The 57,671-nt window shown below is 61.8% G+C and carries 61 protein-coding genes and 1 riboswitch (1 of these 62 running past the window's edge); of the genes, 57 read left to right on the forward strand and 4 right to left on the reverse strand.

The features are described from left to right. Positions 1-217, reverse strand: a 217-nt coding sequence (locus KGZ40_06245; GenBank protein MBS3957109.1) for a hypothetical protein, incomplete at its 3' end; no start/stop codon positions are given. Between the two features lie 28 nt (positions 218-245). Next, a riboswitch (SAM riboswitch) is annotated at positions 246-378 on the forward strand. Positions 379-489: 111 nt separating this feature from the next. On the opposite strand from KGZ40_06245, the gene metK reads away from it, so the two are divergent. From metK to glpX, 6 genes are all read left to right on the forward strand, one after another. Then, positions 490-1,749: a methionine adenosyltransferase gene (metK, locus tag KGZ40_06250; protein MBS3957110.1), complete on the forward strand. Its 1,260-nt coding sequence runs from the start codon at positions 490-492 to the stop codon at positions 1,747-1,749. Positions 1,750-1,784: 35 nt separating this feature from the next. Further along, positions 1,785-4,004, forward strand: coding sequence for a primosomal protein N' (priA, locus tag KGZ40_06255; protein ID MBS3957111.1), 2,220 nt, complete (start codon positions 1,785-1,787; stop codon positions 4,002-4,004). A 115-nt stretch (positions 4,005-4,119) separates the two neighbouring features. After that, positions 4,120-4,614 (forward strand): peptide deformylase, encoded by a 495-nt coding sequence (def, locus tag KGZ40_06260; GenBank protein ID MBS3957112.1) that lies wholly within the window; start codon positions 4,120-4,122, stop codon positions 4,612-4,614. A gap of 31 nt (positions 4,615-4,645) precedes the next feature. Then, positions 4,646-5,569 (forward strand): methionyl-tRNA formyltransferase, encoded by a 924-nt coding sequence (gene fmt / locus KGZ40_06265; GenBank protein ID MBS3957113.1) that lies wholly within the window; start codon positions 4,646-4,648, stop codon positions 5,567-5,569. 32 nt (positions 5,570-5,601) lie between these two features. Further along, the gene (locus KGZ40_06270) at positions 5,602-6,930 is read left to right on the forward strand and encodes a methyltransferase domain-containing protein (GenBank protein MBS3957114.1); all 1,329 of its coding nucleotides are present in this window, start codon (positions 5,602-5,604) and stop codon (positions 6,928-6,930) included. A 46-nt stretch (positions 6,931-6,976) separates the two neighbouring features. Next, on the forward strand, positions 6,977-7,942 hold the full coding sequence (gene glpX / locus KGZ40_06275; protein MBS3957115.1) for a class II fructose-bisphosphatase: 966 nt from the start codon (positions 6,977-6,979) through the stop codon (positions 7,940-7,942). 31 nt (positions 7,943-7,973) lie between these two features. On the opposite strand, the gene KGZ40_06280 is transcribed toward glpX, so the two are convergent. Continuing rightward, positions 7,974-8,273 carry a hypothetical protein gene (locus KGZ40_06280; protein ID MBS3957116.1) on the reverse strand — a complete coding sequence of 100 codons (300 nt, stop codon included), beginning with the start codon at positions 8,271-8,273 and terminating at the stop codon, positions 7,974-7,976. Between the two features lie 105 nt (positions 8,274-8,378). Between KGZ40_06280 and KGZ40_06285 the strand changes: the two genes are divergently transcribed. From KGZ40_06285 to KGZ40_06300, 4 genes are all read left to right on the forward strand, one after another. After that, entirely contained in the window at positions 8,379-9,521 is a 1,143-nt protein-coding gene (locus tag KGZ40_06285) for a PASTA domain-containing protein (protein ID MBS3957117.1), read from the forward strand. Positions 9,522-9,786: 265 nt separating this feature from the next. Beyond that, on the forward strand, positions 9,787-10,365 hold the full coding sequence (gene thiT, locus KGZ40_06290) for an energy-coupled thiamine transporter ThiT (GenBank protein MBS3957118.1): 579 nt from the start codon (positions 9,787-9,789) through the stop codon (positions 10,363-10,365). Next, on the forward strand, positions 10,362-11,045 hold the full coding sequence (locus KGZ40_06295; protein ID MBS3957119.1) for a thiamine diphosphokinase: 684 nt from the start codon (positions 10,362-10,364) through the stop codon (positions 11,043-11,045). Before thiT ends, KGZ40_06295 begins: the two co-directional genes overlap by 4 nt. 355 nt (positions 11,046-11,400) lie before the next feature. Beyond that, the gene (locus tag KGZ40_06300) at positions 11,401-12,915 is read left to right on the forward strand and encodes a GAF domain-containing protein (GenBank protein ID MBS3957120.1); all 1,515 of its coding nucleotides are present in this window, start codon (positions 11,401-11,403) and stop codon (positions 12,913-12,915) included. A 28-nt stretch (positions 12,916-12,943) separates the two neighbouring features. Here the strand turns inward: KGZ40_06300 and rpmB are convergent, their stop codons facing one another. Continuing rightward, positions 12,944-13,132 carry a 50S ribosomal protein L28 gene (gene rpmB, locus KGZ40_06305; GenBank protein ID MBS3957121.1) on the reverse strand — a complete coding sequence of 63 codons (189 nt, stop codon included), beginning with the start codon at positions 13,130-13,132 and terminating at the stop codon, positions 12,944-12,946. A gap of 268 nt (positions 13,133-13,400) precedes the next feature. Here rpmB and KGZ40_06310 point away from each other — a divergent pair, with 268 nt between their 5' ends. The 46 genes from KGZ40_06310 to KGZ40_06535 all read left to right on the forward strand — a co-directional run bounded on the left by KGZ40_06310 (position 13,401) and on the right by KGZ40_06535 (position 56,711). Next, the gene (locus KGZ40_06310; protein ID MBS3957122.1) at positions 13,401-13,748 is read left to right on the forward strand and encodes an Asp23/Gls24 family envelope stress response protein; all 348 of its coding nucleotides are present in this window, start codon (positions 13,401-13,403) and stop codon (positions 13,746-13,748) included. Between the two features lie 20 nt (positions 13,749-13,768). Next, the gene (locus KGZ40_06315; protein MBS3957123.1) at positions 13,769-15,379 is read left to right on the forward strand and encodes a DAK2 domain-containing protein; all 1,611 of its coding nucleotides are present in this window, start codon (positions 13,769-13,771) and stop codon (positions 15,377-15,379) included. A 38-nt stretch (positions 15,380-15,417) separates the two neighbouring features. After that, positions 15,418-16,269 (forward strand): DegV family protein, encoded by an 852-nt coding sequence (locus KGZ40_06320; protein ID MBS3957124.1) that lies wholly within the window; start codon positions 15,418-15,420, stop codon positions 16,267-16,269. A 10-nt stretch (positions 16,270-16,279) separates the two neighbouring features. Then, the gene (recG, locus tag KGZ40_06325; GenBank protein MBS3957125.1) at positions 16,280-18,388 is read left to right on the forward strand and encodes an ATP-dependent DNA helicase RecG; all 2,109 of its coding nucleotides are present in this window, start codon (positions 16,280-16,282) and stop codon (positions 18,386-18,388) included. 10 nt (positions 18,389-18,398) lie between these two features. After that, positions 18,399-18,983: a 16S rRNA (guanine(966)-N(2))-methyltransferase RsmD gene (gene rsmD, locus KGZ40_06330; GenBank protein ID MBS3957126.1), complete on the forward strand. Its 585-nt coding sequence runs from the start codon at positions 18,399-18,401 to the stop codon at positions 18,981-18,983. Next, positions 18,980-19,471 carry a pantetheine-phosphate adenylyltransferase gene (gene coaD, locus KGZ40_06335; protein MBS3957127.1) on the forward strand — a complete coding sequence of 164 codons (492 nt, stop codon included), beginning with the start codon at positions 18,980-18,982 and terminating at the stop codon, positions 19,469-19,471. Before rsmD ends, coaD begins: the two co-directional genes overlap by 4 nt. A gap of 12 nt (positions 19,472-19,483) precedes the next feature. Continuing rightward, complete coding sequence (locus KGZ40_06340) at positions 19,484-19,951, forward strand: ATPase (GenBank protein MBS3957128.1); 468 nt, start codon at positions 19,484-19,486, stop codon at positions 19,949-19,951. Positions 19,952-19,972: 21 nt separating this feature from the next. After that, positions 19,973-20,515, forward strand: coding sequence for a DUF177 domain-containing protein (locus KGZ40_06345; GenBank protein ID MBS3957129.1), 543 nt, complete (start codon positions 19,973-19,975; stop codon positions 20,513-20,515). A gap of 110 nt (positions 20,516-20,625) precedes the next feature. Continuing rightward, complete coding sequence (gene rpmF / locus KGZ40_06350; GenBank protein MBS3957130.1) at positions 20,626-20,802, forward strand: 50S ribosomal protein L32; 177 nt, start codon at positions 20,626-20,628, stop codon at positions 20,800-20,802. 43 nt (positions 20,803-20,845) lie between these two features. Continuing rightward, entirely contained in the window at positions 20,846-21,850 is a 1,005-nt protein-coding gene (gene plsX, locus KGZ40_06355) for a phosphate acyltransferase PlsX (GenBank protein ID MBS3957131.1), read from the forward strand. A gap of 121 nt (positions 21,851-21,971) precedes the next feature. Next, positions 21,972-22,979, forward strand: coding sequence for a ketoacyl-ACP synthase III (locus KGZ40_06360; GenBank protein MBS3957132.1), 1,008 nt, complete (start codon positions 21,972-21,974; stop codon positions 22,977-22,979). Between the two features lies 1 nt (position 22,980). Next, positions 22,981-23,937 (forward strand): enoyl-[acyl-carrier-protein] reductase FabK, encoded by a 957-nt coding sequence (fabK, locus tag KGZ40_06365; GenBank protein MBS3957133.1) that lies wholly within the window; start codon positions 22,981-22,983, stop codon positions 23,935-23,937. 4 nt (positions 23,938-23,941) lie between these two features. After that, on the forward strand, positions 23,942-24,856 hold the full coding sequence (locus KGZ40_06370; GenBank protein MBS3957134.1) for an ACP S-malonyltransferase: 915 nt from the start codon (positions 23,942-23,944) through the stop codon (positions 24,854-24,856). Next, positions 24,853-25,602: a 3-oxoacyl-[acyl-carrier-protein] reductase gene (fabG, locus tag KGZ40_06375; protein MBS3957135.1), complete on the forward strand. Its 750-nt coding sequence runs from the start codon at positions 24,853-24,855 to the stop codon at positions 25,600-25,602. The genes KGZ40_06370 and fabG overlap by 4 nt, the downstream gene beginning before the upstream one ends. Before the next feature lie 56 nt (positions 25,603-25,658). Beyond that, complete coding sequence (locus tag KGZ40_06380) at positions 25,659-25,898, forward strand: acyl carrier protein (GenBank protein MBS3957136.1); 240 nt, start codon at positions 25,659-25,661, stop codon at positions 25,896-25,898. A 139-nt stretch (positions 25,899-26,037) separates the two neighbouring features. Then, a complete protein-coding gene (locus tag KGZ40_06385; protein ID MBS3957137.1) occupies positions 26,038-26,994 on the forward strand; it encodes a nitronate monooxygenase in 957 nt (318 codons plus the stop codon). Further along, positions 26,991-28,220: a beta-ketoacyl-ACP synthase II gene (gene fabF, locus KGZ40_06390; protein MBS3957138.1), complete on the forward strand. Its 1,230-nt coding sequence runs from the start codon at positions 26,991-26,993 to the stop codon at positions 28,218-28,220. The genes KGZ40_06385 and fabF overlap by 4 nt, the downstream gene beginning before the upstream one ends. 7 nt (positions 28,221-28,227) lie before the next feature. After that, positions 28,228-28,956, forward strand: a complete 729-nt coding sequence (gene rnc / locus KGZ40_06395) for a ribonuclease III (protein ID MBS3957139.1) — start codon at positions 28,228-28,230, stop codon at positions 28,954-28,956. 115 nt (positions 28,957-29,071) lie between these two features. Beyond that, positions 29,072-32,638 (forward strand): chromosome segregation protein SMC, encoded by a 3,567-nt coding sequence (gene smc / locus KGZ40_06400; GenBank protein MBS3957140.1) that lies wholly within the window; start codon positions 29,072-29,074, stop codon positions 32,636-32,638. Beyond that, positions 32,619-33,536 carry a signal recognition particle-docking protein FtsY gene (ftsY, locus tag KGZ40_06405; GenBank protein ID MBS3957141.1) on the forward strand — a complete coding sequence of 306 codons (918 nt, stop codon included), beginning with the start codon at positions 32,619-32,621 and terminating at the stop codon, positions 33,534-33,536. The genes smc and ftsY overlap by 20 nt, the downstream gene beginning before the upstream one ends. 2 nt (positions 33,537-33,538) lie before the next feature. Continuing rightward, the gene (gene lepB / locus KGZ40_06410) at positions 33,539-34,072 is read left to right on the forward strand and encodes a signal peptidase I (GenBank protein MBS3957142.1); all 534 of its coding nucleotides are present in this window, start codon (positions 33,539-33,541) and stop codon (positions 34,070-34,072) included. 90 nt (positions 34,073-34,162) lie between these two features. Beyond that, entirely contained in the window at positions 34,163-35,518 is a 1,356-nt protein-coding gene (gene ffh, locus KGZ40_06415) for a signal recognition particle protein (GenBank protein ID MBS3957143.1), read from the forward strand. Positions 35,519-35,642: 124 nt separating this feature from the next. Further along, a complete protein-coding gene (gene rpsP / locus KGZ40_06420; protein MBS3957144.1) occupies positions 35,643-36,059 on the forward strand; it encodes a 30S ribosomal protein S16 in 417 nt (138 codons plus the stop codon). Positions 36,060-36,073: 14 nt separating this feature from the next. After that, entirely contained in the window at positions 36,074-36,322 is a 249-nt protein-coding gene (locus KGZ40_06425; protein MBS3957145.1) for a KH domain-containing protein, read from the forward strand. A 5-nt stretch (positions 36,323-36,327) separates the two neighbouring features. Then, a complete protein-coding gene (gene rimM / locus KGZ40_06430; GenBank protein MBS3957146.1) occupies positions 36,328-36,846 on the forward strand; it encodes a 16S rRNA processing protein RimM in 519 nt (172 codons plus the stop codon). A 3-nt stretch (positions 36,847-36,849) separates the two neighbouring features. Beyond that, positions 36,850-37,590, forward strand: a complete 741-nt coding sequence (trmD, locus tag KGZ40_06435; protein ID MBS3957147.1) for a tRNA (guanosine(37)-N1)-methyltransferase TrmD — start codon at positions 36,850-36,852, stop codon at positions 37,588-37,590. Beyond that, positions 37,583-38,224, forward strand: coding sequence for a signal peptidase I (gene lepB / locus KGZ40_06440; protein MBS3957148.1), 642 nt, complete (start codon positions 37,583-37,585; stop codon positions 38,222-38,224). The genes trmD and lepB (KGZ40_06440) overlap by 8 nt, the downstream gene beginning before the upstream one ends. Positions 38,225-38,360: 136 nt before the next feature. Then, the gene (gene rplS, locus KGZ40_06445) at positions 38,361-38,705 is read left to right on the forward strand and encodes a 50S ribosomal protein L19 (GenBank protein MBS3957149.1); all 345 of its coding nucleotides are present in this window, start codon (positions 38,361-38,363) and stop codon (positions 38,703-38,705) included. 81 nt (positions 38,706-38,786) lie between these two features. Next, the gene (locus KGZ40_06450; GenBank protein MBS3957150.1) at positions 38,787-39,563 is read left to right on the forward strand and encodes a ribonuclease HII; all 777 of its coding nucleotides are present in this window, start codon (positions 38,787-38,789) and stop codon (positions 39,561-39,563) included. A gap of 151 nt (positions 39,564-39,714) precedes the next feature. Further along, positions 39,715-40,074 carry a YraN family protein gene (locus tag KGZ40_06455; protein ID MBS3957151.1) on the forward strand — a complete coding sequence of 120 codons (360 nt, stop codon included), beginning with the start codon at positions 39,715-39,717 and terminating at the stop codon, positions 40,072-40,074. Further along, a complete protein-coding gene (locus tag KGZ40_06460; protein MBS3957152.1) occupies positions 39,984-41,564 on the forward strand; it encodes a YifB family Mg chelatase-like AAA ATPase in 1,581 nt (526 codons plus the stop codon). The genes KGZ40_06455 and KGZ40_06460 overlap by 91 nt, the downstream gene beginning before the upstream one ends. Further along, positions 41,561-42,424 carry a DNA-processing protein DprA gene (gene dprA / locus KGZ40_06465; protein MBS3957153.1) on the forward strand — a complete coding sequence of 288 codons (864 nt, stop codon included), beginning with the start codon at positions 41,561-41,563 and terminating at the stop codon, positions 42,422-42,424. The genes KGZ40_06460 and dprA overlap by 4 nt, the downstream gene beginning before the upstream one ends. Before the next feature lie 77 nt (positions 42,425-42,501). After that, positions 42,502-43,863, forward strand: a complete 1,362-nt coding sequence (trmFO, locus tag KGZ40_06470; protein MBS3957154.1) for a methylenetetrahydrofolate--tRNA-(uracil(54)-C(5))-methyltransferase (FADH(2)-oxidizing) TrmFO — start codon at positions 42,502-42,504, stop codon at positions 43,861-43,863. A gap of 58 nt (positions 43,864-43,921) precedes the next feature. Next, positions 43,922-44,776, forward strand: coding sequence for a tyrosine recombinase (locus tag KGZ40_06475; GenBank protein ID MBS3957155.1), 855 nt, complete (start codon positions 43,922-43,924; stop codon positions 44,774-44,776). Positions 44,777-44,816: 40 nt separating this feature from the next. Continuing rightward, positions 44,817-45,602, forward strand: coding sequence for an RNA polymerase sigma factor WhiG (gene whiG / locus KGZ40_06480; GenBank protein ID MBS3957156.1), 786 nt, complete (start codon positions 44,817-44,819; stop codon positions 45,600-45,602). 28 nt (positions 45,603-45,630) lie between these two features. After that, positions 45,631-46,221: a response regulator gene (locus KGZ40_06485; GenBank protein ID MBS3957157.1), complete on the forward strand. Its 591-nt coding sequence runs from the start codon at positions 45,631-45,633 to the stop codon at positions 46,219-46,221. A gap of 162 nt (positions 46,222-46,383) precedes the next feature. Beyond that, positions 46,384-47,208 (forward strand): 30S ribosomal protein S2, encoded by an 825-nt coding sequence (rpsB, locus tag KGZ40_06490; GenBank protein MBS3957158.1) that lies wholly within the window; start codon positions 46,384-46,386, stop codon positions 47,206-47,208. Between the two features lie 52 nt (positions 47,209-47,260). Then, the gene (locus KGZ40_06495; GenBank protein ID MBS3957159.1) at positions 47,261-48,160 is read left to right on the forward strand and encodes an elongation factor Ts; all 900 of its coding nucleotides are present in this window, start codon (positions 47,261-47,263) and stop codon (positions 48,158-48,160) included. Between the two features lie 129 nt (positions 48,161-48,289). Then, entirely contained in the window at positions 48,290-49,012 is a 723-nt protein-coding gene (locus KGZ40_06500; protein ID MBS3957160.1) for a UMP kinase, read from the forward strand. After that, positions 49,012-49,569, forward strand: a complete 558-nt coding sequence (gene frr / locus KGZ40_06505) for a ribosome recycling factor (protein ID MBS3957161.1) — start codon at positions 49,012-49,014, stop codon at positions 49,567-49,569. The genes KGZ40_06500 and frr overlap by 1 nt, the downstream gene beginning before the upstream one ends. A gap of 112 nt (positions 49,570-49,681) precedes the next feature. Beyond that, a complete protein-coding gene (gene uppS, locus KGZ40_06510) occupies positions 49,682-50,350 on the forward strand; it encodes a di-trans,poly-cis-decaprenylcistransferase (GenBank protein ID MBS3957162.1) in 669 nt (222 codons plus the stop codon). A 1-nt stretch (position 50,351) separates the two neighbouring features. Continuing rightward, on the forward strand, positions 50,352-51,185 hold the full coding sequence (locus KGZ40_06515) for a phosphatidate cytidylyltransferase (GenBank protein MBS3957163.1): 834 nt from the start codon (positions 50,352-50,354) through the stop codon (positions 51,183-51,185). After that, entirely contained in the window at positions 51,185-52,336 is a 1,152-nt protein-coding gene (dxr, locus tag KGZ40_06520) for a 1-deoxy-D-xylulose-5-phosphate reductoisomerase (protein ID MBS3957164.1), read from the forward strand. Before KGZ40_06515 ends, dxr begins: the two co-directional genes overlap by 1 nt. A 176-nt stretch (positions 52,337-52,512) precedes the next feature. After that, complete coding sequence (locus KGZ40_06525) at positions 52,513-53,775, forward strand: site-2 protease family protein (GenBank protein ID MBS3957165.1); 1,263 nt, start codon at positions 52,513-52,515, stop codon at positions 53,773-53,775. Between the two features lie 12 nt (positions 53,776-53,787). Beyond that, the gene (gene ispG, locus KGZ40_06530) at positions 53,788-54,852 is read left to right on the forward strand and encodes a flavodoxin-dependent (E)-4-hydroxy-3-methylbut-2-enyl-diphosphate synthase (GenBank protein ID MBS3957166.1); all 1,065 of its coding nucleotides are present in this window, start codon (positions 53,788-53,790) and stop codon (positions 54,850-54,852) included. A 116-nt stretch (positions 54,853-54,968) separates the two neighbouring features. Continuing rightward, positions 54,969-56,711 carry a proline--tRNA ligase gene (locus KGZ40_06535; protein ID MBS3957167.1) on the forward strand — a complete coding sequence of 581 codons (1,743 nt, stop codon included), beginning with the start codon at positions 54,969-54,971 and terminating at the stop codon, positions 56,709-56,711. 24 nt (positions 56,712-56,735) lie between these two features. On the opposite strand, the gene KGZ40_06540 is transcribed toward KGZ40_06535, so the two are convergent. Then, complete coding sequence (locus KGZ40_06540; GenBank protein MBS3957168.1) at positions 56,736-57,077, reverse strand: hypothetical protein; 342 nt, start codon at positions 57,075-57,077, stop codon at positions 56,736-56,738. Between the two features lie 88 nt (positions 57,078-57,165). Here KGZ40_06540 and dusB point away from each other — a divergent pair, with 88 nt between their 5' ends. Further along, positions 57,166-57,671, forward strand: partial view of a tRNA dihydrouridine synthase DusB gene (gene dusB / locus KGZ40_06545; GenBank protein MBS3957169.1) — the 5' portion only. Its footprint extends 505 nt past the window's final position; only the first 506 of its 1,011 coding nucleotides appear in the window; its start codon is at positions 57,166-57,168; its stop codon lies off the right edge, out of view.

Genomic DNA, 57,671 nt, shown 5'->3' on the forward strand with positions numbered 1-57,671 from the left:
GGGCGTACGCCCAATTGTAGATAGCGGTGCGGGCCCCGCCGATGTGCAGACGGCCGGTGGGACTCGGGGCGAATCGGACACGTGGGGGTGCGGACACCTGGATACCTTTCGTTCGGTGAAACGATACTGGTCGGTCCCATGGTACCCGAGAACTTAGGGACGCATGTATCGACACTGGACGCCGCTTGACGCCGCTCGCCGGGAGTCCACTAGGCATTTCACACAGCCTCATGTTATCGTGACGATGCTCATCTAGAGGCGGTCGCACGACCGCAGCGGGTGGAGGGACCGAGCCCAACGAAGCCCCGGCAACCGGTGTCGAAAGTGACGCACGGTGCCACTTCTCGGCAGGCGCTGCATACGCCTGAAAGATGAGGGAAGATCGCGGTACCACCCAGAGTGCGTACCAGATTGACCCTCGACAAGGCTGGCGAGGGTTTTTTCGTGCGTCATTGGATTGTGGTGACGCGGACACACAAAGGAGGACGAATGCCCGCACGCGAGTACCTGTTCACCTCAGAGTCGGTAACCGAGGGCCACCCTGACAAGATGTGCGACCAGATATCGGACGCGATCCTTGACGCGATCTTGGCCCGTGAGACCGAGCTTGCCGAGTCGGGCTTCGTTTCCCCTGCAGGTACCGCTGCCGATCCGGCATATGTTCGTGTCGCGTGCGAGACTCTCGTCACGACGGGACTGGTCGTCGTCTCGGGCGAGGTCCGCACGCATGCATACGTAGACATCCCGTCCATCGTTCGAAGCGTGATTGCCGACATCGGATACACCCGTGCGAAATTTGGATTCGACTTCGAGACGTGCGGTGTGGTCACGGCGATCCACGAGCAGAGCCCTGACATCGCACAAGGGGTAGACGAGTCATTCGAGGTCCAGCACGGCATAAACGGTGATCCTCTCGATCTTGTGGGTGCCGGTGACCAGGGGATGATGTTCGGCTACGCGTGCACGGAGACCACTCAACTCATGCCCATGCCCATCTACCTTTCCCACCGTCTCGCCGAGCGCCTAACAGCGGTACGTAAAGGCGGGGTCTTGGATTACCTTCGCCCCGACGGCAAGACCCAAGTTTCCGTGCGCTACTCCGACGGCGTGCCCGTGAGCATAGACAAGATCCTCATCTCGACCCAGCACGCCGATGGTGTCGATATTGACGGACTTCTCAAGCCAGACCTCGTCGAACACGTGATCAAGCCGGTGTTTGACCTTGAAGGCATCGACTACTCGGCTGCCGAGGTCTTCGTTAACCCCACTGGCCGCTTTGTCATCGGCGGACCTATGGGTGACACGGGCCTTACCGGGCGAAAGATCATCGTGGACACATACGGCGGCATGGGCCGCCACGGCGGCGGCGCGTTTTCGGGCAAGGACTGCACGAAGGTCGACCGCTCGGCTGCGTACGCCGCGCGCTGGGTCGCGAAGAACGTGGTCGCCGCAGGACTTGCCGAGCGATGCGAGATTCAGCTCGCCTACGCGATCGGCGTCGCCCATCCGCTCTCTGTCTACGTCGAGACGTTCGGCACCGAGAAGGTTCCCGCGAGCGCGATCGAAAAGGCCGTGAGCGAGGTGTTCGACTTGCGCCCTGGTGCTATCATCCGCGATTTGGACCTGCGCCGTCCGATCTATCGCAAGACAGCGGCGTACGGGCACTTTGGACGCACTGACAAAGACTTCAGCTGGGAGCGCACCGACCGTGCACAAGCACTCGCGGACGCTGCCGGTCTCAACGACTGACGTATCTGCCCCGAGGGGTTGCGAAGAGGTGTAGCGTGAGGGTAGCGCGCGTCGTTCTCGATATACCGGCGCGGGCGCTCGAAGCGGCGTTCGACTACGACATCCCGTCACACCTCGACGCGCAGGCCGCTGTCGGCCGCGCCGTGCTTGTCGAGTTTGGCAAGCGCCGTGCCGTTGGACACGTCGTCGAGATCGTCAACGACAGTGACGTACCGCGCCGTAAGCCGGTCATCGCGTTTCTCTCGCCCCCGCGGTTCGACAGTGTCGCAGCGCGACTCGCGTTTCGAATCGCCGAGGAGTACGTAGCTCCGCTGGCGGATGCCGTTCGCTTGTTCCTGCCACCCGGCTCGGTTCCGGACGCATACGTCAAAGACGGGGAGTGGCAGCTCAAGCAAGCCGCCGTTCGGCCTGTGATCGAGCGAGTCGTCGAGCGAGCGGCTGGATCGAAGTTCGAGCCGAGTCCCAACGCCCGCCGTCAACGAGCGCTACTCGACGCGCTGAGCGAAGGTCCGCTCACAACAGGAGAGCTTACCGCCCTGCTGGGTCCGGTAAGCGATGCTATCAGGCGGCTTGCGGACGCAGGCGCCGTGACCATCACCGAGAGGCGCCGACGCCGAGACCCCTTGGCGTCGACCCGGCCGGCCCCGCGGCACGAGACTCTGTCAGCAGGACAGCTGCAAGCGCTAACAGCGATCGCGGAGGCCTCGCCGGGATCATGGGTACTTCTTCGCGGCGTGACCGGATCAGGCAAAACCGAGGTCTATCTCCGAGCGATCGAGGAGGCAAGGCAGGCCGGCCGCGGCGCGATCGTCCTCGTGCCGGAGATTGCGCTCACACCCCAGACGGTCGGACGATTCCGCACGAGATTTGGTGATGATGTTGCCGTGTTGCACAGTCGGCTGACCCCGGGTGAGCGTCTCGACGAATTTGACCGGATGGTGGCAGGCGAAGCGCACATCGTGGTGGGCGCGCGTTCAGCCATCTTCGCACCGGTGAGGGATCTGGGGATCATCATCATCGACGAAGAGCATGAGACGTCATACAAGCAGGGTTCATCCCCGCGCTATGTGACGCGGGACGTGGCACGCTGGCTTGCATACGAGCGTGGCGCAGTGCTTGTGAGCGGAAGCGCGACACCTTCAATGGAATCACTGTATGCGCACACTCGTGGCCTGTGCGCGCTTGTCGACTTGCCTGAACGGGTTGGCGCAGGACGGATACCGGCTGTGGAGGTTGTTGACCTTACCGTAGAGTTTGCAGCCGGGAACCGATCGATGTTCTCGCGCCGTCTGGCCGATGCGCTCTCAGGTGTCGCTGATCGTGGCGAAAAGGCGATGCTGCTCATGAATCGCCGCGGCTACGCGTCGTTTCTTCTGTGCCGTGAGTGCGGTTTCGTTCCCGGATGCGACAGATGTTCCACCTCGTACACGTATCACGACACTGGACCGATGCTTGCATGCCACCACTGCGGCACACACGTCCGGATACCAGCCGACTGTCCCCGGTGCTCAAGTCCATACCTGCGGCGCTTCGGCGCTGGCACACAGCGCGTAGCCGAGGAGGCCGCCCGGCTGCTTCCCAACACGCCGATCATCAGAATGGATGCTGACACAACCTCGGCACGAGGTGGACATGAGCGGCGGCTCGCGGAGTTCGAGTCCCACAGCTCAGCAGTGCTGGTCGGCACCCAGATGGTCGCAAAGGGCCTGGACTACCCCGACGTCACTCTCGTCGGGGTAGTGAGCGCGGACACGACACTTCACCTTCCGGATGTGAGAGCGGGCGAACGGACGTTTCAGCTACTCGAACAGGTAGCAGGCCGGGCTGGCCGTGGAGCTGCTGGAGGGACCGTGATCATCCAGACGTACTGGCCGCAGCATCCCGCTATCAGGGCGGTTGCGTGCCGGGATCCATCCATCTTCTACGCTTCTGACAGTCACGACCGCAAGGCGCTCGGCTTCCCTCCGTACGGGCGACTCGCAAACATCGTCGTGACGTCCACCGATTCTGACGTTGCGCGTACGCACGCAGGCGTGATCGCTGAGGCCCTTCGCCGCCGAGATCACAGACTTGAGGTCATCGGTCCAGCTCCCGCTCCACTCGCACGCATCAAAGACAGACACCGCTGGCACGTGCTCGTGAAAGCCGGGATCGACGACGCGCTCGGACGAGTAGTGCGCGATGCTCTCGACTCGTCTCATGCGCCCGCGGGAGTGAGCGTCGCGCCCGACATCGACCCGCTTGACCTTTCATGAAGCGGCGGCGTGTGGGGTAGAATAGCCTTCGTCATTGAGATCGCTCGCGGTTGCACCACGCGGGCGCTGATACGAATTGCCCCAGTACACATTCACGCGGGAGGAAACCGCGAACATGCGGATATTCGAACACCCAAACCCAGCACTCAAGCAGCGTGCGGCGGATGTCGATCCAACCGCCGACAGCGGCCTTTCCACCCTTGTCGCACGCATGGCGCGCGCCATGTACGATGCGCCGGGAGTTGGACTCGCCGCAACACAGATCGGCGTCCAGAAGCGCGTCATCGTCTACGACGTCGACGACGAGCTTGTCGTGCTCTGCAACCCCGTGATCACTGAACGCTCCGAGGAATGTGAGTCGACCGAAGAAGGGTGTCTGTCGGTGCCTGGGATAGGCATCGACATCAGCCGCAACTGCCGGGTTACGTGCGAGGCTCTCAGTTTGACGGGTGAGCCGCTCCGGATCGAAGCCGACGGGTTACTCGCCCGTGTCCTGCAACACGAGATCGACCATCTGGACGGTGTCTTGATACTCGACCGCTGCGATCCGCAAACACGCAGGGATGCCATCCGGCACCGCAACGAGATTTATCACGAGCAGTCCCAGTGACTCATGTTGACGGCCGATCGGAGGAATCTCCTTGAAGGTAGTGTTCATGGGGACACCAGCGTTCGCCGTACCATCGCTACGTTCGCTCGCGGCACGCCACGAGGTTCAAGCCGTCTACACACGGCCTGATCGGCCGTCTGGACGCGGCCGAACCATCACCATGTCGCCAGTAAATGACGTTGCGGCATCACTCGGACTTGAGGTACGCCAGCCCGCGACTTTGCGGGACGATGAAGAAGTCGCGTTTCTTGATGCACTGGCACCAGACGTGATCTGTGTCGCGGCGTATGGCCTCATCCTTCCCTCGGCGGTCTTGTCGGTGCCGCGATACTGTGCGGTCAACGTACACGCGTCCCTCCTTCCCGAGTACCGGGGCGCGGCTCCCGTTCACCGTGCGATTCTTGACGGAAAGAGCGTGACCGGCGTTTCGATCATGCGGATGGAGGAAGGCCTTGACACAGGACCGTACGCCTCACGGATCACCGTTCAAGTAGGTGATTCAACGGTTGATGAGTTGACCGCAGTCCTCGCCGATGTGGGTGCCCAGGCGCTCATCGATGTGCTACGCGACATTGAGTCCGGGAGCGTGAGATGGACACCGCAAGACGACGCGAATGCCACCTACGCACACAAGGTCACCCGTGATGACGTCGCGCTTGATCCCACACACCGGGTTGACGAGGCGTTGAGAAGAGTTCGCGCATCGACCCGCAGCGCTCCTGCACGACTGCGTGTAGGAGACACCATTCTCACAGTCACAAAGGCGTTCGCTACCGCCACTCACCTCGCACCAGGACAGGCCACCTTCGACGGAAGCCGTCTAATCGCCGGATTCGCCGATGGGTCGATCGCTCTGGCCGAGGTCCGCCCAGCGGGTCGTGCATCGATGGATGGTGCGTGCTTCGCGCGCGGTGCCCGGTTCGGGGCCGCGTGCAGCTGGACACGGTGCCCGTGAGACCCGACTCCGCGCGTGAGGTGGCCCGCTCGGTGATTTCCGACGTTCGCCGGCGTAACGCGTGGGCAGGAGCGATCATAGCCGATGCAATTGCATCGGCTCACCTTGACGACAGAGACGGTGCCCTTGCCACTCGGCTCGTCTATGGAGTCGTGTCGGCTCAGGGCACGCTCGACGAAGCCTTAGACAGGTACCTTTCACGTCCCTCGCGCGTTCACCCCGCCGTACGAGACGTGTTGCGCCTTGCCGCGTATGAGCTTCTGTTCGCTCGAACTCCAGCGCGCGCGGTGGTGCACGAGGCGGTCGAGTCCGCGAGGCACATCCAGCCATCCAGTGCCGGGATGACGAACGCGGTTCTCAGGCGGCTCGCAACCGATGCGCCCTCTTTTCCGTGGGGGGATCCCCGCAGGGAGCCAGACGCGCTTGCGCGAGCCACGGGTCACCCGCTGTGGCTCGTAGAACTGCTCGTCTCAGAGATCGGCTGGGACGCCGCACACGCGTTCCTGAACGCATCGCTGGCTCCCGCGCCCACATACCTTGCGCACAATCCGTTCGCCGGATCCCTCGACGATCTATTGGCTGAACTTCAAGCCGTTGGCGGTGCTCCGGAACTCTGCTCGCCCCTAGGATGCGTACGAGCCGACGTACCTCGTGCGGCGCTTCGCTCTCCCGCGATGGCGCGCGGCGCGTGCGTCTCTGTCGATGCGGCTGCTCAGGTGATCGCCTCACTGGCGTCACCACCGCCTGGGGGAGTCGCGGTTGATTGCGCTACTGGCCGAGGCACCAAAACACTCCTGATGCAGGCCGACGCCGTCCGCTGCGGATCGGCCGCTCGAATCGTGGCCGCTGATATCAACGCCAGCAAGGTGAAGCGGCTTCAAGAGCGGATGGCGTTCCTCGGCGTTCCCGGAGTTGACGCCAGAGTAGCCGATCTAACGGACATGCGTGCGATTGAGACACTCGGAGGACAGTCCTCTGCCGATGTGGTGCTTCTCGACGCGCCATGTTCCAACCTCGGCACTTTGCGACGCCATCCTGAGCGTACCTGGCGGATTACTCCCCGCGACATCGACACGCTGGCACGCCTCGGCCAACTGATGCTCGAGACCGCTTCTCGTCTTGTTCGTCCCGGCGGTTTCGTGGTGTACTCGACGTGCACGGTGACTCAACGTGAGAATACCGATGTCATCGAGGCCTTCCTATCGAGCGAAACCGGTACGCGGTTCGTGACTAGCCCGGTGGGTGAACGCCTGCCGGAGGAGTGGCGGCACTGCGTGACCTCACAGGGGTGGTTTCAGAGCCTGCCTGCGCCTGGAGGCCCTGATGGGCACTTCGCCGCCATGCTTTGGTGTGTGCGGTAGCCCGGATCGCTCGGGCATAGATGTCGTTGATGATGGAGGAGGAGTGATGCGTAGCACGCGTATCGTCGAGATGCTTGAGGTCACGGAGGCCGCCGCACTGGCAGCCGCCAGGTGGATGGGCAGGGGAGACAAGCATGCGGCGGACGCCGCCGCCGTGGAAGCCATGCGCAAGGCTTTCGACACGCTCGACATCAGCGGTGAAGTAGTGATTGGTGAGGGAGAGCGTGATGAAGCCCCGATGCTCTACATCGGCGAGAAGGTCGGCGCTGGAGGCGAAGAGATCGACATAGCGGTCGACCCGCTGGAAGGAACCAATCTCACCGCGTACGGTCAGCCCAACTCACTTGCGGTCCTTGCGTTTGGACCGAAGGGGTCACTTCTCAACGCGCCTGATACGTACATGAACAAGGTGGCAACGGGTCCTGCCGCGGCGAATCTCGTCCACATTGATGCGCCACCCGCGGAAAACGTCCGCAACGTCGCGCGGGCGCTCAACCGGCCGGTTGAGGACATCGTGGTGTGTATCCTCGATCGCGACCGACACACCGATCTCATTCGCGAGGTGCGCGAGGCCGGCGCACGTATCAGACTTATCAGCGATGGCGACGTGTTTGGCGCGGTCTCAACGGCAATCGAGGGGACTGGCATTCATCTGTACCTTGGTATCGGAGCAGCGCCTGAAGGAGTGCTTGCCGCATCTGCGATGCGCTGCATAGGCGGTTGCTTCATGGGGCGGTTCGCATTCAGGAACGCCGAGGAGCGTGCACGTGCCGAGCGGATGGCGACGTGCGACATCGACGGAGTGCTCGACATGGATTGCCTGGTGGCGTCGGACGAAGGCGCGTTCATAGCGACCGGCGTGACCGACGGTGAGCTCCTGCGAGGCGTCAAGTACTTCGGGCAAGGTGCGCGAACGCACTCGATAGCGATGGACAACCAGACCGGGACGGTCCGGTTCATCGAGACGGTTTATCGAACCGGTGCCGAGAAGTTCTGGGTACGCAGGGATTAGCGCCGCACGAAAGGAGGCGCGTTGGGGTCGGTTACGGACAGCCCGTACATCCAGAACACGAGGTTCGCGCGCACGACTTCGAAGAAGTGCCGCCCGAGTCGCCACCGCTCTCAGATGGTCCGCACCCGCTCGAAGAATCACCCGCTCCGGCCGACGCACGGTAATCGGTGTTGTGAAAGCCACCGCCCTTGAAAACGACGCCGACGGGCGTGTACACACGCTTAGCGTTCTCGGCACATAGCGGGCACGAAACCAGTGCGTCGTCGGTCGCCCGGCGGGAAATCTCGAATACGTGCTCACAACTCCGGCAGCGGAAGTCGTACGCGGGCATGAATCGTGCCTCCGTTCACAACTGACATGAAACTCTGCAGCGTTGCACGATACCTTGGAGTACACTCTCGCGGCAAGGACTTCTCACCGGGTACACTCGAAATCTATGACGATGACACACTCAAACAATGATATCTCGCACGACGTCGGCTCACGTGCCGAGGCGCCACTCGTGATCCGGGAGCGCCCTTCACGTGCACCGTTCGTTTCGCGTTTTCTTATCGCAAGCATCGCCGCCCTCGTGGCAGTAACCGCCCTTGCGCTGACGTTCGGTGGCTGGATGTACGCTGCCGCAGCGGTCGCGGTCCCTGAGGTCACCGGCCTTGCCGAGGGCGTTGCCCGGACGCGAATCTCCCAGGCAGGGCTTAGTGTAGGAACGATCGAGAAGCGCTTCGACCAGGCTCCCGAAGGCATCGTGCTCGCCCAGTTCCCTGATCCCGCGCAGCAGGTCAGGCGCGGCACTCAGGTCTCTCTCGTTGTCTCGGCCGGTACCGAGGAGTTTCTCATGCCAGACGTCACCGGCTTGGGAATCGCGGCCGCTCGCGGCCGTCTCGAACAGGCTGGGCTCGTCGTGCGCATCGAGGCTGTGGTGTCCGAGGCGCCCGTTGACACAGTCGTCGAGACCGTGCCAGCTCCTGGTTCCCGCGTCAGAACCGCGGAAGTCGTCAGAATCCGCATCGCCGCGGAGGGATCAGCCACAAGCGCCCTGCTCCCGTACCGTATGGAAGACCTCGTCTTCGTGATCGACCCAGAGCCTCCCGCTATCGGTGATGTCGACATCACATTCGAGGTTTCACGCCGGCTCCGTTCGCTGGTTGAAGCATCGGGAGCTCGTGTTGTCGTGACTCGCTCGACCACCGAGACAGATGTAGTCCCCACGGTGAGAGCGGAGCGCGCGCTCGAGGCGACACCGGTCGTCACTGCGTTCATCGGCATCGACGCCCCGGAGACTCCTCCTGGCGGCATCGCGGTGTTATCGCCCTATGATGATGTGCCTGCCTCACGTGAACCCGGCGTCGCTCTCGTCGATGAGCTCGTCGTTCTTCTCTCTCAACCGGACATCCCCGTCCAGCGTGTTTTCCTTGCCGATGACCCCGTCGCCCGTGATGTGCCAGCTCCAGCCGTGCGTGTGCGCGTAGGGTCATTTGGGGTCCCCGAGGATCTCGCCGCTTTTCGAGATCCCACGTGGGCTGACACGATCGCCCGAGCGATCTATCGCGCGCTCGGCGAACGTTTCGCTTCCCGCTGAGAATGCGACCTTGACCACACCGGAGCTACAGACCCAAGCTACAAGCTCTTGCGTGACCGGGTTCTATGTGACAGCATCGACGTTAGTATCACCGTATCGGGAGCTGCGTAAAGCGGCTGAGAGGCGGTCACCCAGACCGCGACCGAAAAGACTGTCCCGGTAATGCGGGACATGCAGCACGGTCAGGCAAGCGGACGCTGCGTCCGTCAGCCGCTCTATATCGGTTCCCGTACGGCGACCCGCCAAGCGAGTTGGAGGAAACCGTATGGACAGGCACAGAACCCGTATCCTGATCGAGATCGCGCTGTGTGTTGCGCTTGCGACCGTGCTTTCGTTTCTGCCTATGCCCCGGTTGCCCCAGGGTGGCACGATCGGCCTCAGCATGATCCCCCTGTTCGTGATCGCCTTTCGGCATGGGATCGGTCCGGGCCTCGCAACAGGTGCTCTCTATGGACTTGTTGATCTCCTGGTCAACCCATACATCGTCCATTGGGTCCAACCTGTACTCGACTATCCGCTCGCGTACGCGCTCGTTGGATTGTCAGGAGTGATGTCCGCTCGGATCATGCGCGCGTTGAAAGCCACCAGCGCTGGCGGTTTCGCTGCGTGGCTCACGCTCGGCATAGCCTTTGGGGCCATCGGGCGCTTCTTGGCACACTTCGTATCTGGTGTGATCTTTTTTGGACAGTACGCCCCCGAGGGTCAACCTGTCTGGATCTACTCGGCGGTTTATAACGCGAGTTTCATAGTTCCGTCAGCCATTGCGGCGCTCATCGTCTGCCTTGTGGTGGTGCCAATCGTCCACAGGGCCGTTCCGGCAATGCGCTCAGGAGAGGCCGCATGAGTCCGGATTGTGAGACGCTCGTTGTCTGCGCCGCGCCAGTCGCTGGCAAGACATCGTTTTACGCCAGGCTGCTTTCTGTCTTCGAAAGGATCGTCGCCGTCGATGGCGGAGCGGCTCTCTGCCTTGAGGTGGGACGCATCCCTGATCTCATCGTTGGAGACTTTGACTCCCTCCACCCCAACGTACGCGCTGAGTGCGCTCGTCTTGGCGTGCCAGAGCGTGTCTTTCCCGCGGACAAGGACGTGAGCGACCTCGATCTCGCCCTCGCCGCGCTAGCGGGAGATGACATCTCCGAGGTCACGATCACAGCATGCTGGGGCGGGCGGCTTGATCACACCCTTGCGGCGATCGGCGCCGCTGCTCGCAGCGACGAATTCGCGGTGAACATCGCAGACCCCGGCCTGAACGGCTGGGTGCTCTCCGAGCGCGTGCGGCCACACCTGGAACTGCTCGGCAGGGGTTCTACCGTGTCGCTTATCGCTGTCCAGTGCTCCGCTCGTGTGTCGTGTAGCGGCGTCCGGTACCCGCTTGAACGTGAGCTTCTGTCCCCGCTGTCAACATGGGGGCTCAGCAACGTCATCTGCGAACCAGTAGCAAACGTGAGCGTGCACGAGGGGAGACTCGTCGTGCTGTCTCCGCGGGTCGGAGATGTACCGTCAGCGACCGCTCCGAGATTGTAGGACGCTTCACAAGCATCAGCACTCTGGATATACTCGACGCATGGGGGAGCTGAAGCCAGAACGAGTCGGACGCTTCGTGGCAGTTATCACGGGCATCGCAGCCGTGGGCCACGCAATCGCCGCGGTCTTGCTTGGTTCGCTCTTAATCGCACTAGTAGCGGTCGCGCTCTGCTGTGCGGCTGCGATGTCTGTTCGAGCGATGAGACCTGCGTCAGTATCTCTGCCCCCGGATCTTTCCCCCGGCGCCGAGCAACCGCGCCTCAACGCCGGGAGTCGATCGAATGAGATACGGCAAGAGCCAGATGAAACGTCTCCGCCGGTTGGCCGCGGCTCACCCTTTACGCAGGCCGTCGACTTGATCGCACCACGATCGATCGATGCACAGAGCGTAGTCGACGCCCTTTATGCGACGGTCAAGAGCATCGGTGACGTGGCGGATGTCACGCTCTGGAACGCTGATTCAGCAACGGAGGGACTCGCCCTTGTTGCTCGCGCTACCGGCGGAAAGATCGCGCCTCCCGCAGTTGGGATCAGTCCGTTGCGTGCCGCCCACGAACAAGGTCTCGCCATTCTCGAGACTCTGACGTTTGGCCCAGAGACCGAGGGGCCGTCGACCGTGTGGAGATACGCTGTGCCGGTCAACTTTGGCGAGATGGCGGGTGTCGCCGCTGTTGACTTCGCTCAAGAACCTCCCGACATGCCCGTCCTCAATCACGTGACCTCGGCGTTTCGAATCCCGCTCGCGGCCGCCCTCGCACTGACAACCGCGCGCGAAGAGTCTGAGTCCGCACGACTGTTGCTAGAATCTGCGCGTGACCTCTCACACATGCGTGACGTCGACGACATCGTCAGCTCGGCGCTCGAACGGGCGATGCGTATCACCGACGCCGCGACCGGAAGCATCATGCTGTACCAAGAGGATGGCGCGACACTGTCGATCGCGGCCGCCGCGGGGCTTCCCGAGGAGGTAGTTCGAGGCACGGCCGTCAGGCCGGGGGACGGCATCGCTGGATGGGTGGCGCTTTCCGGTCAGCCTCTGGTCATCGAAGACATGCCCGGACGTTCAACTCCCGCACGAGCCCGCGGCGTGCGCTCAGCCGTCTCGGTTCCCATAGCCGATGAACAGGGGACTCTCGGCGTGCTTAACGTCGGCGCTCGCGCGTACCCAACGCGGTTCACCGGCTCCCACCTTGCCAGTCTCGAAACCCTCGCACGGCAGGTTGCCACAGCTATCAGAACGGCGCGCGCGGTCGAATCCGCTGGAGAGCTGTACTTTGACACCCTTCGCGCGCTTGCGCTCGCCATGGAAACCAAAGATCCGTACGCGGCGGGCGGCACTGACCGAGTCATGCGTTACGCGGTAGAGCTCGGAAGGCAGATGGGCCTTTCGGGAGATCAGGCGCGCGCGCTGGAGATCGCCGCCATGTTGCACGACATCGGGATGCCAACGTCCGGAGAGCCCACGCTCTACACAGACAAGCCGCTCACAACGGTCGAGCGCGCCCTGCTGACGCTTCATCCCGTGATAGCGGCCGACATTCTCGAGCAGGCACCTGCCCTCCACGCGGTGACCCCGATCGTCTACCACCACCATGAGCACTACGACGGGAGCGGTTACGTCAACGGTCTTGCTGGAGACGACATTCCCGTGGGTGCGCGAGTGCTCGCGATCGCGGATTCGTTCGTAGCGATGACTTCGGAGCGACCGTTTCGTCGAGCGATGACAATCTCGGAAGCGTTGTCAGAGCTGCAATTAGGAGCAGGATCGCAGTTCGACCCCGCCATGGTGGAGGCGTTCTGCGCGATGGTGGAAAGCGAAGCGGGCACCGTGCGTGACCCGTACGGTACCCGTGATGAGAACGGCGCGTGACGACGGCCGATAGGAGCGGGTCAGTCGGCTACGAACGTGCTACCTTGCCGGCTTTCATGCACTTGGTGCAGACGTTGATCCGCTTCTTCGCACCGTCGACCACCACGTGCACCTTCTGAACGTTCGGATGAAACATTCTGTTGGTCACACGGTGGGAGTGACTCACGTTGCGCCCGGCGGATGGGTGTTTTCCGCACACGCTACATACTTTGGACATACCGCGACTCCGTTTCAGGTGAAATATATCCGCGCATCTAGCGCGCATGAGTGTTCAAGCAAGAGCGACGGACAGGCTACCATATGCGTGCCTCGGCATACAAGCACTACGTACCCTGGTCTTGACCTCGGATACCGGTCAGCCTCAACGCTCGGCTGAAGTCCTGTTCGCCGCTTACGTCTGGGCAGGAGACCGCCTTCAATCGGATATACTGTCCGTACTATGGTACCGGGCGTCCCGGTAACACGCCGATACAAGGAGCAGCGACATGCACGAAGCCGTGCGGGGAGAGATCAGCATCGCCAACGATGTCCTTGCGGACATGGCTGGCTTCGCCGCGCTAGAGTGCTACGGCATCGTAGGGATGGCCAGCTCCACCCTTCGTGACGGTGTGGCACAGCTCCTGTCACGGGAGAAGTTGCGCAAAGGCGTGGTCATACGTTCGACCGGCGACGGAGTGAGGGTCGATCTCTACGTGGTGATGGAACACGGCACCAACTTAAGTGAGGTGTCGCACAACCTCGTCGACAGGGTGCGTTACGTTCTCACCACGATGGCGGACGTCCGAGTCGAAGATGTCGACGTGCACGTACAGGGCATCAAGGTCCGTTCGTAACGATCAGCGAGAGAGGTTCGATGTCCCAACCGGTACCCTTTGTCACTCTTGTCTCCTCGGCTACCGCGGCGCTTCGTGAGCGAGCGGAGGAAGTGAATCGCCTCAATGTCTTCCCCGTGCCGGATGGCGACACCGGCACGAACATGGCTCTTACCATGGAATCCGTCGTTGCTCAGCTGGCTCAGACGGGTCCATCGGCAAGCCTGCCCGAGCTGTGCGCTGCGATGACCCATGGTTCGCTCATGGGGGCGCGCGGTAACTCGGGGGTGATCTTGAGCCAGATTCTAAGGGGGCTAGCCGAGGTAGTCGGCACTGCGGACGGCACAATCGATCCGTCGGAAACGCTCGCCCAAGCGCTCGAGCGTGCAACGGCTGTAGCGTTTCAGGCCGTTCGCAAGCCGGTGGAAGGCACCATGCTCACCGTACTCAGGGACGCAGGTGTGGCCGCCCGCGAGGCCGCCGACGCGAGTGTTGGATTCGACGCGGCGCTCGACACAACACTCGCAGCCGTTGTTGACTCGGTGCGCCATACCCCGGAGCTACTGCCTGTCCTCAAAGAAAATGGGGTCGTTGACGCCGGAGGATTCGGGCTCGCCATCCTCTGTGAAGGACTCATCGCGTCGTGGCGCGGCACTCCATTCGACCTCGCGCCGATACAAAGCGCGGCAACCCCTGTCACGTCAATCGTGCCGGTGGATGACTGGGACGACAGCGAGTTCCTCTACTGCACCGAGTTCCTTCTCTACGGCGACGCGCTCGACAAAGACGCCGTTGAGCGATATACCACCGAAGCCGGTGGATCTGAGCTTGTCGTGGGAGAGAGTGACATGCTCAAGATCCACGTCCACACAAACGATCCAGGGCAACTTCTTTCGCGTATGACTTCACTCGGCGAGATAGCCGAGGTACACATCAATAACATGCGTAGACAGACCGCCGAGCGAACGGAAGCGCTGCGGAGTGCGGATGCCCCCGCAAAGGCGCTCGGGATCGTGGCGGTCGCCGCCGGCAAGGGCATCACTGATATCCTCCGCAGTCTGGGCGCTGACCTCGTCGTGAACGGCGGACAGACAATGAACCCGTCGACCGCCGAGATCCTTGCGGCCGTCAACGAGGTCAACGCCGAGCAAGTCGTCATCCTGCCAAACAACAAGAACATCCAGATGGCTGCTCAGCAGGTCATCGGCGTTGCCAAACACCCGGTGAGCGTGGTGCCGACCACGTCGGTTCCAGAAGCGTTCGCAGCACTGCTCGCGGTCGATCCCTCCGCGTCTCTTGAGGTCAACGTCGCAGCCATGACGGATGCGGCCGCCAGTGTCCGAACCGGTGAGGTCACCACGGCCGTCAAGGACTCCGTCGCAAAGTCCGGCCGCGTCAAGAAAGGCCAAGTCATCGGTATAGCCGACCACGAGATCGCGGTCGTGGGTCACGACGTACTCGAAGTCGCTGTCCAGCTATCGGACATCCTCGCCGAACACGCGGAGACACTGACCATTCTCGGAGGCGAGGATCTCGGTGAGGAGGAGAGGCAGGTGCTGGCTTCTCGGATAGTTGAAGCTCATCCAGACCTTGAGGTTGAACATCACGACGGGGGACAACCATTGTATCCGGTCATCTTGTCAGCCGAGTAGATTGCAAAGTCAGGTAGACGTCGAACGGGAGAAGTGTCATGACACGCATCGGAATCGTCGCTGACAGCACGTGTGACCTTGGACCAGAGTGGCTCGCCGAGCATGACGTGAAGATGGTGCCGCTCAAGGTGATGTTTGGCGATGAGTCATTCCTTGACTGGATCGACCTGTCACCGGATGAGTTCTACCGCAAGCTCCAGGTCTCGCCCGCTCTACCCAAGACCTCGCAACCGTCTCCAGCGGAGTTTCTTGCGGCCTATCGCAGCCTCGCCGAGCAAGGCTGCACCGAGATCGTCTCGATCCACTTGACCGCGGCGTTATCCGGGACGTTTGAATCCGCGACGATGGCGTCGACGGATTCGCCCGTCCCTGTACGCATCGTCGACACCAAGCGAGTATCACAGGCAACGGCCCTGTGCGTGAAGGCCGCAGTGAAAGTGCGAGACGCCGGCGGCGACGCCGGCGAGATAGAGAACGCCGCACGAGTCACAGCCGAGACCTCGAGCTTCTTCTTCATCCCTGACACACTGGAGTACCTCGTCAAGGGCGGGCGCGCCGGAAAGGCGGCGGGACTGGCCGCCTCTATTCTCAACATTAAACCGATTCTTGTGTTCAACGCTGAGGGAACCATTGAAACATACAAGAAGGTCAAAGGGTTGAAAAAGGCGATAGCGGAACTGGCTGCCCGAGTCGCCGAGGAGAGCGCATCCACACCGATGACCCTGTCGATTCTCAGCGCCTCGGCACCGGATCTTGCCGAGAATGTTCGCGCGGCCCTCGACGCAGCTGGTGCGCGGTACACGCTCGACTCGATCGGAAGTGTGGGAGCGGTAATCGGCACGTACGGCGGACCACGCGCGGTGGGCATCGCGTACCACCCGACACGCTAAACGCAGACTCATGAGTGCCGAGGTCCCGGCAGGACGCGTCGAACGCCTTAAGGCATGGGAGCGTCCCGTTACTGACGCCCGTTTCGTCGACTCAGACAGAGCGGAGCTGCTTGGCAGACTGGGCGTGAGCACCGTTGGTGACCTTGTGCGCCACTGGCCGTTTAGGTATCTCGACCTGACGTCTACGCTGCCTCTCGTCAAGCTGCGCCAGGACATCGAAACCACTATCGTCGGCACCGTTCGCCACGTGCGCCGTAAACATCCCCGACCTCGACTCAGCATCGTCGAGGTAGCTGTTTCCGACGGCACCGGCACCATCCTTGGAGTGTGGTTCAACCAACCGTGGATGGCCAACCGCTTCATGGAGGGCGAGAGAGTCGCCCTTGCCGGCAAAGTCGAACTTGACTACGGCATGTTCCGGATGAACACACCTTTCGTCGAGAAGCTCGATGACGAATCGCAAGAACACCGCGTTGGCAGGATCATCCCTGTGCACAGCAGCACGGAAGGGCTCACGGTCAACTGGCTTCGCCGACTCGTAGCCGCCGCGATAGACGACTACGCCGATGTGCCCGATTTCCTTCCCGTCAACCTCAGGATCCGCCACGACCTCATGTCTCTGCGCGCAGCGATACGTGCGATGCACTTTCCGCAGAGCATGGACGAGACACGGCTTGCCCGCGTACGGCTTGCCTACGACGAACTGTTCTGCCTGCAACTTGGCCTCGCGATGCGAAGACACGCCCTTACCAATGAGCGCCGCGGCCACGCGCACCGCACAACAGGTGAACGCCTCTCCCGTCTCGGGAACACGCTGCCCTTCAAGTTGACTCACGACCAGCAGACCGCTATCGCCGAAATCCTTGGTGACCTTGCGTCCGCGCGGGTGATGAACCGGCTCCTTCTCGGTGATGTTGGCACCGGGAAGACGATTGTCGCCGCTCACGCACTCGCCGCCGTCGCTGACTCATCAACGCAAGCTGCGATGATGGCCCCCACAGAAGTGCTTGCGGTCCAATACGCTGAGAAAGTCGGACCATTGCTTGACGCGGTCGGCATCACCTGGGGACTCCTAACGGGTTCCACCGGCACGAAGCGGCGTAACGAGCTGCGTGCCGCCATCGCTTCAGGTGAGCTTGAAGTGGTCTTTGGCACGCATGCGCTGATCGAGGAAGGGATCGACTTCCCCCGTCTCACCCTCGCGATCGTTGATGAGCAACACCGCTTCGGCGTGAGCCAACGTCTTGCCCTTCGCAAGAAGGGTGAAGCGGTCGACATGCTAGTGATGACCGCCACGCCGATTCCGCGCTCCCTAGCGCTCACACGCTTCGGCGATCTTGACACCTCTTACCTGCGTGCCCGGCCTCACGGAGACGGTACACCGAGAATCACAACCCGACTCGTGGATCGGGCCCACCGCGCTGACTCCTACGAGACCATACGTAACGCGGTCAAAGACGGTCAGCAGGCCTACGTCGTCTGTCCGCTCATCGAGGAATCAGACTCAGTTAGCGCGCGCTCCGCGATGAGCGAGGCCCAGAGGTTGGCAACTGAGGTATTCAGCGATCTGAGAGTGGGTGTGTTGACCGGCAAGATGCGGCCCGGCAATCGCCTGGAAACCATGCGCGCCTTCAAAGCTGGTGAGCTTGATGTGCTCGTGAGCACTACCGTCATCGAAGTCGGCGTCGATGTGCCCAACGCTACGGTCATGCTTATCGAAGATGCCGAGCGATTCGGGCTCGCGCAACTTCACCAGCTCCGCGGCCGCGTGGGGCGAGGAATCAAACCCGGGGAGGTTCTGCTATTTGCGGACCCAAAATCCGCTGAAGGTCGCGCACGCATGGAGGCGATCGTACACAGCGACGACGGTTTTGCGCTCGCGGAGCAGGATCTGCGGTTACGCGGGCCTGGTCAGCTTCTCGGTATCGCACAGCACGGTCTGCCGCACCTGCAGGTCGCGTCTCTCGTTGATGACGCTGAGCTTCTGCAGACGGCGCGACACGACGCTTTCGAGCTTGTCGACACTGACCCAGCCCTTCTCCACGACACTCACGTCCCGCTTAGGCGAGAGGTTGAGCGACGGCTCGCAGGAGTCGTCGAATGGATGGAGAGCGGGTGATGATTTCCCGATGAGGATCGTTGCCGGCTTGCTTGGTGGCAGACGTCTTGCGACACCTGATCACTCGAAAACGCGTCCAACCTCCGACCGCGTTCGCGAAGCAGTGTTTTCGAGCCTGACTGCGCGTCTCGGCACTCATCTTGGCCAAGCACGCGTTCTTGACGCGTTCGCCGGATCGGGAGCTCTCGGGCTTGAGGCTCTCTCAAGGGGAGCGTCACATGTGACCTTCTGCGAGACAGACCGTTTTGCGCTTTCCGCCCTACATCGAAACATCGCCGATCTCGGTGTCACGGAACAGACGAGCGTGCTCGCCGCTGATGTCTTCGGCATCGCACGTACCGGGCGCCTCGGCGATACACCTTTCGCGTTGCTCTTTCTCGACCCTCCCTATAGAATCAACAAGGCCGAGGTCACGGCGCTTATCGTGAAGCTCTCCGCACGCGGACTGCTCGCACCCGAAGCACTCATCGTGTGGGAGCGCGCCACGGGTGAGCAAGTCGCATGGCCAGCAGGATGTGTACTTGAGCAAGAGAACCGCTACGGATCGACCACGACGGAGATCGCACGGTGGATAGGGGAGGAGAGCACGCGGTGAAGCGAGGTGTGTGTCCGGGAACGTTCGATCCCGTCACCTCCGGCCATCTCGACATCATCGAGCGGGCCTCCGCTCTTCTCGATGAGCTGATTGTAGCGGTGGCCCTGAGTCCAGATAAGGGCGGGGGACCGTTCTTCTCCATTGACGAGCGGTGTGAGCTCATCTCCGGGGCCGTTTCGCATCTTCCTAACGTATCGGTCCGCCCTTTTGATACCCTCTTGGTTGACTTCGCGTCCGAGACGGGCGCTTCTGTCATCATTAAGGGGTTGCGCGCCGTGACAGACTTCGAGCGCGAGTTCCAGATGGCGCAGTTGAACTACCGTCTCGTGCCGGATGTAGAGACGATGTTCATAATGGCGATACCGGAGTACATGTACCTGAGCTCATCGGCGGTAAAAGAGATCGCACGCCATGGCGGACCGGTAGAAGGTCTCGTCCCGCCAAATGTGTGCGAAGCGCTTGCCGAGCGGCGCACGCGGTCCCGTTAAGGGAGGACATACATGGATATCATGGCCTTGGTCGACAGGATCGAAGAACTCGTGGACAGCGGACGCTCGCTACCGCTCTCCAGCTCAAAGCTTGTCGATCCCGAGAAGGTCTACGAGATCGTCGACGAGATTCGGGCACAGTTCCCGGACGAGATCAAGCAAGCACGATGGATCGTCAAAGAGCGTCAGGAGATGCTCGAGGAAGCCGAGAAGGAAGCGAACCGCATCCTGGAAGACGCACGCGATCGCGCGCGCTCTATCGCAAGTGACCAAGAGATCGTGAAACTAGCCGAGCAACAGGCGGCAGCGATTATGGACGATGCGCGCGCCAAGGAGCGCGAGATCAGGCTCGGTGCCGAGGATTACGCCGACGAGATGCTCGCAAACCTCGAAGTGAATCTTGGAAAGCTTCTAACAGCAGTGCAACGTGGCCGTGACCGCCTCCAAGGTAAGGCCGGCGGCGGCGGCCAACGTCAGTAGACGCGGACGGATGAATCTGGGATGAACAGCTTCCTTGTCGACGTGTCATCGGCACTCTCGGAACCAGGTGCTTCGATCGAGGTTGATGATGAAGTCCCGTTAGGCGAAGTCGAGTGCGGCGACACGCTTCTCGTGTTCGAAGAACCGCCGCGGGTAAGCGCGAGACTGGTGCGAACAGACATCGGACTCGTGCTTTCCGGCACGGTCACCGCCAGCGCCAAGGTAGAGTGCTCGCGATGCCTGGAACCGTTCGTTCTCACTGTAGTGGGCGCAATTGAGGGCGGATTCAACATTCCGAGCGTTGCGCCCTTGACCGATATCGACGAGGACTGGGGCGACGTTGTTGGCGAAAGCGTGGATCTAATGCCGTCAATCGAGTCCGCGATCCGCCTGGAAGTGCCGTTAGCTCCCGTTCACGACGAATCGTGTCTGGGAATATGCCCCACCTGCGGGTCTGATCTCAATATCGAACGTTGCTCGTGTGAGGTGACGGCAGGAGAAGCGGCCGCGAATCCCTTCGCGGCCCTCAAGGATCTTAAGCATCCTGTCACGCCATCCGAGTAGGTGCGCGATGCGCACTGTGCTATAGTTTCCCGCTGTGCAACACCGATCGTGTTGCCCGGATGAAGACACTCCGGACGATAACAACGTCCGGGAATGAAGAAGGAGATTCTATGGCCGTCCCTAAGAGGAAGACCTCCCGCGCCGTGCGCGATTCGCGCCGTGCCACCCACGCGATCGGTGCGCCTGCCGCCTCGAAGTGTTCACAGTGTCACGAACCCAAACTCCCGCACCGGGTTTGCGGCAAGTGCGGATACTACGACGGCAAGGAAGTCATTGACACCCAGTAGTGCGTAGCCGGTGCCCCGTCTGTCGCGAGCCGAAAGAGATTGCATGACCGACGTCCGGCGAATACGCGTTGTGGTTGATGCCGCAGGTGGAGACCGCGCGCCTGGAGACATCCTAAGAGGCGTGGAAATCGCCCACGACACGACGCCAGGCGTTGAGATCGTGCTTACTGGTCCTGAAGAAGTGGTTGTACCGTTTGCCGCCGCACGCGAGCGAGTGATCGCGCACCCCACCACCGAGATCATTTTGATGGACGAGCACCCGGCAAGCGCGGTGCGTGCCAAGCCGGACTCCTCGATCGTCGCAGGATGCCGTCTCGTACGCGACGGAGAGGCCGACGCCTTCTTCTCGGCGGGCTCGACAGGTGCCGCCATGACCGCGGCGACCCTCGTGATGGGCAGGATACCCGGTGTGGCGCGGCCAGCGATCGCAACGGTCATCCCCACTGCCGGCGCACCCGCTGTCCTCCTCGACGCAGGCGCGAACGCTGAGTGCAAACCTGAGCACCTGCTCGCATTTGGGCACATGGGAGTCGCGTACGCACAGACGGTTCTCGGAGTCGCAAACCCGCGCGTCGCACTCCTCAACATCGGCGAGGAGCCGTCCAAGGGCTCGCAGCTTGCCATCGACGCCCACGCGCTCATGGCCGAGCACCTGAGCGGTTTTGTCGGCAACATCGAGGGCCGAGACATCCTATCCGGGGCTGTCGACGTCATAGTGACGGACGGCTTCACTGGAAACATCTCCCTCAAACTGCTCGAAGGCGCATCGAAAACACTTCTGGGCCAACTGAAGGCCGAGATGACCGCCACACTTCCGCGTAAACTTGCCGCCGCGGTGCTTGCTCCTGGGCTTAGGCGTTTGAAGGAGCGGCTCGATCCCGAGACGTACGGCGGCGCCCCGCTGCTCGGTGTCCGTGGCGTGTGCATCATCGGACACGGCTCCAGCGGTTCCCGCGCAGTGGCGGCGGCTGTAAACGTTGCCGCCACTGCGGTATCCGGGGATCTCACTGGATCGATCACGCGAGCGGTCGCGCGCGAAAGTTTGTGACGCCCGTGCCGGTGCGGTCGACGCTTTTTGGCAAGGAGCGATACCTCAACGCACGCACGCGGCGTGGTGTACACTACTCGGACACTAAGGCCCCCGCGATGTCTGTTGAGGAGAACCTGGGATAGTGACCAGATACGCCCGTATCGCCGGCATCGGCTCGTACCTGCCCGAACGGGTGCTCACCAACAGCGAGCTCGAGCAGGTCGTTGACACCACCGATGAGTGGATCGTTGCTCGGACCGGCATACGAGAGCGTCGCGTGGTAGCCGCTGGGGAAGCGACCTCGGATCTTGCGGTGAGAGCGGCTTCGCGCGCTTGTGACGACGCAGGCTGCACCCCGGACGACATCGACCTGCTCGTGGTCGGGACGTCCACACCGGACATGATGTTTCCCTCGACCGCGTGTCTAGTGCAAGCGGCACTCAATCTCACATGCCCCGCGTACGATCTCAACGCGGCGTGTTCCGGCTTCGTGTTCGCGCTTCATTCAGCGGCAACCGCCATTGAGTCAGGGCGGGTCGACAGGGTGCTCGTCATAGGCGCGGATGCGCTCACTCGTCACGTCGATTTCACGGACCGTGCCACGTGTGTGCTGTTTGGAGACGGAGCTGGAGCGCTCGTGCTCGAAGCGTCGGACGAACCAGGGGTGCTCGGAATCTCGCTCGGATCCGACGGCCGCGGCGCCGATCTGCTCAAGGTACCCGCGGGAGGCTCGGCGTTACCTGAACCGGTGGCGGAGACAGGGGAGGGCTCGCGATTTCTGCTCATGAACGGAAGCGAAGTGTTCCGGTTCGCGGTAGGGGCCATCCCCTCGGCCACAAGGAGCGCGCTCGAGGCGAGCGGACTTGCTGTCGCCGACCTCAATTGGCTCGTCCCGCACCAAGCCAACCAGCGCATACTGAACACGATCGCCTCGCGTCTAGGCGTGCCAGCCGAGCGGGTATTTAGCAACGTTGCTACGACCGGCAACACCTCCGCCGCGTCGATACCCCTCGCTCTCGACGACCTGTATACTAGCGGGCGAATCGCACCGGGTGACCGGATCGCCCTTGTCGGTTTCGGTGCCGGACTGACGTGGGGCGCCGCGATCGTCCGCTGGACCAAGCCCCTACGCACCGAGGAGAACTGACATGACGCTGCCCACCCGGGTGACCGCCCTTCTTGGCATCGAGCATCCGGTTATCCAAGGCGGCATGGCGTGGACCGCCACCGCCGAACTTGCGGCGGCTGTCAGCAACGCTGGGGGACTCGGCGTGATTGGGGCAGGTCACATGCCTACCGACCTGTTACGCGAGCAGATTCGCCGCGCGAAAACCCTCACGGACGAGCCGTTTGGCGTCAACCTCATGCTTCTCACCCCTCACATCGATGAGTTGGTCGAGATGGTCCTAGCCGAAGGAGTACACGCGGTCACCACCGGCGCCGGCAACCCTGGCAAATACATGTCCGCGTTCAAGGACAGGGGAATCAGAGTGCTTCCGATCGCCCCAAGCGTCGCGCTTGCAAAGCGGCTTGAAGCAATCGGCGCCGACGCGATCATCGGCGAGGGGATGGAGGCCGGCGGCCACATCGGAGAACTCACAACGATGGCGCTGATTCCTCAGCTTGTCGACGCGGTTGACATCCCTGTCGTCGCCGCGGGGGGCATCGCGGACGGACGGGGAGTGGCGGCGGCCTTCGCGCTCGGCGCTGAAGCGGTACAAGTCGGTACCCGCTTCATGTGTGCGACCGAGTGCACGATCCACCAACACGTGAAGGAGCGCATCATCAAGGCCCGTGACCGGGACACGGTGGTGACCGGTTACTCAACAGGGCATCCCGTGCGTGTCATTAAGAACAAGCTTTCGAGGATGCTCGTAGAACTGGACCGGGACAACAAACCCGAGGAAATTGAAGCCCTCGGATCGGGCAAGCTCTCTTTGTGCATGTGTCAGGGCGACCTAGAGATGGGATCGCTCATGGCTGGGCAGGCATCGGCGATGGTTGACCGCGTTCAGCCGGCGGCAGAGATCGTAGACGAGCTCATGACTGAGGCGATCTCAGTGATCGGACGGCTATCGGCTCTTCCTTCAAAGGCCGGTGTGTGACGACGTGAACGCCGTATTTGTCTTTCCCGGGCAGGGTTCACAGCATCCCCAAATGTTTTCAAGGGTGCCTGAGAGCGACGATCTCCCCCGGTTGCTCGATGCAGCCGAGGCACTGACCGGTCTTGATCTGAATCGCCTGACCAGCAACGCAATGCTCTCCGATCTCACCGACACTCGTGTCGCGCAGCCGCTCCTCTACCTGTGTGATTGGGCGTGGGGCCGCGCGCTCATCGACGTAGGACTCGAACCGGTCGCGCTCGCTGGCCACAGCCTCGGAGAACTCGCCGCGCTTGCCGTAGCCGAAGTCTACTCAGTCGAAGCGGGACTCGAGCTCGTGTGCGCACGTTCGAAAATGATGGCCGAGGCCACCGAAAGCGTCCCGGGGACGATGGCCGCCGTTTTAGGCCTGGACCTCCAGGCGGCCACATCGGCGCTCGCCGACCTATCTGATGTGTGGGTAGCAAACGACAACGCTCCCGGACAGGTCGTCATCTCTGGAACCGTCGACGGGGTTGCGCGCGCACGACCCGCGCTTGAAGCCGCCGGAGCTCGCCGCGTTCTTGCCCTCGACGTCTCCGGTCCTTTTCACACCCCCCTGATGAAAACGGCCGCACTTGAGTTCAGCGTGCTGCTCAACGCCGCTGAGTTCCGCACCGCCAGATTCCCCGTAATTCAAAACACCCGCCCCACTCCAGCTACTGACGCCGACGTGATCCGTGAGGCGCTGAAGGCTCAGATGGCTGGTGTCGTGCGATGGACCGAGTCGATGACTCAGATGCGTTCGTACGACCCTGTCACACTTATAGAGGCAGGACCTGGTTCCGTACTTTCAGGTCTTGCGCGCAAGGTTGATAAGATCACTGCCGTATCTGTGGAGCACGTGCAGCTCGAGACCATCGTTGAGGAGGTCATGCGGTGAGTCGGCACTCAGGATCCGTCGCGCTTATCACCGGCGCTTCGCGCGGCATTGGTGCTGCTATCGCGACTCGCCTCGCCGCGGAGGGCGCTACCGTTGTGGTGAATTACGCTGGCAGCCGAGATGCTGCGATATCGGTCGTCTCGGCGATAGAAGCTGGCGGCGGCCACGCGACGGCCATGCGGGCCGACGTGTCCGATCCTGCGGCGTGCGGTGAGCTTGTTTCGCGGTGCATCAAAGAGTACGGATCACTCAACATCCTGGTGAACAACGCCGGTATCACCCGAGACGGTTTGCTCGTCCGCATGTCAGACGCAGATTGGAACGACGTCATTCAGACAAACCTCACCGGCGCGTTTTCGATGATGCGAGCCGCCGCACCGGTGATGATGAAAGCCCGGTCGGGAAGCATCGTCAACGTAAGTTCGGTCGTCGGCATCACCGGCAACGCTGGGCAGGCAAATTACGCGGCTTCAAAAGCCGGGCTCATCGGCCTGACTATGGCGGTCGCGCGCGAGCTTGGCAGCAGGGCGGTACGCGTGAACGCCGTCGCACCCGGCTTTATCGAGACGGATATGACGGCACAACTTTCTGAGAAGGTGTCCCAAGCCGCACTCACTTCGATCGCGATGAGGCGCTTTGGCACGCCTGATGACGTCGCCGCCGCTGTCTCGTTTCTCGCGTCCGATGAAGCCCGTTACATCACCGGTCAGGTTCTCGCAATCGACGGGGGCATGACGTTCGGCTAGAGTGACCGCGGGTGCGTCTGTGCCCGACACCCTTCAAGGGAGGAGGTGTTCAGTCAGTGGACAGAGATACCGTTTTAGAGAAGACGAGAGAAGTCATCGTCGATCAACTCAACGTCGACGAGTCCGACGTGTTCGAAGACGCGTCGTTCATCGACGACTTAGGTGCCGACTCTCTTGACTTGGTGGAGCTTGTGATGGCTCTGGAGTCAGAGTTTGGCGTCACCATTCCCGACGAGGATGTTGAAGCAATCAAGACCGTGGGCGATGCGGTGAAGTACGTAGTCGAAAACGCCTGATCTGATGCGCGCGATCATCTGTGCAGGGCTCCCTTCCGGCGCTGTGTGGCCGGGAGGGAGCGTCTCACCATTCACCAGGCGAACGCTCGCCATCTGACAAAGCCACCCGGCAGACAAGGAACTTACAGCATTGGCCAAGATGCCCACACTCACGATAGGTAACGTGACCTCACGTCTCCCCGTAATCCAGGGGGGGATGGCAGTTGGGATCTCGATGGCGCCGCTCGCCGCCGCGGTTGCCCAGGCCGGGGGCATCGGACTCATCGCCGGGTCTGGCCTGACACCCGATGAGCTTTCCAAAGAGATCCGGGCAGCACGGCGACTCACCGATGGTGTTGTCGGCGTGAACATCATGGTAGCCGTGAGCGTCTTTAAGGATCTCGTCGCCGCGGCGCTCGAATCGGGCGCCGACTTGCTCGTGTGCGGTGCGGGCTTCTCCAGAGATGTGTTCGCGTGGGCCGCTGAGGCAGGAGTGCCTGTCGTCCCGATTGTAGGCTCAGCCCGCGTAGCCACCTTGTCGCAGCGGTTCGGCGCGGCGTCGGTCATTGTGGAGGGCGTGGAAGCCGGTGGACACCTAGGCACCGATCGAGAGATGCTCGAACTGCTTCCTGAGATCGTGGCGGCGGTCGACATCCCCGTAATAGGCGCGGGCGGAGTTGTGACCGGAGCGGACATCAAGCGCACCATGGACGCAGGCGCCGCCGGGGTGCAGATGGGATCAAGATTTGCGGCCACGGTAGAGTCATCTGCGCCCGAGGCGTTCAAGCAGATGTACGTCAACGCCACAGACAGCGACGTGATCTTGGTGAAAAGCCCCGTCGGGCTACCTGGACGTGCGCTTGATAACCCGTTTTCCCGGCGTATCAACAACGGGGACTACCCGCCCATAGAGCGTTGCGTCTCGTGTCTGAAGAAGTGCGGTAGAGACTATTGCATCATCGATCGTCTTCTTGCGGCGCGCTACGGTGATGTCAAAGACGGGCTCGTATTTGCGGGATCATCTGTGGCGCGAATCCACGACATTTTGACCGTCGCGGAGCTCATGCACCGTCTCGAACAGGAGTGGAACGAAGCCGCCGGAGGAAAAGAGCTCTGATGAGAAGGGTAGCGATCACTGGAATTGGAGTGGTGTCCCCACTCGGTGCAAGTGTCGAGGCCTTTGCCGAAGGGCTCCTTGCAGGACGATCTGGAGCCGTCCCGATCACCACGTTTGACGTCTCGGCGTACACCACACGGTTCGCGTGCATGGTTCCCGATTTCGATCCCACTTTGGTCCTCGACTCCAAAGAGGCTCGTCGAATGTCACGGTTCCAGCAGTTCGCGATGGTCGCCGCGGCGGAGGCGATCGCAGACGCCGACCTGTCGCCTGAAGACTCCGACCCCGAGCGCGTCGGTGTGATAGTCGGATCGGGTATCGGCGGACTCATGACACTCGAGGAGCAGCACACAACGCTACTCGAACGTGGACCTGGCAAGGTGAGCCCGTTCCTCGTTCCGATGATGATCGTCGATCTCGCAGCGGGTCACATCTCGATCAAGTGGGGCGCCAAGGGCATCAACTACGCGCCTGTATCGGCGTGCTCCACCGGGAATCACGCGATCGGTGAAGCCGGCGAGGTTATTCGCCGCGGTGATGCCGATGTCGTGATCGCAGGCGGATTCGATTGCGGCGTCACGCCTCTCGGCCTCGCAGGCTTCTGCGCGGCCCGTGCGCTTTCGACGCGCAACGACGATCCGCCCTCCGCCTCCCGCCCGTTCGACGCGGGACGTGACGGATTCGTCATGGGCGAGGGCGGTGGCATCCTCATCCTTGAGGAGCTCGAACACGCTCGTGCACGGGGCGCTCGTGTCTACTGCGAACTTGTCGGTTACGGAGCGAGCGCCGACGCCCACCATATCACCGCGCCAGCGCCAGACGGTGACGGTGCTCGCCGAGCGATGCTCTCGGCGCTCAACCAAGCACACATGGCGCCCGCCGATGTCGGTTACATCAACGCCCATGGAACGTCGACGCAACTGGGCGATATCGCCGAAACCGGAGCGATCAAAGGGGTCTTTGGCCGAGCCGTGCCCCCCGTGTCGTCCACAAAGTCGATGACGGGTCATCTCCTGGGCGGTGCGGGAGCGCTTGAAGCTGTCGCGTGCGTTCTCGCGATCGACCGCGGCTTCCTGCCCCCCACGATCAACCTGCACGACCCCGATCCGCTGTGTGACCTCGACTACGTCCCGAATGAGGCTCGAACGCACTCAATCGACTCCGCTCTCAGTAACTCCTTCGGGTTTGGCGGCCACAACGCCACCGTGCTGTTCGCGCGGGGGTGATTTCCCCGTGACGGACACTGATGGCGCCCCGCCCAAAACGATGAGCAAGTCCCGCCTCGCGCAGGTGGAGCACACGATCGGATACCGCTTCTCCGATCGCCGCCTTCTCGCTCGCGCGTTCACTCACCCCTCACTTGACTCCGGCCCGCGAGGACGCGCTGACTACGAGCGGCTCGAGTTTCTCGGCGACGCAGTGCTCGGACTGATAGTGGCCGACGAGATCTATACTCGCCTTCCTGAGCTTGACGAGGGCACGATGACCAAACTCAAAGCTTCTGTCGTGTCACACTCCGCCCTGGTAGCGACCGCCCGCAGACTCGGCTTCGCGGAACGGATCGTCTTAGGACCCACTCACGCCCGTGACAGCGAGCGCGCGCTGCCCTCGGCGCTCGAGGACGTGTATGAAGCACTGGTCGCGGCTATTTACCTCGACGGAGGGCTCGACGCCGCCCGCCGTTTCGTTGTCGAAAGTATCGGCGACTCGATCACTCCCGAGGGCTTCGACGCGCTCACGATCGAGCATCCCAAGTCGAGACTGCAGGAGATCGCTCAGGCGCGTGGCACGGTTCCGGCCTACCACACCGTCGCCATAGACGGTCCGCCGCACGCCAGAACGTTCACCGCGGAAGTCACCCTTTTCGACCGTGTCCTCGGACGGGGAACCGGAAGATCGAAGCGAGACGCCGAGACCAACGCCGCAACCGCGGCTCTCGATCAGCTCAATACCCGCGGTTAGAAGGAGCCTCGCGCCAAGAAGAGGCACGCGCCGTATGGTAGAATCGCACGCGTTCGCCGCCTGATTCGAGCGCACGCGAACCGGTCGAAGAGCAACGATCCCGAGAGGCCCGCACGTGCACCTGCGTTCGCTCATATTGAAGGGATTCAAGTCCTTCGCCGATAAGACCTCGCTGGACTTCGAGCCTGGCGTCACGGTAGTCGTGGGACCAAACGGTTCGGGCAAGTCCAACATCTCCGACGCGGTCTTGTGGGTATTAGGAGAGCAGTCCGCAAAGACTCTTCGCGGCCAGGTGATGGAAGACGTCATCTTCGCGGGCTCATCGGCAAGACAACCGGTGGGAATCGCTGAGGTCGATCTCGTGCTCGACAACTCAGATGGCACACTGCCGCTCGAGTTCAACGAGGTCACAATCACGCGCCGCATGTACCGGAGCGGGGAGAGCGAGTACCTCATCAACCAAACTCCGTGCCGCCTCATGGACGTCCATGAGTTGTTGCACGACAGCGGTCTTGGCCGAGATACCCACTCGATCATCAGCCAGGGACGTCTTGACGAGGTCTTAAACTCGCGACCGGAAGACAGACGCGCGCTCATCGAGGAGGCGGCTGGCGTTCTTAAGCACAAGAAGCGCCGTGACCGGGCTCTTCGCAGACTCTCGGCGATGGACGCCCACGTCGAGCGCGCCCGTGATATCGCCGCTGAGATCGATCGCCAGCTCAAGCCCCTCAAGCGGCAAGCGGTCCAAGCGGCTCAGCACGCCGAGATCGCCGCTGAGCTTAAGGAGCTAGAGGTCGCGTACGCGGTCGACGGCTTGCGCTCCCTCAAGGCGGAGTGGTCCGCTCTCGATAAGCGCGAGCGCGAACAAGACGCCGAGATCGAGCTGACCAGATACCGCCTCTCAGAAAAGGAACGGGAACTTGAGAAATTCCAGTCGCTCCTTGAGGAGAAGGGGCTGTTCGTCGGCGACCTTTCAGAACAGCGCCGACGCCTCCAGTCGGTGCTCGAACGCATCAACTCCGGACTCCTGTTGCTGGAGGAGAAGGGGAAGAACCTCGTCGAGCGCCTTTCCGACCTGAGACAAAAACTCCACCAGGCTCAGAGCCGTGTGGCCGCCCGCTCCGGCGAGCTGGAAAATCTCACCGCATTGCGCATGGAGACCGACGCACAGCTTCGCGCCCACTACTCCACCCTTGGCGAGCTGCGCCGGGAGTCCGAGACCGCGCGCAAAGAACGCATGGCCGCTGACGAGAGCGTCGCCGCGGTCACCGCTGAGATTCGTCGCGCACGCAAGGAGCTAGAAGACGGACGGGCCGAGGTATCCGCCCTCGAACAAGCGTTATCTTCGCTGACCCTCGAACACAATCTGCTCACCGAACGCGCAGAAAGCATGGCCACTCAACAATCCGCACTGGTAGCGGCATTGTCAGCGCGCCGCACGCGCCTAGAGCACCTTGACGGCGAGCTCATCATGGCTCGCAAGCACCGCGCACTCGCCGAGGTCGATGTCGACAAGCGAGTACGGATCCTTGAGAGCCGCCGGAAGGACCTGGCCGCTCGCCGAGACTCCCTTGCGGCCGCTCGCGCTGAGATGCGGGCGTTAGAAGAGATAGACCGCGCGTTTGAGTCCGCATCCCCCGCGCTCGCATGGGCGCTCGCGAAAGGCCGCGAACTTGCCGGCGTGACTGGGACGCTCGCTGAGAGCGTGCGCACCGCCGAGCGGTACGAGATGGCTGTAGAACACCTTCTCGGCACGGACCTGTACGCCCTGCTCGTCGAAGACGTGGACGCCGCAGCCGTGATCGCCGAGGCCGCCCGAGGCGCCACAGACGGCGAACTTACCCTCGTGCCGGTGACCGCCCGCGCGAGCCGCGAGTACAGCGCGCCTCCGCACGGCAGCGTGCGACTCGTCGATCATATCGAATGCGATCCGCACGTCCGCAGCGCACTGAACGCGCTTCTCGGCGATGTGGTCATCACCGAGAGCATCGGGGACGCTGTCCGTCACGCCTCACGTGACACAGAGGGTCGCCGCTTCGCCACCGCAGACGGCGCGATCGTGTGGCCGAGCGGCAAGGTGACAGTCGGTCGCGTAATGTCGACCGACGGTGCGGGAGTGCTCACGCGCAAGCGTCGTATCTCAGAGCTTGAGGGTGACCTCGCGGGTCTGGAGATTTCGGTCGGCGATGCTGAAGCGCAGGTGTCCGGTGCCGAAGAGGCGCTCGCGGCGGCCCAACAAGACGCGCTCGAACTTGGCCAGAAGATTGCACACCTGGCTGGCGAGACAGACTCAGTCCGGGAAGACGCCGCGAGGCTCGAGACCCAGCTCACCACACTCGACGCCGAGATCCACGCAACTGAGAGCCGTTCCGCTGAGATTGCCCACCGTGCCGAGAAGGAAGCTCCATCACTCGCGACACTCCGGAACCGCCTTGGTGGCATGTCGATACTCATTGACGAGCTCGAGGAGCGTGCCGCAAGCGAGCGGGAACTTCGCGAGCGGCGGCTGAGGGACGAAAGTACAATCGGCGAGCGTCTCGCGACGTGCCAAGTCGACATCGCCACGACCTCGGAGCGGGAGATCCACCTCAAGCGGCAGATATCGGCGATCGGCGCGGAGCTCGCTGAGCTTGAACGCACCCTGGAGCAGTCGCAATCCGCCGAGGCCGCGCTCGAACTGCTGCGTGAACGGATCCAGCCGGTACACGACCTGTATTCGGCGCTCCTTGAGCGAGCCGAGCACTGGGCGTACAAGCTTCGCGACCGCGCCCACTTCGAACAGGCAGACTCCGAATCGTTGCGCTCCGCCGTCCGCGAGGTGCAAGAAGCGGTCCGTGATCTCCACTCGATGGTGGATACCAAGTCGCTTGCCATCGGCGAGATCAGGGTCGAAAAAGGGCGCCTCGAAGTTCAGGTGAACACTGCGGTCTCCCGGATCGTCGATGAGCTCAAGACCCCGATAGAACGCGCGCTTGAATCTGAGCCGCTCGTCGATCGTTCCGCTGCCGGGGACGCGCTGCACCGTCTCCGCAAACGGCTCGAAAACATGGGGCCCGTGAACCCGATAGCGACACACGAGTACGAAGCGCTTCAGTCGCGTCGCGAGAGCATGGCGGAACAGATCGATGACCTCACAGGAAGCCGTCAGGCTCTCCAGAAGGTCGCCGCGGCGATAGAGCGCAAGATACGCGAACGGTTCTTTGAGACGTTTGAACAGGTAGACTCGCACTTCCAGGAGGTCTTTGCGGTGTTGTTCCCGGGCGGTCACGCCTCGCTTTCGCTGACAGACCCAGACGATCCCGAGAGTACCGGCGTCGAGGTCATCGCCCAGCCACGTGGGAAGAAACTCGCTAAGATGTCGCTCATGAGCGGTGGGGAGAAGTCACTCACTGCCCTTGCGCTACTGTTCGCGGTGTACCGGACTCGTCCGTGCCCCTTCTACATCCTCGACGAAGTCGAAGCGGCCCTCGATGACACCAACCTGCGTCGCTTCATATCATTCATCGATACGATGCGCGACCATACCCAGTTCGTCATAGTGACCCACCAGCGACGCACCATGGAGATGGCAGACGTCCTCTACGGCGTGTCTATGCAGGCCGAGGGCGTCAGCAAACTAGTCAGTCAACGCCTCGACACCGCTTCAGGCAAGGAGTCCGCCGATGACCACGCCATGGTATAAGCGTATCTCGGAGGGGCTTACCAAGAGCCGCGAGCGCCTTGAGGGACAGATCAACATCATCCTCAACCGCGGCCCTGACGTGGACGAGGAGTTCTGGACCGATCTCGAAGACGCGCTCATCACCTCCGACATGGGCGTACTCGCCGTCACGGAAACCGTCCAACGTCTTCGAGACGCAGCCGCTCGGCTCGCCCTTCCTGACGCAAGCGCTGTCATAGATCACCTAGCCGAGGAACTCGCGCGTGAGGTCGACATCGTGGGCGGCCAAGACCCGCTTGACCTGTCTCCGGTGGTGGTTCTTGTGGTTGGCGTGAACGGCACGGGCAAGACAACCACTGTCGGTAAGCTCGCAAGAGAAGCTGTCGATAACGGACGGTCGGTCCTGTTGGGCTCGGGAGACACGTACCGTGCAGCCGCGGTCGAACAACTCGAGATATGGGCACGGCGTGCGGGCGTTCCCATGATCGGCCGCGCGAGGGGAGCAGACCCGGCGTCGGTCGCCTTCGACACGGTGAACGCCGCGAACGACAAACGCCCCGACCTCACGCTGATCGACACCGCGGGACGTCTTCATACCTCTCCTGATCTTATGCGCGAACTCCAGAAGGTGCACCGGGTCACCGTCCGGGAGAGCGAAGCTCCAGTTAGAGTAGTGCTTGTGATGGACGCAACTACCGGCCAGAACGGACTCGTCCAGGCGCGTGAGTTCAACGCCGCCCTCGATCTCGACGCGATCATCCTCACTAAACTTGACGGTACCGCGAAAGGCGGCATCGCGGTCGCCGCAGCCAGAGAGCTCGCAACTCCCATCATTCGAATTGGCGTCGGAGAGGGCGCGGACGATCTCAAGCCATTCGTTGCGATGGAGTACGCGCGAGCGCTCATCGGAAAGGGATAGTCGTGTTTGGCCCTCCCGGACGCGGCGATCGCATCGCCCGGCGCATCATCGTCCCGCTTCTGATCGTCTTCATCCTAGTGACCGCCGTCTTTAACGTGTGGTTTGACCAGACGTTTGTCGACGGAGATTCTATGGAACCCACCTTGCGCCACGGAGATCGCGTCCTTGTGACCAAGGCGTATGACACCCCGCGCCGGGGGGACGTTGTGCTCGTCCTGGCGCGCCCGCGCGGCGGCGGACCGGAGCGAGAATTCTTAAAGCGCGTAGTCGCGATAGAGGGGGACACGATTGCCGTGGTGCGAGGCGTGGCGATCGTCAATGGAGCCCAGGAGCCGGGGGAGTACGCCACGCTGCTCTCTCAAGACGACATTACGACCCGCGAGATAAAGGTCCCCGCCGGCACGGTGTTCACGCTTGGGGATAACCGTCCCATATCCTACGACAGCCGGTTTTACGGTCCGGCTCCGATCGAGGCGGTTCTAGGCAGGGTCATTGCGATCTGGGCGCCCATCGGCAGGATAGGTCGTGTTGACTGAATCTCCGCTCCACCTTAGCCTGGGCGGACGCCGCCGGGCGCAGACGATTAATCACCCCACCCGAGCTCGCTTGAAAGGTAGCGCGACACCATGTTTCAGAACCTGAGCGACCGGCTCCAGTCCATCTTCGCGAACCTTTCTAGCAGAGGCCGCCTCACCGAGTCCGATGTCGACGCCGCGATGCGGGAGATTCGCGTTGCGCTACTCGAAGCCGACGTGAACCTCATGGTGGTCAAATCGTTTATCTCCGCCATCCGGGAACGAGCGATCGGCGCCGAGGTGACAGCGTCGCTCACGCCGGGCCAGGTGGTTGTGAGAATCGTGCTCGAAGAACTCACCACACTTCTTGGCGGAGGTGGTGCGAAGCTCACGCTGACCGGAAGGATTCCCGCGATCGTCATGGTGGTAGGTCTGCAGGGCTCAGGCAAGACCACGGCCAGCGCCAAGCTCGCGAACCTCCTGCGCAAGCAGGGGCGTCGTCCGATGCTCGTTGCGTGTGACGTCTACCGGCCCGCAGCCATCGATCAGCTTGAAGCTCTTGGACGTGAGCTCGAGATCCCCGTGTACCGTGGTGAAGGCAGCGATCCCGTCGAGATCGCCGCGCTCGGCGTCAAGGCGGCGGTAGAACACTTGAGGGATGTCGTCATCGTGGACACAGCGGGAAGACTCCACGTCGACGAAGAAATGATGGCTGAGGTCGCTCGGATACGTGACACGATCCGACCTGATCAGATACTCATGGTCGTCGATGCGATGACAGGTCAAGATGCGGTTCTTGCCGCGAGCGCGTTCGCAGAGCGGATCGCCTTCGATGGAGTGATCATCTCAAAGCTTGACGGTGACGCTCGGGGTGGAGCGGCGCTGTCGGTCAAGAAGGTGACAGGCAAGCCCATCATGTTCGCGAGCGCCGGCGAGAAACTTGACGCGCTTGAGCAATTCCACCCTGATCGCATGGCCAAGCGAATTCTTGGCATGGGCGACGTGGTGACCCTCATTGAAAAGGCCCAAGAGAACATTGACGCCGAGGAGGCCGCGAACCTCGAACATCGCCTGAGGACCTCGCAGTTCACGTTCGACGACTTCCTCGCGCAACTTCGCCAGGTCAAGAAGATGGGCGGTCTCGAAAGTCTTCTCAACATGATGCCTGGCGTCGGCAAGCTCAAAGGACTCGCTGACACTGAGATCGATGAGCGCGGACTTGACCGGACCGCGGCCATTATCCATTCGATGTCTGCCAAAGAGCGCGCTAATCCCAGGATCATCAACGGGTCACGCCGGGAACGGATCGCAAAGGGCGCCGGCGTGCTAGTCACCGATGTGAACCAGCTATTGAAACAGTTCGAGCAGACCCGCAAGCTGATGAAGCAGTTTGGTGTTGCCCCCGGGGGAAAGGGTCGCCGCAAAGGGCGGTTCAAATTGCCTCCGGGCATGAACCCGCCATTCTGATGTCTCTCACGTCAGAACCGGAATGGGATTCTTCTTTGACCCGGCTCGGGGTATGCAATATCATAAGCAGTCGCTTTGTGTTCCCGTGGTTCGCGCATGCGGCCACCCTATCCGGAGGTGAACGTTGGCAGTCAAGATCCGCCTTGCGCGCGCAGGTGCGAAGAAGGCCCCCTTCTACCGCATCGTCGCTGCTGATTCCCGCTCTCCGCGCGACGGCCGGTTCCTAGAGATCCTCGGCCGATACAACCCGCGCACCGAACCAAGCTTCATCGATCTCGACATCGAGCGCACCGAAGCGTGGGTCGCGAAGGGCGCGCAGATGACCGAGACTGTTGAAAAGCTCTACAAGATCGCTAAGAGCCCCGAGGCACACGCTCCCGTCAAGGATGAGAAGTTGTCCAAGAAGGCCCAGGCCAAAGCCTTAGCCGAGTCAGAAGCCGCTGCTAAAGCCGCTGAGGAGCAAGCGCAGGTGCCAGACGCTGCCGCGACCGAAGGCGAAGCGAGTGACGCGCCATCCGCCGCTGACGCCAAGTCCGAGTAGGGCGGTCGATGCGCATGTCCCCCTCGGCTGACCCGGAGGCCCTGGTACGCTACCTCGTGACCTCTCTTGTGGACGACGTCGACGCTGTCGTCATAGCGAAGAAGATCTCTGGCACGTCGACAACGTACGAGGTATCAGTCAACCCCGATGACGTCGGTAAGGTGATCGGACGACAGGGCAGGATCATCAAAGCGATTCGCACCCTGGTCAGGGCCGCCGCTAGTGTCGACGGTGCTCACGTCGACGTGGAGGTCTTGGGGTAACGGGCATGTGCGACACCCCATTCGTCCCCGTCGCTCGCGTCGTCAGGGTCCACGGTACCCGGGGGGAGCTTTCAGTAGCACCGCTTGGCAAATGGCCCGTCGAATCGCTGCTGGGCACGGAGGTATGGTTCGTGCCGCCAGCGTCCGGTCCGCGATACGGCGCCATCGAAGCGATACGCCCCGGTCCAAAGGGCCCGCTTGTCAAGGTGTCCGGGATCAGCGACCGCTCGACGGCCGAGGCGCTACGTGGCCGCACTCTTGTCGCCCGTCCGGAGCAACTGCCGGCGGGATTTTCAGAACCGCCGCTCGATTTGGTGGGGTTCTCCGTCTTCGATGAGAAGCGCGGACTCTTAGGCGTAGTCACCGGGATCATCCATACCGGTGCTAATGATGTGTGGGTGGTTGCGGGCGAGAGGTATGGCGAAGTCCTGCTCCCCGTAATCACAGACGTGGTGCTTGAAGTTCGCCCCGACTTACGCTCGGCGCGAGTCCGTCTGCTCGAAGGTCTGATTGACGAGGGCTGAATTGTGGTCATCGACATCATCACCATCTTCCCGGAGATGTTCGATTCCCCGATGTCCGCATCGATGATCGGAATCGCCCGTGACCGCGGGCACCTTGACTTACGCGTCCACGATCTTCGTGATTACGCTTTCGACCGGCACCGCTCCACCGATGACTATCCGTATGGCGGCGGTCCGGGCATGGTCATGAAGCCCGAGCCCCTCTTCGCCGCTGTTCACGCGGTTGAATCCATGCCGCCCGGAGACGGGACCATCGTGTTCTTGACCCCGGGAGGGACGCCGTTTAACCAGGAAATCGCGCTCGGCCTGTCCACACGCAAACGTCTGATTCTCGTATGTGGCAGGTACGAAGGGTTCGATGAGCGCGCACTCTCACTTGCCGGTATGGCGCTGTCCATAGGCGATTATGTGACCACCGGAGGGGAACTGCCCGCGATGGTCGTTGTCGACGCCGTCACACGCCTTTTGCCAGGCGTTCTAGGCGACGAATCGTCCATCACAGACGAGTCGTTCTCTCACGGACTGTTAGAGTATCCTCAATACACCCGTCCCGAGGTGTTCGAAGGGATGAGCGTGCCCGGCGTGCTGCTCAGCGGCGATCACGCGAAAATCGCCCGTTTTCGCAGGGAGCAGGCGATAATACGAACCGCGCGAGTCCGGCCCGACCTCATTGAGTCCGCACGGCTGACTGACGACGAACGCCGCCTCGCCGAGGCGGCTCGAAAGGAGAGTAGCAGTGAGTGACGTGGAGCCGGTACGCGGTGCGTCGCCGGATGCGCGAGGGGACGCTGTTCCTGGCGCGGACGGTCACGTGCCGCAAGCCCCCATCACCGTTGAAGGGCAGCAGACCAAGAGTCCGAGTTTTGTGCGCTGGCTACTGGAGACCGCGATCATGGTCGCCCTCGCGTTCCTCTTGGCGCAGGGCATCAAGACCTTTGTCGTACAGCCCTTCGTCATACCCACAGGCTCCATGGAACCCACGATCATGTCGGGAGATCGTGTCCTGGCCGAGAAGATCACCTACCGGTTCCGAAATGTGCAACCGGGCGACATCGTTGTGTTCGACGATCCTACCGGACGCCATCCGCAACTCATCAAGCGAGTGATAGCCGTAAGCGGCCAGACGCTCGACATCAATAATGGAAAGGTGTACGTGGACGGTGAGCGTCTCGATGAGCCGTACCTCGATGGAGTGACCACCGAGCCGGGCAACCTCTTGATGCCCGTGACGCTCGCCGACAACGAGTACTGGCTGATGGGGGACAACCGGCCCAACAGCGGGGACAGCCGCTTCATGGGGCCTGTCGACCGGGAGTTCATCCAGGGCAGAGGATTCGCGATCTACTGGCCGCTCGACAGAATCGGCCCACTTCGATAGCGTGTCGGCTCACCACGAATCGGCGAGCCTATACCAACTGGACGTGTTGCATCGGCATCTATGCGCCGCTATAGTACACACTTGCGCCTGGGGCGCGCCTGGTAGACAGAGATAGACGAACCGTAAGGGAATTCCGATGAACATCATCCGAGCGATCGAGCAGCAACAAATTCGAGACGACCTGCCCGAGTTTCAGGTCGGTGACAATGTCAAAGTGCACTACCGCGTAGTGGAAGGCACCCGTGAGCGCGTCCAGGTCTTCCAGGGCGTCGTGATCCGGCGTCACGGTTCGAGTAACCGCGAGACGTTCACCGTTCGAAAGATTTCCTTCAGTGTGGGTGTCGAGCGCACGTTTCCCGTCCACTCGCCAAAGATCATGCAGGTCGAAATTGTCGGCCGGGGCAAGGTTCGCCGCTCGAAGCTGTATTTCCTTCGAGATAAGATCGGCAAAGCCGCCCGGCTCAAGGAGAAGGCGTACTGATCGCGATGTGATCACGAGTTTCACAAAACGGCCCCGGATTACCGGGGCCGTTTTGTCTCGGCCCTGACGAAGGGGTGCGGTGTGCGGATCGGTGTAACCGAGTGCAAGGCATTGCTTGCGGCCGCCCGCGGTCAAGAGCTGGAAGCTCTCATCGAGGAGTTCGCTAGCGATCCTCGGATAAGTGTGAAGCGGCATGTCGAGGCTGCTCGGCGGCGCCGCGATTCCCAGATGCGCGAGCGAGCCCGTCTGCACGCCCTTGGCCAACTCGAGCGCTCGCTACGAGACCAAGGCTTCACCGCTGTGGCGGGAGTCGATGAGGTCGGCCGGGGCGCCCTTGCTGGACCAGTCACGGTCGCGGCCGTCATCCTTCCTCCGAACGTGATCATCGATGGACTCGATGACTCCAAGGCGCTTGATCCCCGAGTGAGGGAGCGCGTCGCCACAGACGTCAGCAAGGTCGCGGTGAGTCTTTGTGTCACTCATGTAGCAGCACACGTGATCGACGCGCTCGGAATCACTGTAGCGATCCGCCGTGGCATCGAGCGCGCTTTGGCGGCGCTCGAGCCCGCTCCAGATCACGCGTTGACCGATGGACACGCCTTCGGCCTCGACCTTGCCGAGACAAACGTGTTTAAGGGCGACTCCAAGGTTGCCGCTATCGCCGCCGCGTCGATTGTCGCCAAAGTCGCCCGCGACCAAGTCATGCAACGACTCGAACAGGTGTATCCGGAGTGGGAACTTGGGGTCAACAAGGGTTACGGAACACCGGGGCACCTTGCGGCGATCCGCTCCTGCGGGGTTACGCCCGTTCATCGCCGCTCCTTCGCACCGTGCTCACGTGACTTGACCCTCTTTTAGACTCCAGGACGCCACGCATCCCGCCGCCAAGAAAGCACCATCTTTCGGCGCATCGGTATCGAACCTCAGGACTTCTCGGTCAGACCATGGATAGAAATGGTTTGACACCCGTGTGCCACCATGTGTCCGCCTGCGGTGAGAGGAGGATTCCATGGATCGTAATGAAATGGCTCGAAGGGGTGAGGACGCGGCGGCAGCGTACCTCGAACGGACCGGAATGACTGTTGTGGAGCGGAACTGGCGGTGTACGTCAGGTGAGGCCGACATCATCGGACTTGACGCTGATGAGCTCGTAATAGTCGAGGTCAAGACGCGGCGGAGCCTAAATGCGGGAACCGCCGAAGAGGCGGTCTCCGAAAACAAGCAGCGACGTCTTGCGCGCGTTGCGCGCCATTATGTTGCGAAAGCCGGGCTCGACACATGCCCAGTCCGATTCGACGTGATCGCGATCTACCCGATCGCCGAGGATCGCGCGGTGCTCAGGCATCATCGCGCCGCGTTCACGCTGTGAAGGCGTCACTGACCGGACAAGCGTGTGTCGGAACCTCCACACTCGTTGGCACGCAAGCGGTACCCGTGGAGGTTCAGATCGACGTCGCGTGCGGACTGCCCGCGTTTACCATCGTCGGTCTCGGAGATGCGGCGGTACTTGAAGCGAGAGAGCGTGTCCGGGCGGCTATCCGGGCCAGCGGCTATACCTTTCCCAACGCGCGAGTGGTCGTCAACCTCGCCCCCGGGCCGCTCCGCAAGCATGGGACTGGATTCGACTTGCCTATCGCACTCGCGCTTCTCGTCGCTACCGGCCAGATTCCCGCTGAGTTGATGGAACAACACCGGGCCGTCGGAGAGGTGGCGCTCGACGGAAGTGTGCGGTGCGTTCCCGGAATGCTCGCTCACGGACTGGCTTCCGTTGCTGATGGACACGCTCTTTTCGGTCCGTGCCAGGCGGCTGACGCGCTCAGAACCCTCGGGGGATTGCGCTACCGGCCTCTTGAGTCACTGCGCTCAATACTCGGCGACCGGACTGAGAAAGCGCCCCAAAATCGTCACAAACCCGCGTTTCCTGAGCCTGACCTCAGCGACGTGGCCGGGCACACCCTTGCCAAGCGCGCGTTGGAAATCGCGGCTGCCGGTGGGCACAACCTGTTGCTCAGTGGCCCGCCGGGTTCCGGCAAGACGATGCTTGCCCGGCGTCTTCCCGGCATTCTCCCGCCGCTCGATGACGAGGAGCGAGTTGAATCAGCCGTTGTCCATTCGGTTGCCGGACTCGACGAACTGCCGATCCTCTCTGGCAGTCGACCGTTCAGAGCGCCCCATCACAGCGCTTCGATCGCGGGACTGGTTGGGGGTGGGGCACCCCCTCGACCTGGCGAGGTGAGTCTTGCCCACAATGGTGTGCTCTTCCTCGACGAGCTGCCGGAGTTTGGTCCTTCGTCCCTGCAGACGTTGCGTCAGCCGATGGAAGACGGCCGGATCGTTCTCGTTCGCGCTGAGGGCAGAGTGAGCTTTCCCGCACGCTTCTCTCTCGTGGGTGCGGCAAATCCGTGTCCGTGCGGTTATCTGGGCGATCCCGTACGACACTGCACGTGCACGCATGCGGTTGTCACCCGGTATCGCAATCGGGTCGGCGGTCCGCTCATGGACCGGATCGATCTTGCCCTCGACGTTGAGCGCATCGAGCCTGAGTTGATTGTCCGGATGGCTACCGGAGAGGACAGCTCGAGTGTTGCTGCGCGTGTCCGGCAGGCACTGGAGGTCGCTAGCGCACAAGGTCGTTCCCGCAACGCCGTGCTGAGCGGAGCTGCGTTGATCGACGCGTGCCGCATGAGTCCCGGGGTCGCCGATGTCGTCTCTATGCTTGCCAGATCGTGCCATCTGTCTGGCCGGGGAGTCACTCGACTGTTGCGTGTCGCTCGCACGATCGCCGATCTCGATCAAGCGAGCGCTGTACAGAAGCATCACGTTATCGAAGCGGTCAGCTACCGGAAGCAGGAATCGTGAAGGAGAAGGCCGGACAACAGTGGGAGATTGAACGAGGCGCGCCTGGATATCCTTCGGCACTTGAGGACCTGTCCGATCCCCCGGCGCGCCTCTACGGTTTCGGGAACCCTGCGCTCATGTCCACCGATTCCCTCGCCATCGTTGGCGCCCGCCGAGCAACGCCGTACGGCCTTGCATGCACGCGTCTTTTCGCTGGCTGGTCTGCCTCCCGAGGAATCACCGTGGTCTCGGGTGCCGCCATTGGGTGTGACTGTGCGGCCCATGAAGCGGCGCTCGCGTCTAACGGCCCGACGGTCGCTGTCCTGCCATGCGGTGCGGACGTCAATTACCCTCCGTCAGCATATGGCTTGCTCTCGTTGTTGAGAGTCCATGCGGTGGTGGTCTCGGAGTTCCCGTGGAATGCGCCACCAGCTCGTTGGACCTTCGTCAAACGCAACCGCTTGATCGCGGCTCTGGGTCGAGCACTCCTTGTAACCGAGGCTGGCCTGCCAAGTGGAACATTTACCACCGCCGACTTTGCGCTAGAGCTTGGAAGGGATGTCTTCGCCGTACCAGGATCGATTCTTTCGCCAGAGTCGCGCGGGTCAAATCGACTGATCAGCCAGGGCGCGCAGCCGATGACCGACGTGTCTGAGTTAGCGGGGGCGCTCGGTCGCGAAACCATACCGGAGACCTTTGCGGCGGTCAGCGGCAACCAGATCCTCTCTGCGCTGAGAGCCACTCCGATGCGGCCAGACGATATCGCTCGCGAGTGCGTGATGGACATCATCGAGGTTGTTCACGCGATTACCCTCCTGGAACTCAAAGGCTCGATCAAGCGTTACCCCGACGGACGTTACGGGGCAGTGAAGGTGACGTGAAAATCCGGCCGTCGGCGAGTGTAGGGGCGGTACAATCAAGGTGAGCCTGTTCAACGACACTCAATGGAGGGCATTTGATGGGGTCGGCCGAGAGAGTTACCGTGATCGGCGGCGGTCTTGCCGGTACCGAGGCCGCGCTCCAGCTAGCCGATCACGACTTCCGCGTCCGCCTTTACGAGATGCGGCCCCACGTCTCCGGACCGGCGCACTGCACCGATGCCCTCGCTGAGCTTGTGTGCTCAAACTCTTTCAAGGGTACCTGCCCAGCGACCGCCAGTGGCGCGCTAAAATCAGAACTTACCTCCCTCGGTTCCCACCTGATGAGAGCCGCCGAGCAAACACGCGTGCCAGCAGGTGCCGCACTCGCAGTCGACCGTCAGCGCTTCTCGCGCCTCCTCACTGAGATGGTCTCGGATCATCCTTCGATAGAACTCATCCGGGAAGAGGTGACAACTATTCCAACGAACGGCCCTGTCATCGTAGCTACCGGCCCGCTCACTTCACCCGCGCTCGAGACAGTGCTTGGCGACTTGATCGGAAGAGAGCGTCTTGCGTTCTATGACGCCGCCGCCCCCATCGTCGATGGTGAGTCGATCGATCGTGAACGTGTCTTCGCCGCTTCTCGCTACGGAAAGGGCGGCGGGGCCGATTACCTCAACTGCCCCATGAACCGCGATGAGTACGAGCGCTTCATATCCGAGCTCGTCTCCGCAAAGCAGGTCGTGAAGAAAAAGTTCGAGACCGCTGATCTTTTCCAGGCGTGTCAGCCGGTGGAGGAGGTTGCTCGCCGAGGAGTGGACGCGCTTCGATTCGGCCCGCTAAAACCGGTCGGCCTCATCGACCCCGTTAGCGGCATGCGCCCATGGGCCGTTGTCCAGCTGCGCCCCGAGAACACCGCGGGCACCGCGTACAACATCGTCGGGTTTCAGACAAACCTCACCTTCCCCGAGCAGCGCAGCATCTTCTCGCGCATTCCCGGGCTCGGGCGAGCCGAGTTCCTCCGTTTTGGGGTGATGCACCGCAACACGTTCGTTGACGCGCCGCGCCTCCTTACCAAGACCCTCGCGTTACGCGCCGAGCCACGCATACGACTCGCTGGCCAGATTACTGGTACTGAGGGCTATCTCGAAGCCGCCGCGAGCGGCCTGATCGCCGCACTCAATATCACGGCCGAGCGCGACGGTCACCCGCCAGTAGTACTCCCAGCAACCACTGCGCTTGGCGCACTTCTCGAGTACGCTACGAATGAGGACACCGCACCCTACCAGCCCATGCACGTCAACTGGGGCCTCGTGCCACCTCTCGATCCGCCGGTCAGAGGCAAGCGTGAGCGCTACGCCATGTACGGGAAGCGAGCCCGCGACGATTTCGACCTGTGGCGCGCTGGGCATTCACTCTTTGAAACCGCCGCTATTGCCCCTGGAGAACAGAGTGCATGATCCAGACCGATCAGCCGATGGGAACTTGGGTGCACACGCGGCAACGGATCGCTTTCTTATGCACCTCTCCCACGAGCGGGGCCTCTCGCCCAATACGGTTCGTGCCTACGCAGGTGACCTGCGCGCGTTCCTTGAGTGGGCTGACCGGTGCGAGCTAGCCGTATTTGATCTGTCTCACCGCGACGTTCGCCGGTTTCTCGGCGAGCTCGATTCCGCTGGCTACGCCCGTAAAACGATCGCGCGGCGGTTTTCGGCCGTCCGGGCCTACTACTCTTACCTGGCAAGCGCCGGTGTAATCGACGCAGACCCCACGCAGGCGGTGCACACTCCGCGAATCACCAGAAAGATGCCGTCAATCGCAGCCCAACACGAACTCCGCCTGCTGCTTGACGCACCCGATCCCGCCACGCCAGCTGGCCTGAGAGATCGAGCTATCCTAGAGACCCTCTATGCAACCGGGGTGCGTGCAGCGGAGCTTTGCGGCTTGACACTCAATACACTCGACGTGGTTGCGGGTTTGATGACCGTGCATGGTAAGGGCGGACGTGACCGCATCGTGCCTCTACATCGCTTTGCGATACGTCGGCTCAGCGCCTATCTTAACGAGGGGCGCCCCTTCCTAATCCGGCAAGCCACAGATGCAGTATTTCTCTCAACGCGTGGAAATCCCATCACTCCAGATGCGCTTCGACGGGTTCTCAAGCGCCACCTTATGACCGCCGGAGTGACGGCGGGCCACACGCCGCACACTCTGCGGCACTCCTTCGCAACACATTTGCTCGAAGGGGGGGCTGACTTGCGCACGGTTCAGGAACTGCTCGGTCACGTTGCGCTGACCACCACGCAGTTCTATACTCACGTGAGCACGAAGCGAGTACAGGACGTGCACAGACGTGCACATCCCCGCGCCTAGGGGCCGCGTGCGTGCCGGCGCGAGCGAGGGGCATGGCTACATGAAGAGCGACCCACGGACGGACGCATCCGCCCTCTGGGCCAAATACAAGGAGACCGGTGACGCGGACGCGCGCGAGCACTTGATCCTCAACTACTCACCCCTCGTTAAGTATGTCGCGGGCCGTGTATCCACAAGCCTCCCGCAAACGGTTGATACCGCCGACCTCGTGAGCTACGGGCTGTTCGGGCTGATCGACGCTATTGAGAAGTTCGATCTCGATCGCAACATCAAGTTCGAGACGTACGCTATCGCACGAATCAAGGGTGCGATCATCGACGAGCTCCGCTCGATGGACTGGGTGCCGCGCTCGGTCCGTTCACGCGCGCGAGAGATCGAAAATGCATACATCGTCTTGGAGAACCGTCTGCGCAGGGCGCCAACCGATCCTGAAATCGCCGAGGAGATCGGCGTGTCGACGGGTGATCTGAGGGATATCCTCTCGAAGCTTTCGTACACCTCGGTGGTATCTTTCGAAGAGTTGTGGATAGGAGGCGCAGACAGGGAAGACCGCGGTGACGGCGCATCTTCGATACCTGACCACAACGCCGATGATCCCGTCGCCTCCTTCGAGAGCGCAGAGGTGCGTGAAATCCTCACGGGGGCCATCGAACGCCTCCCGGAGCGTGAGCGCATCGTGATCGCGCTCTACTACTACGAGGGACTCACCCTCAAAGAGATCGGACGCGTGTTGGGGGTCACAGAATCGCGTGTGAGCCAACTCCACACCAAAGCCGTCCTCCGGCTGCGAGCAAGACTTCACTCGGCCCAAGTGTACGTCGACTGACACAGACAAGACGCGAAGGGACGAACACATGAATCAGCCGCGGATACTCGTGGTCGAAGACACCCGGCTACTTCGCAAGATCTACACCGAGAAGCTTACCGATGAGGGCTATCAGGTGTTTTCGGCGGGAGATGGAGCGGAAGCCCTCGAAATCATGCGTCGCGAGATCATCGACCTCGTGTTGCTCGACCTCATCATGCCCAAGATGAGTGGCCTTGAGGTACTCCAAACGATGCACGGCGACCCGCGCCTCAGTCAGATTCCAGTGCTTATCTTGTCCAACTTAGGACAGCAATCCGACATCGAGCGCGGCATCGAGATGGGCGCCATCGACTACCTCATCAAGAATGAAGCCAAACCCATTGAGGTTGCCGAGAAGATCCGGGCCACTCTCGAGTTCATGGCGGGTCGACACTCTCCGGTCGAAACCTTTCGCCTGATGGTCAAAGATCGCGAGTGCGACGCTGAACGTTTCATCCAACATGCGCGATTGCCTCGGCGACTCTGGTGCCCCGCGTGCGAAGTCGAACTCGTTATCGAGCTCGTTTCCCAGCCGGACAGGCTCGGCTGGTACGACGCCCACGTGGTCTGCCCAATGTGCGCGAAGGCGTTTGGGTAGCGCTTCTGTCATTCACTTGCCGATGTGTTACGATACTCCGGCTTTTATCACACACACCCGCCGACTCCGGAGGTTCGGTGACTTGCTGTCGCTGACAGCAAGTAGACCTGCCGGGGAACGACAGCGGGTGGAGGACGAACCAGAATCGAAGGAGGTACCATCATGCCTGTCGTCTCGATGAGGAGTCTTCTCGAGGCCGGTGTCCACTTCGGACACCAGACCCGCCGCTGGAACCCGAAGATGCAACCGTATATCTTCACCGAACGTAGCGGGATATACATCTTCGACTTGCAGCGCACGCTCCGTGAACTCGACACCGCTTACCGGTTCACCCGTGACGTCGCGGCCAGGGGAGGTCACATCCTCTTCGTAGGCACCAAAAAGCAAGCGCAAGAGCCGATTCAATCCGAGGCCGAGCGCTCTGGCAATCCGTACGTGAACCAGCGCTGGCTGGGTGGGATGCTCACCAACTTTGTCACCATGCGCACACGTGTCGACCGCCTCGTCGAACTCGAGACCATGATCGAGAACGGCACCATGAACGCTCTTCCCAAGAAGGAACAAATCCTGCTCGGCAAGGAGCGCGACAAGCTCGATCGGAACCTTTCGGGTATCCGTGAGATGAAAACGTTGCCATCCGCGATGTTCTTGGTGGACACCAAGCGTGAAGCCATCGCCGTTGCCGAGGCGCGCCGACTGAACATTCCGATCATCGGACTGGTCGACACTAACGCTGACCCTGACGAAGTCGACTTTGTCATCCCAGCCAACGACGACGCGATCCGTTCTGTCGCCTTGATGTGCCGCGTCATCGCTGATGCTTCCATCGAGGGACGCGCGGCGCTTGAAGGCCCGTCTGTCGAAGCTGCCGCGACCGCTCCAGCTTCCAAGGCCGTTGCCGCGTCCGTCCCGGAGTCCGCTGAAGAGCCCCCCTCAGAGGTGATTGAGACTGCGGAGGCCGCCGAGACAACTGAGGCGGTCGAGTAAACAGCACACCTCGGAGTACAAGACCCAACTAGCCGTAATGGGAGATGCGTCAATGGAGATCACTGCCAAGATGGTTAAGGACCTGCGCGAGTGCACTGGCGCGGGCATGATGGAGTGCAAGAAGGCCCTCACAGAATCCCAAGGGGATATGGATGCCGCTGTTGATATTTTGCGCACCAAGGGCCTAGCGGCGCTGGCAAAGAAGGCGGGCCGCGCCACCAACGAAGGAGTCATCGGCGGGTATGTAAGTGATGACGGGCGCACAGGCGCGCTCGTTGAGCTGAACTGCGAGACCGACTTCGTCGCCCGCAACGCCGATTTCAAGACCTTTGTCACCGAAATCGCGACGCATGTTGCGGGTGCGGCCCCGTCGGACATCTCGGAACTGATGGCGCAGACCTTCACCGACCGAGACATGACGTTTGAGGCCGTGCTCGGCGAGAGTGTCGGACGAATCGGCGAGAACATCCAAGTTCCTCGCTTTGAGCGCTACGAACTTGGTTCGGATGCGGGCGCTATCACGATCTACATCCACGGTGTAGGAAACATCGGAGTGATGACCGAGATTGCCGCCACAAGCGACGAAGCCGCGACCTCCACCGTCTTCGCGGCGTTCGCCCGCGACATCGCGATGCAGATCGCGGCCACGTCACCGATCGCCGTGCATCGTGACGACATGCCCTCCAGCATCGTTGAGCATGAGATGGACATATACAAAGCACAGGCAGCCGAGAGCGGCAAACCTGAAGCCATTCAGGAGAAGATCGCTCGCGGCCGTCTCGACAAGTTCTACAAGGAAGTCTGTCTTCTCGAGCAGGATTTTGTGAAGGATCCGGACTCCAGCGTTTCCGCGTATACGGATCGCGTCGCAAAGGAACTGGGGACCGGAATCGAAATCGTCCGGTTCACGCGTTTCGTGCTCGGAGAGACCGCGGAATCCTCGGATCAGTGACGCAAGGCCGGCCTCTGAAGTCAGAGGCCGCTAGCACACGGGCCGGTGCGCGAGCACCGGCCCGTGTGCTGTATGCTGTCACAGTGCGAATGTAGCAAGAACGGACCAGATGAGAGGGAAGGATGCGGCGTGGAGCAGTTCCGCTTTCGAAGGGTGTTGCTAAAGCTATCAGGTGAAGCGCTCATGGGCGATGCGGCCAACGGCATCGATCCAGCGGTGCTCGAGATGCTGTCCTCTCAGATCAAGCCAGTCGTCGACGCGGGCGTCCAAGTTGCTGTCGTCGTCGGCGGCGGCAACATCTTCAGAGGGCTCGCCGCCGCCTCATCGGGAATGGACCGTGCTCAAGCGGATTACATGGGCATGCTCGCTACCATGATGAACTCTCTCGCGCTACAGGATTCGCTTGAGCGAAGTGGCGTGTTCACACGGGTGATGAGCGCCATTGAGATGCAGGCTATCGCTGAACCCTACATCCGCAGACGTGCCATACGGCACATCGAAAAGGGCCGCGTCGTCATTTTCGCCGCTGGAACTGGCAATCCGTACTTCACCACCGACACCGCCGCCGCACTGAGGGCGCTCGAGATCGGTGCGGAGTGCATCATGAAGGCAACCAAAGTCGATGGCGTCTACGACACCGACCCAAAGACCAACCCCAACGCCGTGAGGTTCGAAGAGCTCACCTACATCGAAGTTCTCAACCGTGGAATCCAGGTGATGGACTCCACTGCGATCTCACTTTGCATGGACAACAATCTTCCGATACTTGTGTTCAACATCGAGACGGAAGGAAACATCCGGCGTGCGCTCATGGGTGAGAAAGTCGGGACCACAGTGAGAGGAGAGAGCTGATGACCGCAGCGACGATCAAAGATGCGTCGGAACACATGGACAAAACGCTCGCTTCGCTGGCGCATGAGTTTGCAGCTGTGCGAACAGGTCGAGCATCTGGCGCGATCTTAGAGAAGGTGATGGTGGAGTACTACGGGGTAGCGACCCCACTCCTTCAGATTGCGTCAGTGAGCACCCCTGAACCGCAGCTCCTTGTCGTTCAACCGTACGACAAGACGGCGATGAACGCGATCGAGAAGGCGATACGCGGTTCCGATCTCGGGCTGAACCCCATGAACGACGGCCAGCTCATCAGAGTCCCATTCCCGCCGCTCACCGAAGAGCGCCGAAGGGAACTTGTCAAGATATGCCGTGGCTATACGGAGGAAGCGCGCGTCGCATGCCGCAACATTCGGCGTGAAGCTAATGAAAGAATAAAGAGGGCCGAGAAGGCGGGGGAGATCACCCAAGACGACCTGCACCGCGCCGAGGCCGAGATTCAGAAGATCACGGACAAGCACATCGCCGATATCGACGAAGCGCTCAAGCGCAAAGAAGCAGAGATCATGGAGGTCTAGTCCCGTGACTTCACGTGACGTCGTCGTTCCTTCCTTCTTCGCGAGCCCACCTGGTCCAGAGCTTTTCGCGCGCATTGACCGCGCACGTATTCCCGCACACATCGCTGTCATCATGGACGGCAACGGTAGATGGGCGGCCGCACGCGGTTTGCCTCGGGTCGCCGGCCACCGCGAGGGAGCTAAGGCGGTGCGCGAGCTAATCGCTGGCGCAATTGAGCTTGGTGTCAAGTCACTCACCATTTACTCGTTTTCATCCGAGAACTGGTCGCGTCCCAAAGACGAGGTGTCTGGACTGATGCTCCTCTTCGTCGAAGTGCTCGAACGCGAGCTTGCGAATCTGGAGAAGTTGCGAGTCCGGGTCCTCGTAGCTGGAGCGATCGACGAACTTCCAGATGAGACCGCTGATGCCTTCCGCAGAACCATCGAGCGTACCGCCCTCAACGATGTCCTCACTTTGGTAGTCGCTCTCAACTACGGTGGCCGTGAGGAAATCGCGAACGCTGTCCGGTCGATAGCGCGCGAGGTCAAAGCGGGAGACCTTGACCCGTCCGCGATCACGGAACACACGGTTGCCGAGCATCTATACGTTCCCGAAGTACCTGATCCAGACCTCGTCATCCGCACAAGCGGGGAAATGCGTGTGTCAAACTTCCTTCTGTGGCAGATCGCCTACGCCGAGTTTTACGTCACCAGCGTCCTTTGGCCGGATTTCGACCGGCATGAGCTCTTGCGCGCGATCCTTGATTTCCAGTCTCGCTCCCGCCGCTTCGGGGGTCGATGAGGTGGCCGATGCGACCTCTCGCCCCGCTTTGGGGCTGTCAAGCCTGCCCACTAGACTCACTACCGCGATCGCCTACGCCGCCGTCTTTTGCGCCGCGATCATCTGGGGCGGCCCGTTTGCGGTAGCCGTGCTTTGCGCGTTGTTGGCTGGTGGCGCCGCGCTCGAGCTTACCCGCATCATCCATGACCGCCGCGTCGGTTTGGGGAGTGATTTCCTTGCCGTGGCCTTCTGCGCGATAACACCGATCGCCGTCACCCTCTGGGGATCTTCCGCCTTGTCCGTGATTGCAGTCTTGGCATTGACGTCGATTGCGATTCGGCATTTAGTGCAAACGATCCCGCTTAGCGAATCGTCCGCAAGCCTGTTCGCGATCGTCTATCTGGGGTTGTCCATCGCTCACTTCCCGATGATTCGCGCACTCGAAGACGGACTGGCTCTATCACTCACCGTTCTCATCAGCGTCTGGGCCAACGACGTGTTCGCCTTCGTCGTCGGCTCGGTTTTTGGCCGGCACAAACTCGCCCCCAGCATCTCCCCAAACAAGTCATGGGAAGGTTTTGTGGCCGGAACGTGCGCGACGATAGCCGTGTGGGTGGCTGCCGCTTCGTTCGCCGATACCGGGCTTGACGCCGCGTGGAGTGTGGCCATGGGCCTCCTCATCGCATTAGTAGCCACTGGCGGAGACCTATTCGAGTCCCGTATCAAGCGTGAAGCAGGGGTGAAAGACTCCGGCAACGCTCTTCCCGGACACGGTGGCTTTCTTGACCGCATCGACAGCCTTGTGGCGGTTTCCTTCGTTGCCTACTACGCGCTTCTGTTCGCGGGTGCCAAGTGATGGGACGCATCCGTCTTGCGGTACTCGGATCAACCGGATCTATCGGACGCCAGACTCTCGAGGTGGCAGCCGCACATGCAGACCGTGTCGAGGTCGTCGCACTCGCCGCGCACTCCTCGGCGAAGCTTATCGTTGAACAAGCGGTGGCTCACGGCGTCAAGCGCATCGCCCTTGCCGATGAGCGCGCGGCGGACCGTGCGGCACAGCTGACGAGCGGCCTGGACGTGACAGTCGCCTCAGGCGCACCGGCGGTAGCCCACATCGCTGTGGCGTCCGATGCCGATGTCGTGGTGAACGCACTTGTGGGGGCGGTCGGTCTGCGCGCTACGGTGAATTCGCTCGAATCGGGCGCCACGCTTGGACTCGCGAACAAGGAGTCTTTAGTCGCGGGTGGCGACCTTGTGATGCGGTTAGCTCGTCCCGGACGCGTTATCCCTGTCGACTCGGAACACTCGGCCATTTTCCAGTGCCTTACTGGCGAAGACGCACGTGACGTGACGGCCCTTTGGCTCACGGCGAGCGGTGGACCGTTTCGCGGCCGTACCCGCGAGCAACTCATCAACGTCACTGCCGAGGATGCGCTGGCGCATCCCACCTGGCGCATGGGGCGAAAAATCTCCATAGACTCGGCCACGCTCATGAACAAGGGACTCGAGGCGATCGAGGCCCACCACTTGTTCGCCGTCGACTATGACCGCATCCGGATTGTGGTTCATCCGCAGTCTTGCATTCATTCGATGGTTGAGTACGCCGACGGTTCGGTGAAGGCGCACCTCGGTGCAACGGATATGCGCATCCCGATACAGTACGCTCTTTCACACCCGCGCAGATGGCACGCACCGGTAGAACCCGTCGACTTCGCACGTGCGGGATCACTCGATTTTGAGCCTCCGGACATCGAGACATTCCGGTGCCTAGCGCTCGCTTTCGAAGCGGGACGCGCAGGCGGCACGATGCCGGCGGTTCTCAACGCAGCCAACGAAGTCGCGGTAGCGGCGTTTCTTGGCGGAGCATGCGGATTCACCGCCATCGAAGCCGCGGTGGAACGTGTGATGGAGGCGCACAACGCAGAAACGATCGATTCGCTCGAACACATCGAAGCGGTCGACGCGTGGGCCAGGACACGAGCGGCAGACGTGTTACGGCTTTGAGCACGGAACGCGCGTCTCGAAACGATTCCGCTCACGTGTCGCAAGACGCCGCGAGCGAGAAATCGCTTTCCAATGATGGCGCAGCGTTTGCACCGCATGTCACACGGAGATGAACCGATGAGCGAGAATGCCCGACAGACACCGCTCGACCCTTAAGACACCGAGGAGCACCGCGTATGCCTGAAGCACTCACCACCATTCTCTGGGGCGTCTTGACCTTCTCGATCCTTGTGATCCTCCACGAAGGTGGCCACTACATTGCCGCGCGGGCGTTTCGCGTGAAGGTGCACGAGTTCATGGTGGGTCTGCCCGGACCAGCGATCCGCATCAACACCAAGTCAGGAACCGCATTTGGCGTGACCGCGATCCCTCTGGGCGGGTACGTGCGTATCGCGGGGATGGAACCAGGTCCGGAAGATCCGCTCCTCGCGCGTGCGCTTCAAGCGGCCGCTGTCGAGGGCCGGATAGACGCAAGCAGACTTGCTGGAGCGATCGGTGTCGACACGAATCGCGCTAGCTCACTTCTTGTCACCCTCGCGGACTGGGGAGTGCTCACGCCGGCAGACGATGATGACATCTCGTATGTCTCCACCATCAGCGCCACCTACGACGACGATCCGGCCCTGCTACTCGACGCTGCCCGGTCGGTCACCTACCGGGCCCTGTCCACGTGGAAACGGCTCGTGGTGCTATCCGCTGGCGTGCTCGTAAACCTCGTAGCTGCGATTCTCGTGTTTACAGTCGTGCTTTCGGTGTGGGGATACTACACGCAATCACTCACACTCTACGACGTGAGTGAAGGGTCAGGGGCACAGGCTGCGGGCCTTCAGGCTGGCGACACGATCGTCGCGATCGATGACGAGCCCATCGATGACTGGATGGAGCTCATCACCGTGGTGGGAGCAGCCAAACCCGGCGAGACGCTTCGACTCGACTATCGACGTGAAGGTGATATCGGCGAAACCGGCGTGGTTCTCGGCCAGACCCCCGAAGGCCGTCCCCAACTCGGTATCGTCGCGGATGTCGAACACATCACCTTAAGCGTGCCGGACGCCTTCGTCGAGGGTGTCAAGATGACCGGCTTGGTCTTCCAGGCCATCGGAAGGTTCTTCAACCCCGCAACGTTTGCCGAGGCCGCCGAGGGTGCCCGCAGTGTCGTGGGGATCACCGTTGAAGTCGCCGAAGCGGCACGGACCGGTCCGCTCAACTACGCGTGGATCGTCGCGCTCCTCTCGCTTTCCCTCGGAGTCATGAACATCTTGCCGATTCCCCCTCTCGACGGAGGCCGCATTCTTATCGAAGTGATCGAGCGAATTACGGGACGGCCGCTTGGGCGGCGTCTGGCAGTCGGAGTGAGCATCACTGGGGCGCTACTGCTTTTCAGCCTGATCGGTGTGCTCATGTACGCTGACGTCATGAGGTATTTCGTTACGCCGTGAGGAGGCTGACACGTGGTTTTGCGGGTTGAGACTAAGCCTGTCGTCGTTGGAAACGTCACCATCGGAGGCGGCGCACCGATCGCCGTTCAATCGATGACCACGACCGACACCACCGATCCCGCGGCAACCCTCGCTCAAATCGGTGCCCTTGAAGCCGCCGGATGCGAGATCGTGCGTGTCGCCATACCTCGTTCGGACGCACTCGAGGGTTTCAGCGCTATTTGCGCGTCGTCGCCAATGCCAGTTGTCGCCGATATACACTTCGACCACCAGCTCGCGATCGAAGCCGCTCGCACAGGCGCCTCCGCGCTCCGCATCAATCCCGGCAACATCGGCTCCATGGGCCGCGTCGACGCCGTCATCGAAGCCGCGGGCGAGGCGGGCATCCCGATCCGCATCGGCGTCAACGCTGGTTCTCTCGCCGATGAGTACGCAGACCGTGACTGGCCGCTCGCCGATAAGCTTGTTGCGAGCGTGGTCGCGTTCACCGAGCACTTCGAGTCACGCGGCTTCACCAATATCGTGCTTTCAGCCAAAGCCTCAAGTGTCACCTCGACGGTGGCGGCGTACCGAGCGCTCTCCAAGCTCGTCGCGTATCCACTGCACGTCGGGGTCACCGAAGCCGGCACGTCACTGTCTGGCACTGTGAAGTCGGCGGTAGGGGTGGGCATTCTGCTTGCCGAGGGCATCGGTGACACCATTCGAGTCTCGCTTACGGCCGATCCGGTCGACGAGATCCTCGTCGCGTGGGAGATACTCTCAGCGCTTGATCTCAGGAGGCGAACACCTGAACTGGTGAGCTGCCCCACGTGCGCGCGGTGCCAGATCGACCTGATCCCAATCGCTGAGGAGATCGAGAGGCGCCTTAAGACACGGGAGAGCTCTCTCAAGGTCGCGGTCATGGGGTGCGCCGTAAACGGCCCTGGGGAGGCCAGAGAAGCCGACATCGGGGTTGCCGCAGGCCAGGGAGTCGGCCTGATCTTCGCCAAGGGCAAGCCTTTACGCAAGGTTCCCGAGTCAGAGATCGTCTCGGCCCTCATGGAAGAAGTCGACCGACTCGGCGGCACCACGAAGTAGCCGGTATCCGGTAGAATCCCCCACGACGCTCAAGTATCACCCCGGTTGAAGGTGCCCAGGGCCACTCGGCCGGTAAACCTGAGCGCCTGTCCGCACAAACTGGAGGTCAGCTGACCGTGTCACACAGCCGAGTCGCCCTTCGCGCCAGCGCAGTATACGCACCCACCCTGAAGGAGGTGCCCACCGAGGCGGAAATCGCATCCCACCGCCTCATGCTGCGCGCGGGACTCATCCGTAAGGCGGCGGCGGGAATCTACTCGTTTCTGCCACTGGGCTACCGATGCGTGCGCAAAGTCGAGCAGATCGTTCGTGAGGAGATGGACGCGATCGGGAGCCAGGAACTCCTGCTTCCCATCGTGCAGCCTGCCGAGCTATGGCATGAGTCGGGCCGCTGGTCGGAGTACGGCCCTGAGCTGGCGCGCCTCACTGACCGGGCAGGAAGAGAGTTCTGTCTCGGCCCCACTCACGAGGAGATCATCACGGCGCTCGTGCGAAACGACGTCCGTTCGTACCGCGAGCTTCCGCTTTCGCTCTACCAGATCAACATGAAGTTCCGCGATGAGATGCGGCCGCGCTTCGGCCTGCTTCGGGGCCGCGAATTCATAATGAAAGACGCGTACTCGTTCCACACATCCTACGAATCGCTCCAGGAGCACTACGACGAACAAGCGCGCGCATACGGGCGCATCTGTGACCGCCTCGGCCTGAAGTGGCGTCCCGTCAATGCGGAGTCCGGTCAGATTGGCGGCACCGTGACGACCGAATTCATGGCGCTTGCCGAGTCTGGCGAGGCTGAGCTCGTGTACTGCGCGTGCGGCTGGGCCGCCAACGTGGATGCGGCTGAAAGCGTCGTGCCAAGAGCTTCCTTGGTGACTGCGCCTCGCCCGATGGAAAAGGTGCACACTCCTGACCTCCGAACGATCGCTGACCTCGCCCAAGCCTTCAACATTTCCGCGCACGACACCGTAAAGACAATGGCGGGGAAGACCGCCGATGGAAGTCTTGTCTATTTTTGCGTGCCTGGAGACCGCGAACTCAATCCCATAAAGGCCCAGCGGGCGGTTCCCGGTGTCACCCTTCTTGCCGAGGAGGACTTCGCGGCGTACGGGCTTCCCCGGGGCTCACTTGGCCCGGTGAAACCGGCGGAAACCACCCTTCTGGTGGCGGACCGGTCGCTTGAAGGTGAGGTTGCGTGGGGGATCGGCGCTAACGAAAACGACTACCACTTCTTCGGCGCGATGCCTGGCCGCGACTTTCAGATCGACGTCTGGGCCGACCTGGTGGTGGCCCGCCCCGGCGATGGTTGCCCCGAGTGCGGGGGAGTGCTCGAGGGCGCGCGCGGGATCGAGGTCTCGCAGGTGTTCCAGCTCGGCACGAAGTACTCCGAGGCGATGGGTGCCACCTTCACCGGTGACGACGGCTCGGAGTGTCCCTTTGTCATGGGATGTTACGGAGTTGGCATAACGCGCTCGCTCGCCGCGGTCATCGAGCAGCACCACGACGACCACGGCATCGTATGGCCGATGAGCGTAGCACCACTGCACGTCGCGGTAGTCCCTCTGTCGGTGGGAGAGGCCACCGTCTATCCGGTCGCCGAGAGTATCTGGAACGATCTCGCGGACGCCGGAATCGAAGTCATCATCGACGACCGCGATGAGCGGCCCGGCGTCAAGTTCGCCGACACCGACCTCATCGGCTATCCAATCCAGATCGTCGTTGGCAAAAAGGGTGTCGCGGCGGGGGTTGTCGAAGTGAAGGACCGCGCGACAGGCACGCGCGAGGAGGTACCCATCGAAGCGGCCGCTTCGCACGCCGCGGCCATGGTACGCGACGCCCTCGCGTCGCTTTGCGCAGTGTGAGGCACGTGTGCAATTTGAGCCGGGCTACGCCTGAAACTCTCCGCACGCGCGGCACACCTTCGCCGACGCTACCACGGGCGCGCGACAACTGCGGCACAGGAATGTGCGCTCGGACGGACCGGCGCTCGCATACGCCAAGACACCCGAGCGAGCCTGGCTGCGACCGCGGAGATACACGAGGGCCGCAACGACGTACGGTCCCGCCATCAGCGCAAGCCCGACCCACGTGAAGGGCTGCCGTGCAAGCGCGCCAACCCAGATTGATTCGTCGAGATTCCCAAAGGACAGCCACACGCTATAGAGGGCGTACGCAACGCATGTCACGCCAACAAGCTGTACCAGACTGCGAAGTTGCGCCGAACTCATTCGTGACCCTCTCGCACGTCGGTTGTTCTCTACATGATGTTTCGGAACGCTGGTCCCACCACTTGAATCGGCCTGTATTATCGGCGGTATGAATAGACCAGGAAGCAGCATCCACGCCCTGTTGCCGCCGCGAAGCGTCGTTCTCGGACCGATGGCCGGGATCACAGAAGCGCCCTTTCGCGCAATATGCAAGCGCCTCGGTGCCGCTCTCACATACACCGAAATGGTCAGCGCGGCAGGACTCCACTTCAACCCGGCTTCGCGAGTCTCCGCCGCACTGCTCACTGTGGCCCCGGAAGAAGCCCCGTGCGCTGTTCAGCTCTTTGGCTCCGACCCTGAAGTCATGGCCGCCCAGGCGCAGCGCGTTGTCGAACGCCTGTCCTCATCTGTTGCGCTCATCGACATCAACATGGGATGCCCTGTGAGCAAGATCACCGGCAAGGGCGAGGGGGCGGCCCTCATGCGCACGCCAGACCTAGCCGCTCGCATCGTCTCACGAGTGGCCGAGAGGTGTGGCGTGCCCGTCTCCGTGAAATGTCGGGCTGGATGGGCTAGCGATTCAGTCAACGCCGTCGAGTTCGCGCGTCTGATGAC

This window comes from Clostridiales bacterium, from assembly GCA_018333995.1.
Lineage (GTDB): Bacteria > Actinomycetota > Coriobacteriia > Anaerosomatales > SLCP01 > JAGXSG01.

Bases quoted from the DNA above. Each gene is read 5' to 3' on its own strand.
- metK (MBS3957110.1), top strand. From the start codon at position 490: ATGCCCGCACGCGAGTACCTGTTCACCTCAGAGTCGGTAACCGAGGGC.
- def (MBS3957112.1), top strand. From the start codon at position 4,120: ATGCGGATATTCGAACACCCAAACCCAGCACTCAAGCAGCGTGCGGCG.
- glpX (MBS3957115.1), top strand. From the start codon at position 6,977: ATGCGTAGCACGCGTATCGTCGAGATGCTTGAGGTCACGGAGGCCGCC.
- KGZ40_06280 (MBS3957116.1), bottom strand. From the start codon at position 8,273: ATGCCCGCGTACGACTTCCGCTGCCGGAGTTGTGAGCACGTATTCGAG.
- KGZ40_06285 (MBS3957117.1), top strand. From the start codon at position 8,379: ATGACGATGACACACTCAAACAATGATATCTCGCACGACGTCGGCTCA.
- thiT (MBS3957118.1), top strand. From the start codon at position 9,787: ATGGACAGGCACAGAACCCGTATCCTGATCGAGATCGCGCTGTGTGTT.
- KGZ40_06295 (MBS3957119.1), top strand. From the start codon at position 10,362: ATGAGTCCGGATTGTGAGACGCTCGTTGTCTGCGCCGCGCCAGTCGCT.
- rpmB (MBS3957121.1), bottom strand. From the start codon at position 13,132: ATGTCCAAAGTATGTAGCGTGTGCGGAAAACACCCATCCGCCGGGCGC.
- KGZ40_06310 (MBS3957122.1), top strand. From the start codon at position 13,401: ATGCACGAAGCCGTGCGGGGAGAGATCAGCATCGCCAACGATGTCCTT.
- KGZ40_06315 (MBS3957123.1), top strand. From the start codon at position 13,769: ATGTCCCAACCGGTACCCTTTGTCACTCTTGTCTCCTCGGCTACCGCG.
- KGZ40_06320 (MBS3957124.1), top strand. From the start codon at position 15,418: ATGACACGCATCGGAATCGTCGCTGACAGCACGTGTGACCTTGGACCA.
- recG (MBS3957125.1), top strand. From the start codon at position 16,280: ATGAGTGCCGAGGTCCCGGCAGGACGCGTCGAACGCCTTAAGGCATGG.
- rsmD (MBS3957126.1), top strand. From the start codon at position 18,399: ATGAGGATCGTTGCCGGCTTGCTTGGTGGCAGACGTCTTGCGACACCT.
- KGZ40_06340 (MBS3957128.1), top strand. From the start codon at position 19,484: ATGGATATCATGGCCTTGGTCGACAGGATCGAAGAACTCGTGGACAGC.
- KGZ40_06345 (MBS3957129.1), top strand. From the start codon at position 19,973: ATGAACAGCTTCCTTGTCGACGTGTCATCGGCACTCTCGGAACCAGGT.
- rpmF (MBS3957130.1), top strand. From the start codon at position 20,626: ATGGCCGTCCCTAAGAGGAAGACCTCCCGCGCCGTGCGCGATTCGCGC.
- plsX (MBS3957131.1), top strand. From the start codon at position 20,846: ATGACCGACGTCCGGCGAATACGCGTTGTGGTTGATGCCGCAGGTGGA.
- fabK (MBS3957133.1), top strand. From the start codon at position 22,981: ATGACGCTGCCCACCCGGGTGACCGCCCTTCTTGGCATCGAGCATCCG.
- KGZ40_06385 (MBS3957137.1), top strand. From the start codon at position 26,038: ATGCCCACACTCACGATAGGTAACGTGACCTCACGTCTCCCCGTAATC.
- ftsY (MBS3957141.1), top strand. From the start codon at position 32,619: ATGACCACGCCATGGTATAAGCGTATCTCGGAGGGGCTTACCAAGAGC.
- ffh (MBS3957143.1), top strand. From the start codon at position 34,163: ATGTTTCAGAACCTGAGCGACCGGCTCCAGTCCATCTTCGCGAACCTT.
- KGZ40_06425 (MBS3957145.1), top strand. From the start codon at position 36,074: ATGTCCCCCTCGGCTGACCCGGAGGCCCTGGTACGCTACCTCGTGACC.
- rimM (MBS3957146.1), top strand. From the start codon at position 36,328: ATGTGCGACACCCCATTCGTCCCCGTCGCTCGCGTCGTCAGGGTCCAC.
- rplS (MBS3957149.1), top strand. From the start codon at position 38,361: ATGAACATCATCCGAGCGATCGAGCAGCAACAAATTCGAGACGACCTG.
- KGZ40_06455 (MBS3957151.1), top strand. From the start codon at position 39,715: ATGGATCGTAATGAAATGGCTCGAAGGGGTGAGGACGCGGCGGCAGCG.
- KGZ40_06460 (MBS3957152.1), top strand. From the start codon at position 39,984: ATGCCCAGTCCGATTCGACGTGATCGCGATCTACCCGATCGCCGAGGA.
- trmFO (MBS3957154.1), top strand. From the start codon at position 42,502: ATGGGGTCGGCCGAGAGAGTTACCGTGATCGGCGGCGGTCTTGCCGGT.
- KGZ40_06475 (MBS3957155.1), top strand. From the start codon at position 43,922: ATGCACCTCTCCCACGAGCGGGGCCTCTCGCCCAATACGGTTCGTGCC.
- whiG (MBS3957156.1), top strand. From the start codon at position 44,817: ATGAAGAGCGACCCACGGACGGACGCATCCGCCCTCTGGGCCAAATAC.
- KGZ40_06485 (MBS3957157.1), top strand. From the start codon at position 45,631: ATGAATCAGCCGCGGATACTCGTGGTCGAAGACACCCGGCTACTTCGC.
- rpsB (MBS3957158.1), top strand. From the start codon at position 46,384: ATGCCTGTCGTCTCGATGAGGAGTCTTCTCGAGGCCGGTGTCCACTTC.
- KGZ40_06495 (MBS3957159.1), top strand. From the start codon at position 47,261: ATGGAGATCACTGCCAAGATGGTTAAGGACCTGCGCGAGTGCACTGGC.
- frr (MBS3957161.1), top strand. From the start codon at position 49,012: ATGACCGCAGCGACGATCAAAGATGCGTCGGAACACATGGACAAAACG.
- uppS (MBS3957162.1), top strand. From the start codon at position 49,682: ATGGACGGCAACGGTAGATGGGCGGCCGCACGCGGTTTGCCTCGGGTC.
- dxr (MBS3957164.1), top strand. From the start codon at position 51,185: ATGGGACGCATCCGTCTTGCGGTACTCGGATCAACCGGATCTATCGGA.
- KGZ40_06525 (MBS3957165.1), top strand. From the start codon at position 52,513: ATGCCTGAAGCACTCACCACCATTCTCTGGGGCGTCTTGACCTTCTCG.
- KGZ40_06540 (MBS3957168.1), bottom strand. From the start codon at position 57,077: ATGAGTTCGGCGCAACTTCGCAGTCTGGTACAGCTTGTTGGCGTGACA.